General features: G+C 34.1%; 49 protein-coding genes (2 of these 49 only partly in view). 25 read left to right on the top strand and 24 right to left on the bottom strand.

Annotated elements, in window-relative coordinates; genetic code table 11:
• A protein-coding gene (locus BXU01_RS14780) for an AraC family transcriptional regulator (protein WP_083693918.1) crosses the window boundary here: on the top strand, positions 1–544 show its 3' portion. 293 nt of this gene lie to the left of the window's left edge; 544 of the gene's 837 nt are visible here — the last part of the coding sequence; its start codon lies beyond the left edge, outside the window; it ends in the stop codon at positions 542–544.
• Positions 545–715: 171 nt separating this feature from the next.
• Here the strand turns inward: BXU01_RS14780 and BXU01_RS14775 are convergent, their stop codons facing one another.
• The gene (locus BXU01_RS14775) at positions 716–1,168 is read right to left on the bottom strand and encodes a GNAT family N-acetyltransferase (RefSeq protein WP_083693917.1); all 453 of its coding nucleotides are present in this window, start codon (positions 1,166–1,168) and stop codon (positions 716–718) included.
• Positions 1,169–1,352: 184 nt separating this feature from the next.
• Here BXU01_RS14775 and BXU01_RS14770 point away from each other — a divergent pair, with 184 nt between their 5' ends.
• Positions 1,353–1,796, top strand: a complete 444-nt coding sequence (locus tag BXU01_RS14770) for a cupin domain-containing protein (RefSeq protein ID WP_083693916.1) — start codon at positions 1,353–1,355, stop codon at positions 1,794–1,796.
• A 233-nt stretch (positions 1,797–2,029) separates the two neighbouring features.
• On the opposite strand, the gene BXU01_RS14765 is transcribed toward BXU01_RS14770, so the two are convergent.
• The 8 genes from BXU01_RS14765 to BXU01_RS14730 all read right to left on the bottom strand — a co-directional run bounded on the left by BXU01_RS14765 (position 2,030) and on the right by BXU01_RS14730 (position 11,294).
• Positions 2,030–2,455, bottom strand: coding sequence for a response regulator (locus BXU01_RS14765; RefSeq protein ID WP_083693915.1), 426 nt, complete (start codon positions 2,453–2,455; stop codon positions 2,030–2,032).
• A 134-nt stretch (positions 2,456–2,589) separates the two neighbouring features.
• Positions 2,590–5,694 (bottom strand): efflux RND transporter permease subunit, encoded by a 3,105-nt coding sequence (locus tag BXU01_RS14760; RefSeq protein ID WP_083693914.1) that lies wholly within the window; start codon positions 5,692–5,694, stop codon positions 2,590–2,592.
• 34 nt (positions 5,695–5,728) lie between these two features.
• The gene (locus tag BXU01_RS14755) at positions 5,729–6,817 is read right to left on the bottom strand and encodes an efflux RND transporter periplasmic adaptor subunit (protein ID WP_083693913.1); all 1,089 of its coding nucleotides are present in this window, start codon (positions 6,815–6,817) and stop codon (positions 5,729–5,731) included.
• 50 nt (positions 6,818–6,867) lie between these two features.
• Positions 6,868–8,154, bottom strand: a complete 1,287-nt coding sequence (locus BXU01_RS14750; protein WP_083693912.1) for a TolC family protein — start codon at positions 8,152–8,154, stop codon at positions 6,868–6,870.
• 96 nt (positions 8,155–8,250) lie between these two features.
• Positions 8,251–9,609, bottom strand: a complete 1,359-nt coding sequence (locus BXU01_RS14745; RefSeq protein WP_083693911.1) for a HAMP domain-containing sensor histidine kinase — start codon at positions 9,607–9,609, stop codon at positions 8,251–8,253.
• Positions 9,610–9,611: 2 nt separating this feature from the next.
• A complete protein-coding gene (locus BXU01_RS14740) occupies positions 9,612–10,283 on the bottom strand; it encodes a response regulator transcription factor (RefSeq protein ID WP_056254100.1) in 672 nt (223 codons plus the stop codon).
• 193 nt (positions 10,284–10,476) lie between these two features.
• Positions 10,477–10,977 (bottom strand): SRPBCC domain-containing protein, encoded by a 501-nt coding sequence (locus BXU01_RS14735; protein WP_083693910.1) that lies wholly within the window; start codon positions 10,975–10,977, stop codon positions 10,477–10,479.
• Entirely contained in the window at positions 10,974–11,294 is a 321-nt protein-coding gene (locus BXU01_RS14730) for a helix-turn-helix transcriptional regulator (RefSeq protein ID WP_083693909.1), read from the bottom strand. The genes BXU01_RS14735 and BXU01_RS14730 overlap by 4 nt, the downstream gene beginning before the upstream one ends.
• A 638-nt stretch (positions 11,295–11,932) precedes the next feature.
• On the opposite strand from BXU01_RS14730, the gene BXU01_RS14725 reads away from it, so the two are divergent.
• The 6 genes from BXU01_RS14725 to BXU01_RS14700 all read left to right on the top strand — a co-directional run bounded on the left by BXU01_RS14725 (position 11,933) and on the right by BXU01_RS14700 (position 16,417).
• Positions 11,933–12,166, top strand: coding sequence for a hypothetical protein (locus BXU01_RS14725; protein WP_083693908.1), 234 nt, complete (start codon positions 11,933–11,935; stop codon positions 12,164–12,166).
• Between the two features lie 278 nt (positions 12,167–12,444).
• The gene (locus BXU01_RS14720; protein ID WP_056254111.1) at positions 12,445–12,993 is read left to right on the top strand and encodes a type 1 glutamine amidotransferase domain-containing protein; all 549 of its coding nucleotides are present in this window, start codon (positions 12,445–12,447) and stop codon (positions 12,991–12,993) included.
• A 358-nt stretch (positions 12,994–13,351) separates the two neighbouring features.
• On the top strand, positions 13,352–14,005 hold the full coding sequence (locus BXU01_RS14715; RefSeq protein WP_083693907.1) for a hypothetical protein: 654 nt from the start codon (positions 13,352–13,354) through the stop codon (positions 14,003–14,005).
• 1 nt (position 14,006) lies between these two features.
• Positions 14,007–15,734 (top strand): PAAR-like protein, encoded by a 1,728-nt coding sequence (locus BXU01_RS14710; protein WP_083693906.1) that lies wholly within the window; start codon positions 14,007–14,009, stop codon positions 15,732–15,734.
• Positions 15,731–16,105, top strand: a complete 375-nt coding sequence (locus tag BXU01_RS14705) for a hypothetical protein (protein WP_083693905.1) — start codon at positions 15,731–15,733, stop codon at positions 16,103–16,105. The genes BXU01_RS14710 and BXU01_RS14705 overlap by 4 nt, the downstream gene beginning before the upstream one ends.
• Positions 16,106–16,225: 120 nt before the next feature.
• Positions 16,226–16,417 carry a hypothetical protein gene (locus BXU01_RS14700; protein WP_083693904.1) on the top strand — a complete coding sequence of 64 codons (192 nt, stop codon included), beginning with the start codon at positions 16,226–16,228 and terminating at the stop codon, positions 16,415–16,417.
• Positions 16,418–16,958: 541 nt separating this feature from the next.
• Here BXU01_RS14700 and BXU01_RS14695 read toward each other — a convergent pair.
• From BXU01_RS14695 to BXU01_RS14685, 3 genes are read right to left on the bottom strand one after another with little or no spacing between them, the layout of a single operon-like run.
• Complete coding sequence (locus tag BXU01_RS14695) at positions 16,959–18,047, bottom strand: efflux RND transporter periplasmic adaptor subunit (RefSeq protein ID WP_056254124.1); 1,089 nt, start codon at positions 18,045–18,047, stop codon at positions 16,959–16,961.
• Positions 18,037–21,321, bottom strand: a complete 3,285-nt coding sequence (locus tag BXU01_RS14690; RefSeq protein WP_083693903.1) for an efflux RND transporter permease subunit — start codon at positions 21,319–21,321, stop codon at positions 18,037–18,039. The genes BXU01_RS14695 and BXU01_RS14690 overlap by 11 nt, the downstream gene beginning before the upstream one ends.
• Positions 21,322–21,333: 12 nt before the next feature.
• Positions 21,334–22,719, bottom strand: a complete 1,386-nt coding sequence (locus tag BXU01_RS14685) for a TolC family protein (protein ID WP_083693902.1) — start codon at positions 22,717–22,719, stop codon at positions 21,334–21,336.
• A gap of 164 nt (positions 22,720–22,883) precedes the next feature.
• Here BXU01_RS14685 and BXU01_RS14680 point away from each other — a divergent pair, with 164 nt between their 5' ends.
• A complete protein-coding gene (locus BXU01_RS14680) occupies positions 22,884–23,924 on the top strand; it encodes a sensor histidine kinase (RefSeq protein ID WP_083693901.1) in 1,041 nt (346 codons plus the stop codon).
• Positions 23,921–24,619, top strand: coding sequence for a LytTR family DNA-binding domain-containing protein (locus BXU01_RS14675; protein WP_083693900.1), 699 nt, complete (start codon positions 23,921–23,923; stop codon positions 24,617–24,619). Before BXU01_RS14680 ends, BXU01_RS14675 begins: the two co-directional genes overlap by 4 nt.
• 187 nt (positions 24,620–24,806) lie before the next feature.
• Here the strand turns inward: BXU01_RS14675 and BXU01_RS14670 are convergent, their stop codons facing one another.
• The gene (locus BXU01_RS14670; RefSeq protein ID WP_083693899.1) at positions 24,807–25,529 is read right to left on the bottom strand and encodes a DUF4386 domain-containing protein; all 723 of its coding nucleotides are present in this window, start codon (positions 25,527–25,529) and stop codon (positions 24,807–24,809) included.
• Positions 25,530–25,680: 151 nt separating this feature from the next.
• Between BXU01_RS14670 and BXU01_RS14665 the strand changes: the two genes are divergently transcribed.
• Positions 25,681–26,154 carry a hypothetical protein gene (locus BXU01_RS14665; RefSeq protein WP_083693898.1) on the top strand — a complete coding sequence of 158 codons (474 nt, stop codon included), beginning with the start codon at positions 25,681–25,683 and terminating at the stop codon, positions 26,152–26,154.
• Between the two features lie 154 nt (positions 26,155–26,308).
• On the opposite strand, the gene BXU01_RS14660 is transcribed toward BXU01_RS14665, so the two are convergent.
• The 9 genes from BXU01_RS14660 to BXU01_RS14620 all read right to left on the bottom strand — a co-directional run bounded on the left by BXU01_RS14660 (position 26,309) and on the right by BXU01_RS14620 (position 36,424).
• Positions 26,309–27,073: an SDR family NAD(P)-dependent oxidoreductase gene (locus BXU01_RS14660; protein ID WP_083693897.1), complete on the bottom strand. Its 765-nt coding sequence runs from the start codon at positions 27,071–27,073 to the stop codon at positions 26,309–26,311.
• 107 nt (positions 27,074–27,180) lie between these two features.
• The gene (locus BXU01_RS14655; protein WP_083693896.1) at positions 27,181–27,909 is read right to left on the bottom strand and encodes an SDR family oxidoreductase; all 729 of its coding nucleotides are present in this window, start codon (positions 27,907–27,909) and stop codon (positions 27,181–27,183) included.
• Positions 27,910–28,045: 136 nt separating this feature from the next.
• Complete coding sequence (locus BXU01_RS14650; protein ID WP_083693895.1) at positions 28,046–28,969, bottom strand: AraC family transcriptional regulator; 924 nt, start codon at positions 28,967–28,969, stop codon at positions 28,046–28,048.
• Positions 28,970–29,237: 268 nt separating this feature from the next.
• Entirely contained in the window at positions 29,238–29,801 is a 564-nt protein-coding gene (locus BXU01_RS14645; RefSeq protein ID WP_083693894.1) for a 2'-5' RNA ligase family protein, read from the bottom strand.
• Positions 29,802–29,945: 144 nt separating this feature from the next.
• A complete protein-coding gene (locus tag BXU01_RS14640; protein ID WP_083693893.1) occupies positions 29,946–31,316 on the bottom strand; it encodes an alginate export family protein in 1,371 nt (456 codons plus the stop codon).
• A gap of 3 nt (positions 31,317–31,319) precedes the next feature.
• Positions 31,320–33,104, bottom strand: a complete 1,785-nt coding sequence (locus BXU01_RS14635) for an amidohydrolase (protein WP_083693892.1) — start codon at positions 33,102–33,104, stop codon at positions 31,320–31,322.
• 158 nt (positions 33,105–33,262) lie between these two features.
• Positions 33,263–33,952, bottom strand: a complete 690-nt coding sequence (locus BXU01_RS14630; protein WP_083693891.1) for a hydrolase — start codon at positions 33,950–33,952, stop codon at positions 33,263–33,265.
• A gap of 228 nt (positions 33,953–34,180) precedes the next feature.
• On the bottom strand, positions 34,181–34,495 hold the full coding sequence (locus tag BXU01_RS14625; RefSeq protein WP_083693890.1) for a hypothetical protein: 315 nt from the start codon (positions 34,493–34,495) through the stop codon (positions 34,181–34,183).
• Positions 34,496–35,392: 897 nt separating this feature from the next.
• Positions 35,393–36,424: an AraC family transcriptional regulator gene (locus BXU01_RS14620; RefSeq protein WP_083693889.1), complete on the bottom strand. Its 1,032-nt coding sequence runs from the start codon at positions 36,422–36,424 to the stop codon at positions 35,393–35,395.
• A gap of 107 nt (positions 36,425–36,531) precedes the next feature.
• On the opposite strand from BXU01_RS14620, the gene BXU01_RS14615 reads away from it, so the two are divergent.
• From BXU01_RS14615 to BXU01_RS14605, 3 genes are all read left to right on the top strand, one after another.
• Positions 36,532–38,925, top strand: coding sequence for a TonB-dependent receptor (locus BXU01_RS14615; RefSeq protein ID WP_083693888.1), 2,394 nt, complete (start codon positions 36,532–36,534; stop codon positions 38,923–38,925).
• A gap of 18 nt (positions 38,926–38,943) precedes the next feature.
• A complete protein-coding gene (locus BXU01_RS14610; protein WP_083693887.1) occupies positions 38,944–40,176 on the top strand; it encodes a DUF4374 domain-containing protein in 1,233 nt (410 codons plus the stop codon).
• A 74-nt stretch (positions 40,177–40,250) separates the two neighbouring features.
• Positions 40,251–41,672, top strand: coding sequence for a PepSY domain-containing protein (locus tag BXU01_RS14605; protein ID WP_083693886.1), 1,422 nt, complete (start codon positions 40,251–40,253; stop codon positions 41,670–41,672).
• An 89-nt stretch (positions 41,673–41,761) separates the two neighbouring features.
• On the opposite strand, the gene BXU01_RS14600 is transcribed toward BXU01_RS14605, so the two are convergent.
• On the bottom strand, positions 41,762–42,700 hold the full coding sequence (locus BXU01_RS14600; RefSeq protein ID WP_083693885.1) for an alpha/beta hydrolase: 939 nt from the start codon (positions 42,698–42,700) through the stop codon (positions 41,762–41,764).
• Positions 42,701–43,144: 444 nt separating this feature from the next.
• Between BXU01_RS14600 and BXU01_RS14595 the strand changes: the two genes are divergently transcribed.
• The 9 genes from BXU01_RS14595 (at position 43,145) to BXU01_RS14555 (ending at position 54,427) form a co-directional block, all read left to right on the top strand.
• Positions 43,145–44,614, top strand: a complete 1,470-nt coding sequence (locus BXU01_RS14595) for an MFS transporter (RefSeq protein ID WP_083693982.1) — start codon at positions 43,145–43,147, stop codon at positions 44,612–44,614.
• A 57-nt stretch (positions 44,615–44,671) separates the two neighbouring features.
• A complete protein-coding gene (locus tag BXU01_RS14590; protein WP_083693884.1) occupies positions 44,672–45,988 on the top strand; it encodes an MFS transporter in 1,317 nt (438 codons plus the stop codon).
• 98 nt (positions 45,989–46,086) lie between these two features.
• The gene (gene kduI, locus BXU01_RS14585; protein WP_083693883.1) at positions 46,087–46,926 is read left to right on the top strand and encodes a 5-dehydro-4-deoxy-D-glucuronate isomerase; all 840 of its coding nucleotides are present in this window, start codon (positions 46,087–46,089) and stop codon (positions 46,924–46,926) included.
• A 5-nt stretch (positions 46,927–46,931) separates the two neighbouring features.
• On the top strand, positions 46,932–47,723 hold the full coding sequence (locus BXU01_RS14580) for a gluconate 5-dehydrogenase (RefSeq protein WP_083693882.1): 792 nt from the start codon (positions 46,932–46,934) through the stop codon (positions 47,721–47,723).
• A 21-nt stretch (positions 47,724–47,744) separates the two neighbouring features.
• A complete protein-coding gene (gene uxaC / locus BXU01_RS14575; RefSeq protein ID WP_083693881.1) occupies positions 47,745–49,151 on the top strand; it encodes a glucuronate isomerase in 1,407 nt (468 codons plus the stop codon).
• Positions 49,152–49,409: 258 nt separating this feature from the next.
• Positions 49,410–50,432: a sugar kinase gene (locus tag BXU01_RS14570; protein ID WP_083693880.1), complete on the top strand. Its 1,023-nt coding sequence runs from the start codon at positions 49,410–49,412 to the stop codon at positions 50,430–50,432.
• Between the two features lie 11 nt (positions 50,433–50,443).
• On the top strand, positions 50,444–51,112 hold the full coding sequence (locus BXU01_RS14565; protein WP_083693879.1) for a bifunctional 4-hydroxy-2-oxoglutarate aldolase/2-dehydro-3-deoxy-phosphogluconate aldolase: 669 nt from the start codon (positions 50,444–50,446) through the stop codon (positions 51,110–51,112).
• 226 nt (positions 51,113–51,338) lie between these two features.
• Positions 51,339–52,802, top strand: a complete 1,464-nt coding sequence (locus tag BXU01_RS14560; RefSeq protein ID WP_083693878.1) for a tagaturonate reductase — start codon at positions 51,339–51,341, stop codon at positions 52,800–52,802.
• Between the two features lie 2 nt (positions 52,803–52,804).
• Positions 52,805–54,427, top strand: a complete 1,623-nt coding sequence (locus BXU01_RS14555) for a UxaA family hydrolase (protein WP_056254199.1) — start codon at positions 52,805–52,807, stop codon at positions 54,425–54,427.
• A 153-nt stretch (positions 54,428–54,580) separates the two neighbouring features.
• Here BXU01_RS14555 and BXU01_RS14550 read toward each other — a convergent pair whose 3' ends face one another.
• The gene (locus BXU01_RS14550) at positions 54,581–55,609 is read right to left on the bottom strand and encodes a LacI family DNA-binding transcriptional regulator (protein ID WP_083693877.1); all 1,029 of its coding nucleotides are present in this window, start codon (positions 55,607–55,609) and stop codon (positions 54,581–54,583) included.
• A 285-nt stretch (positions 55,610–55,894) separates the two neighbouring features.
• On the opposite strand from BXU01_RS14550, the gene BXU01_RS14545 reads away from it, so the two are divergent.
• The gene (locus BXU01_RS14545; RefSeq protein WP_083693876.1) at positions 55,895–57,334 is read left to right on the top strand and encodes a glycoside hydrolase family 28 protein; all 1,440 of its coding nucleotides are present in this window, start codon (positions 55,895–55,897) and stop codon (positions 57,332–57,334) included.
• A gap of 32 nt (positions 57,335–57,366) precedes the next feature.
• Positions 57,367–57,671 carry the start of a TonB-dependent receptor gene (locus BXU01_RS14540; protein WP_083693875.1) on the top strand. The gene runs 2,800 nt beyond the window's last position, so the window shows 305 of its 3,105 coding nt (coding positions 1–305); it begins with the start codon at positions 57,367–57,369; its stop codon lies off the right edge, out of view.

Below are 57,671 nucleotides of genomic sequence, written 5' to 3'. Positions count from 1 at the left end.
GTTTTATTACCACAATCAGACCAATGGAAATTTGATTTTTCTTGAAGACGATAAGGCTTTCTGCGAAGTACTTATTTTAAAAATATTGGAAGAAGTCGATAAGCAAAAAGGACAAAACGAAATTATAATCAAAAGTTTAATGATGTCGCTTATTAAGATTATTCGAAGAAATGCCAGTATAGAGGATAGTAATTTAAATATTCAGACAACTGAGGTTTTGAAGATTGATACTATTTTAAGTTACATAAGGTCAAATATTGCTAACCCGCATTTGTTAAAGAAAAAAGAAATGGCGAATCATTTTAATGTTTCTATCCATTATATAGGAGAGTATTTTAAAAACAATTTAAATATTACGCTGAGAGATTATATCGAGCAGACGAAACTGAAAGTGATTACCGAAAAACTGACCAAAAGCAATTTGACTTTTTCAGAGATTAGTAATGATTTGGGGTTTATTGATAGTAGTCATTTTAATAAATTCATGATGCGAAGTACCGGAAATTCTCCATCCCAATTTAAAAAAGCATTGCGTATTTCATAATAAAACTATGCGCCTATTAAACTGGACTGAAGTCCAGCTCTACAATATAGGACGAGCCTTTGGCTCTTATTTACAAGCATAAACACATAAATCGTAAAATTCCGAAGGAATGATAAATATTGTAGGGCTGGACTTTAGTCCAGATTTATGATCAAATGATGTTTTTAATGTTTATTTTATAAAATCCATTTCGACATGTTCAATTCCGGCATCCAGAAAATAATTATCAGTTTGTCTGAATCCGTTTTTGATATAAAACTGACTGGCATTTACCTGAGCGTAGAGATAGACTTTTTCTTCGTTTTTTAGATCGTCTAATATTTTCAATAAAATTGCTTCGCCAATTCGTTTTCCTCTAAAGGAATTTAAAACAGCAATTCTTTCAATTTTTGCACCTTTTTCCATTTTACGGTATCGCGCCGCTCCGGCTGGTTCACCGTTTACTATTGCAACATAATGTATTGCATCTTCATCATCCATCGATTCGCGTTCCGGCGATACATTCTGCTCTTCTACAAACACTTGTTTTCTAATTGCAAATGCGATTTCAATTTGGCTATGATCTATTACTTTTTCTACTTTAATAATATTCTTTATATCGTTTAGACTGCTATTATTGTTCATTTTCGGCGTTTGATTTATTTGGTTTTAGGCAAAAATAATTTGCACGCAAATATATGTAGTTAACTACGTATATTCAAAACAAAATTCAAAATTTAAGTTTTATTTATAGAGGACACGTCATCTTTTACGATTATTATAATTTTAAACAGCAATTGTATTTTTTTTGTATTATTACAAAAAAAAGATGAAAACAACAGCAGCTATCAAGGTTACAATTGTTATGTTGATGATTCAACAATCTGTACAATCTCAGCAGCAAAAAAAAGAGGTAAATACACCCGAAGTAAAATACACTATTGAAAATTGTGTCAATCATTTTGATTTGGACAACGCCACAAAAACAAAAGTGGGTTACCAATATTGGTTCGCAGATAAAAACTTTACTCAGGAAAACACACTCAAAATGAGTATTGTTGAACCTGGAAAATCTACTCATGCGCCACATCATCATATTGAAGAAGAACTTTTTTACATTCTCGAAGGTAAAGCACAATTTTACCTTGACGGAAAAACAGTTACAGCCGGTCCTAATACCAGTTTTTATTGTCCGCCAAATGTAGAACACGGAATTAGTAATGTTGGCGATACAGATTTGAAATATTTGGTTATCAAAAAAGATTTGAGATAATATTTTCTATACAAAAAGTGGTTTTATAATAGTATATTTCTGGAATAGCCCCGATGGAAACGGCATCCTTTTACTGGCTTTTTAGACAGGAAAAGATATAGTGTACAGCGGGACTGCATTTGTGATGAATACAATTTATTTGCTCCTGAAAAATTAAAATATAAAAAAACACCTCTAAACTTTGTGTTTAAAGGTGTTTCTAAAATTATTCGTTATTTATTCAATAAGCTTTATTACTTTACATAGTTTGGTGAAACGCAGGTTTCCCAATAGCTTACAATTGTTTTAATGGTTTTTTTTATTTCTTTATAATCCGTAGGTTTAACAAAAAATCCCTGAATTGATTTTGAATAGGCGTCTACAACGTGTTTTTGTTCTGCGCTTGTAGAAAAGAACAAATAGGGGATTGACTTAAGTCTTAAATCTTCGTTTTCATGAATTTTATCCCGCAATTCCATACCACTTAGTTTTGGCATATTGATGTCAGAAAAAATGATAAAAGGTTCTACTTGTGTAGAGGTTAAGTATTCTAATGCTTTTTCACCTTCGGTAAAAAAGATAATTTCATTTTTATAATCAAGCTCATTAAAAACATCAGTTAAAATTTCCTGATCGTCCAGATCGTCTTCGATTATAATAATTGGTCCGCCTTTGTTCATTTATATTTTTTATAAAGGTAACTGATTAATATTAGCTATTTATTATTTTCGTAATTAACTGATAATCATAAAAGCAAAACACCTTTAAACGGTATGTCTAAAGGTGCTTTTAAATATAAAAAACAGAAGGATAATTATGAATCTGTTCTGCTCGTATCTTTTTTACGATAGACCAGATAAAATACCTGAGGCAAAACGGTTAACGATAAAAACATACAGGTGATTAAACCTCCTACGATCATGATGGCAAGAGGTTTTTGAACCTCAGAACCCATTCCGGTAGACAATGCTGCGGGTAATAATCCTAAAGATCCCATAAGGGCAATCATAACAATAGGACGAATCCTGCTGTAAATACCGTCTGAAATAGCTTCTTTTAATGGCATACCGGATCTCATATTTTCTCGAATCATTCCAATGAGGACAATACTGTCGATTGCGCTGACTCCAAACAGGATGATAAAACCAATTCCTGCCGAGATCCCAAATACAGTTCCGGTTACCCAAAGCGATAAGAATCCTCCAATAAAGGCATAAGGCATTGCACTTATAGCAACAAGTGTATCTTTGAAATTACCAAAATTGAAATATAAAAGGCATAAAATCAAGATCAATACCACAGGAACAATCATTGCTAATTGTTTTGAAGCTCTTTCTTTACTTTCAAATTCTCCAGCCCATTTCATCACATTTTCTTTAGGAAGTTTTACTTCAGCAGCTACTTTTTTCTGTGCTTCGTCAATTGTACTTCCCAAATCTCGTCCTTCGATACTAAAACCTACGGCAATATATCTACTGTTTCCTTCGCGATAGATAAATGTTGGTCCTGTTTTATATTCTACGGTAGCAATTTCTTTTAAAGGAACTTTTTTGCCATTCATAGTCGGAATCAGGATATCTTCGATCTTTTCTTTTGAGTCACGATATTCTTTTTCGAAACGTAACGTGATATCAAATATTTTTTCGTCGTCGTAGAACTTCGTTGCTGCTTGTCCTCCAATTGTCATTCTGATTACGGCTTGCGCATCTGCAGTTGTAATCGCATAACGTGCCATTTTTTCGTCGTCAAGCTGAATACGTAATTCCGGTAAACCAATGTTTTTATAAACGTTGATATCTTCAATTCCTTTTACATCTTTGATTGATTTTGCGACTTTTGCTGCCATTGCTTCCAGTTGAAAAAGATCATTCCCGAATATCTTAATAACTAACGGACTTTTAACTCCGGCAACATATTCCTCGACATTATCCTGAATAGGCTGACTAAACCCAAAACCAATTCCGGGATAAACGTCGAGTTCTTTTTTGATCTCGGCAATTAATTCTTCTTTACTAATGTCACGTTTCCATTCGTCCTGATGTTTTAATTCGATATGTAATTCGATATTAAAAAATCCGGTTGGATCTGTTCCGTCATTTGGTCGTCCGGTTTGTGTCAGCACAAATTTTACTTCTTCAAACTTCCTTATTTTGGCTTTCATTTCTTTTGTAAGTCTTACCGCTTCATCAAGATTGATGCTGTTGGGTAAAGTGGCTCTTACGTAAATCGCGCCTTCATTCAGTTTCGGAATAAATTCTGAACCATAAAAAGCAAACTTAGCACAACATACTGCCAGTAAAACCAGGAAACCATATAAGGTTGCTTTTCTATGTCTGGTACTCCATTTAAAAAGCTTAAAAAGGTTTACTCTAAAGAAACGCGAAATCATATTTTCTTTTTCGACAATATTTTTTGTCAACATTACTTTACACATTGCCGGAACATAAGTAAGCGATAGAATTAGTGATCCTAATAGCGCATAACTTAGGGTAAAGGCGAGGGGAGAGAACATTTTTCCTTCTACTTTCGTGAAAGAGAAAATAGGCATCAATGCCACAATCAAAATAATCAGGGCAAAGAAAATATAAGTAGCTACACTACCCACACTTTTCTTGATAAGTCCCATTTTGCTCATGTTGTTAAAGCGTTCCATTCCTACTTTATGCGCTTTTTTCTCGAGCGACACAAAGACTTGTTCCACAATAACCAGCGTTCCTTCGAGCAGAAGCCCAAAATCCAGCGCTCCCATAGAAATTAAGTTCGCAGGTAATCCCTGAATTCTCAACATTATAATAGCAAACAAAAACGAAAGCGGAATCACAGATGCCACAATCAATGAGGTTCTCCAGTTATAAAGAAAAATAAATACAATTAAGGAAACCAGTAATATCCCTTCGACAAGGTTTTTAGTAACGGTTTTTACAGTTGTATCTACCAATTTTGTACGGTCGATAAACGGAATTATTTTTACATTATCCGGTAATACTCTTTCGTTAAGTTCTGTCAAACGATCTTTAAGTCTCTTGATTACTTCACCCGGATTTTCCCCGCGCAGCATCACTACGATACCTTCTACAACATCATCATCACCATCTAAACCTACCTGACCTAATCTTGGTTTGGCTGAAATCGAAACTTCGGCTACGTGTTTGACCAATATTGGCGATGAACCTTTGGTTTCGATCAAAATATTACCAATATCTTCTACTTTATTAATAAGTCCAACACCTCTTACAACATAAGCCTGATCACCACGCTGTATTACGTCTCCGCCAACATTTACGTTACTTTTAGAAACTGCTTCGTAAACATCTAATGCAGAAAGGTTATAATTTTCAAGTTGTGTAGGATTGATTTTTATTTCGAATATTTTTTCTTCACCACCAAAACTTACTACGTCAGCAACACCAGGAACTGAGATTAGTTCTCTTTCGATTACCCAATCCTGAATGGCTTTGATTTCGCGTATTGGCAAATCACTTTTGATCACATATCTGAATATTTCCCCCGTAGCTCCGGATGGCGGTTCAATATCTACATCTGCACCTTCCGGAAGATCTAATCCGTTAAGGCGATTTGAGGCATATTGTTGTGCGTAAAAATCATCAACATCGTCATCAAACAATACCGTTACAACAGATAATCCAAAAAGCGAAATAGAACGTACTTCTGCTTTTTTCGGAATCGTATTCATCTGTTTTGAAATAGGAAGTGTGATGAATTTTTCTACTTCTTCGGCACTTCTTCCCGGCCATTGCGTGATGATTCTTGCTCTTGTATTGGTTACATCCGGGAAAGCTTCGATAGGCGTGTGGATATAGCTAACTATTCCGGCGACTAGTAGTATGGCTGTCAGGAAAAAAACTATAAGCGAGTTTTTTAACGAGAAAGCAACCAGACCTTGTACAAATTTTTTCATGTCTTGTCTTGTATTTATCCGTTTTTAGGGATAATTAGTTTTTTAATCTTTCGTGAATCAGCAAGTGATTTTTGGTAATAACCATTTCACCATCTTTAACTCCTTTATCAAAATAAATCCAGTTGTTGTTTTTTATTACCGGATTAATTTCTCTGGTTTCGATCGTACAATCGTCTTTGTAAATCAGGATATAATCACGATTATTATCAAAAATGGCTGCTTTTGCAGGAAGCGAAGCCAGCATTTCGCCGCCAAGGCTTTTATCGATAATAATATCTGCCGTCATTCCTGGTTTTAGCTTTAAGTTTTTGTTTTCCATTACAATTCTTGCTTTTAGAACATGTTCATCAGCATCAAAAACTTTGGCAAGCATGGCTATTTTTCCTTTAAAAATTTCGCCCGGATAAGCTGGAGTAGTAACATCTACAAGCATATCCTGAGTTACATTTTTCAGGTTACTGGTATATACATTTACCAAAACCCAGATTTCTTTAAGATCAGAAATAGTAAAAAGAGGTTCGCTTCCTTCTGTAATCTGCATTCCCGGGCTAATATTTTTTGCAACTATATATCCTTCAGTTGGAGCTTTTATCTGAAAAACCGCTCTTTCGCTGCTGGCACTAAACATGGCAAGATTTGCTTTTACATTTTCAAGAGAAGATTTTAAAACGTCTAATTCGCTTTGTGCCTGCAAAAGGTCTTTTTGAGAAGCGATTCCGTCCTCAAACATCGATTTGCTGGATTGTAATTGACGTTGCGCAACAGATATCTGCGATTGCAATGATTTACTTTCTGATTGCATGCTGTTTAATTCTGTACTTTTTATCTCTGCCAGAACTTGTCCTTTTTTTACATAATCACCAAGTGAGAATGTAGTTTTTGTAATAATTCCTTCTACAAGACTATTAAACTGAACAACGTGATCTGCGTTATAAGTAATGTTTCCTGTAAGGTTTATAGATTCGCTTACGGCACGTTTTTGCACCGCTTCGATTGTAATTTTTTCTTTTAGTTCTTTATCAATACAAAATTTTTCGTCTTTTGTATCTTTGATTTCTTCTTTTTTGCCACATCCGTAAACGAGCATTAACCCAAGTATTGGGAGTAAAATAAATTTCTTCATTGTATTTGTTATTATTTTCAGATAATGTGAGCAGTATTCCGGGTTAGGATTTAATTGATTTCCTCACCGGCGATATAGCGCAATTCTTCCAGGTTTTTATTAAGGTCTTTTTTAGAATTTATCAGTATTGATTTGTTTTCAAGATAAGCTTCAACAAAATCAAGATATTCTAACATGCTTGTGTTTCGCTGCATAAAGTTTTTACGATAGCTTTCCAGAAGTTTATCCAGATCAGTTTCGTAATTTGCATCGACACTTTCGTATAATTTTTTGGTAACAATTAAGTCTTCATAAGCTTGTAATACCTCTGCCTGTACACTTATTGTTTTCTCTTCGGTCAATAATTTACCCTGATCGATGGCGATTTTTGCAGCTTTTATATTTCCTTGATTTCTACTAAAAAACGGTAGATCTAAAGCAAAACCAAGACCCACAAAATCGTTCATCGTACTTGCACCACGGTCATAGCTAATACCAAGAGTAACATCTGGTGTTCGCATGGCTTTTTCGTATTTGTATTTGTTGTCGTTATAGTCATTTCCCAGTTTGATAACCTTCATATCAGGTCGGTTTTCTACTGCAGAAGCCATAAGATTCCCTAAGTTGATATTGTCGATATTCTTTTGATCGGGAACAAAACCTTCATCCGTAAGTTTGATGAAACTTGTTGCAGGCAGATTCATTAAGACTTTAAGCTCTTTTTGCAGCGCGTTATTTTCTTTTTGTAAATCGCTTATTTCTTTCAGGAAATTTAGCTCAGATGCTTTTAGTCTTATATATTCGCCTCTGCCAATGTTACCTTGCGAAACCTGATTGCTATATCCTTTTAGCATAGTTTGCATCGACGAAACTTGTTTTTTATAGATAGCTCCCTGAGCCTGATTGTATTGCAGTTCAGTAAGATTGCCTCTAAACTCAATTTTTAGATTACGCAAAAAGGTTTTAAAGTATTCTTTGGCGATATCTACGCCAACTTTTTCCATGGCAATCATCTTTTTTCGTTTTCCGGCCGTCTGAACAAGTTGTTCAAGTTCTGCAGTAACCTGAGTTGTTTTACCAAAATTTCCCCACAAAGCAGGAACTTCTCCGGCTGTAGCATTATGCCAAAGATTGATTTCGCCAATAGTAAGTGTAGGATTTGGCCATAATTTTGCCTGAATAACCTGCGCATCGGCAATGTCGATATTTAGTTTTTCGGAAATTATAGAAAGGTTCTTGTCCAGAAATAAAGCCTCGGCCTGAGTTCGGGAAAGAACAATAGTATCGTTTATTGTTGCATTTTGTGCCACACTTTTGTGTGATACAATAACGAGAAGGGTTAGAAGTATACGTTTCAAATTAAGGTGTTTTAATATGATGCAAAGCTACCTGCGGCATATTAAGTGGTAATTTGATGTATGTTATAAAGCGGTTAGAGCAACATTAGAAAACGATTAGAGTTTAGGAAATAACAACGTTACTGTAGTTCCTTCATCTTTTCTGGAAGCAATCGCAAAATCAATATTATTTTGTTTAAAGATAATGTTCGCCAGAGAAAGCCCAACACCGCTGCCTTTTATATGGTTTACATTTTTGCCCCTGTAAAAAGTTTGTTTGATAAACTTTAGGTCTTCTTTTGTAATGCCTGTTCCATGATCTTCGATTACAATTTTAAGCTGATTGTCTTGTTGCAGCAAACTTATCTTTATAGGATTTCCGTTAGAGTATTTTACGGCATTTTCTATAATATTGTATAAGGCAATTTTAATTTCGTTGCTGTTTCCTTTTATCGAAAGCAGTTTATCATTCTCGATTTCGATCGCAATTTGTATCTGAGAATTCTTTAGCCTGTAAACATCCGGTAATTGATCGTTGATATCCCAAACCAATTCATCGACCCTGAAAATTTCAGTAAGTTCGGTATTGTCCCTTAATCCGGAAAGCATCATAAGCGTGTTCATAGTATCTTCGATCTGATATACATTCTCTAATACTTTTTCGGACATTTCTTTATATTCAGCACTGGTTCTGTCTTTTTGGGCAAATACCTCCAGGTTTCCGGAGATTGCAGTCAAAGGCGTTTTAAATTCATGCGACACATAGTTAATAAAATTCTTCTGAATTATAAATGTATCCGAAAGTCGTTTGAACAAATTATTATACGTTTCGATCAATTCCTGAATATCATCTTTTGTATTTGGCGAAACAATATGACGATCCAGCGACGAAGCTTCGATCTCATTTACCTGATTAATAATGTTTTTTATAGGACTGTAAGCAAGGTTCGAAAGCAAACGGCTCACAATATATATAATGATTAATCCGCTTAATAAAACCAGAATCATAATAATCATTAATCGATTGGTAATGGTTTTAAATTCCTGATCATTTTTTTTAACAAAAACCACAAAATCTCCCTGATTGTCATGGTAATAACTCCCGAAATAAAAATGATGATTCGATTTAAAATTCAGCTTACGGTTCTTTCTTATGTAATCCAGTTTTTCTGCATTTATATTTGCATCTATCTGTTTTTCGCCATATACAATCTGATTTTCCTTGTTGTAAACACGCGTTATAATTTCAAGTGAATTTTCTTTGAATTGCTGACCAATTATCAAATGTTGATTTTGAGGTAATTCATCTTTTTCAAGGTAGAAAATCCCCGTCAGCAAACACGTTTTTTGAAGTTCGTTGTAAATAATTTTTTCAGAATAACTGTAGAAAGAAAAATAAGTAATCACCGAAGCAATAACAAATACAATGCTAAAAGTCAAAGAAGATATTAAGGTAAACCTGTTGCGTATTTTCATAACTATTCTTTAAGCATATATCCTGTTCCTTTTATGGTGTGGATAAATTTATGGTTTTGCTCGATTTTGTTTCTCAGATAAGAAATATATACATCGACCACATTTGTATTATTGTCATAATTAATGCCCCAAACAGCGTTTAAAATCTGCGTTCTTGACATTACCTTATTTCGGTTTTCTAATAAAAACAGCAGCAGTTTATATTCTCTGGGAGACAAATCTATCAGCGTATCATTTTCTGTAACCTTGTGTTCTTCAGGATTTATAGTCAGACTTCCTAAAGTATATAAGGTTTCTTCATTATCATAATTAAATTTTGTTCTTCGGGTTAATGCGTTTACTCTCGAAATCAATTCTTTAAAATGAAAAGGTTTAACCAAATAATCATCGGCACCGGAATCCAGCGCATTTACCTTATCATCAGTATCGCTCAGCGCGCTAAGCATTAATATAGGAGTATGAATTTTCTTGAAACGCATTAATTTCGTTAGCTGAATACCATCAATTCCCGGAAGCATGATATCCATCAGGATAATATCCCAGGTATTATCCTGAACTAATTCTCTTGCAATCTCACCAGTTTCAGCCAGATGTACCGTAAAATTGTTTTCTTCCAGACCTTTTATAATAAATTCGCTAATGCGTTTATCATCCTCAATGAGTAGAACATTCATACTTAAAAATCTAAGATTATAATAGTGGTTTTTGTATCGATCAGGAAGTGCTAATAAACTAAAGTTGAAATTGCCTGATAAATCTTTTTAAAGAGAAACTCAAAAATAGCAATTAATTATTGCAATTGCTGTTAAAATTAAATCTTGTAAGAAAAGAACATATTTATCAAACTTATTATAATCTAGTATTCAATCATTTTTGGGACAACGTTTCTAATACCTTTTCCAAGTTATCAATACTCATCTTAAAGCCTTCAGAAAAGCCCATTTCGATCATTTTCTCTAAACGTTCCAGAGATTCATTAAAAATAGCAATATTCACTTTTGTAATGCCGTTTTCTTCGCTAAAAGTATGATCCCAGTCAGAACCCGGCAATTCGCGATTCTCATCTTTATCAGCAAAAGTATTGTACATTTTAAAGTTTGTTTTTGGCGTAATCGAAGTATATTCCTGAACCGCCCAGCGCTCAAGACCTTCCGGACTTACCATGGCGTAGAATCTTTTTCCGCCAACTTCAAAATTCATATATTTTGTTCTGGATGACCACGGTTTTGGCGCAACCCATTGATCCAGAATTTCCGGTTTTGTAAAAGCGTCCCAAACCAAAGCAAGTTCTGCATCAAACTCTCTCGTTATATATACCGTTTTTATGGCTTTGTCAACGGTAAAATCAAATTTCAAATCTTTTTTCATTTTTTCTGATTTTTAAGTGTTAATAGTATTTCGTCAAGCTGATTAAATTTGGTTTCCCAGATTTCTCTGAATTGGTTAATCCATTTATCAATCTCTTTCATTTTTTCGATTTCAAGCGAATAATAAATTTCCCTGCCTTGTTGTTCCTGTTTTATCAGGTCACATTCTAAAAGTACCTTAAGATGTTTAGAAACGGATTGTCTGGTCGTGCTAAAATTCTCTGCAATGGCATTTGGAGTCATTGCCTGCATTGCAATCAAGGTAATAATAGATCGCCTTGTTGGGTCGGCTATTGCCTGAAAAATGTCTCGTCTCATAATATTTCGTTTTAATTACGAAGCCAATTGGTTGCGAATATACGTGCAACTATTTGGTTTCGCAAATTTTTATGCAATTATTTTTAAAAATAATTTATATAAGAACTTTAATTATAGTGTTTTAGAGGTTTGTTTCGGATTCGATTTCTGGTGAATTATAATATTTAAATTCTATCGAAATGTCTTCAAACTCAGGAAAATTCACCTTCTAAGTATATTTTACTTTCTGAAAGACTTTCTGACAAAGGATTTTTAAAGTTGAAGTTTTTTTAGGAGCTATTTCCCGCTGTACGTTCCAATCTTTTGTGCCGAACACCGGCACAAAAGGATTTTCTCCCGAGTCTTCGGGACCATCGGGGCTAGGGCAGTAGGTTTCATGAGAGAGATTTCTATTTCATCAAAGAGTATTTTTCATGTTAATCATTTTAATTTTTTATATTTGAGAATAACACTGTATTAATTGTAAGAAAAAGAAGATTTTTTAGCTATATTTGTTTTTCCTATTATTACGACGTTACGGCTAAATGAAATTTGCCCTTGTATTATGTGTACAGTATCGGAAACGACTGTAAATGCTGTCGTAAGCATTTAGGACACTAATATACAAGGGTTTTATTATTCCTAATTTTTACGACATTATGAGTGCAAACACAATTTCCAAAGAAGCCCAAATCAGGCTTATGAATTTTTTCAACAACACAATCGATCCACAAGAAATGGCTAAATCGATAAGGCAAGTAAATTATGTTCTTGCTTTAGGAGCTTTAAGACAACATGCAACCCTGCAAAATGAAATTGACAATTTACAAAACAGCTTTTATTGGCTAAATGAATTAGCTGAGGTTTTAAATCCTTATCTGGATGTAGAATAGAATCTCTTTAGGATTATTAAATAATGTAAAAACCTCGATTTTAAAAGTCGAGTTTTTTTTTTGTTAAGTACATTATTTTCTTAGTTTTCATTCTATAAAATAATTAAGCAATTTGACATCAATCTTATATAATTTCAGTTTATTTTTTCATATGAATTTGAAATTCAATTAATTAACTTTTATTAAAGAAAGGTTTAACATGTTCTGTTTTCGCTGGCTGTATGAAATTATTAATTTTAACTAAATCAAAATTAATAACATTTTAAATACTTAAAATTATGAAAAAGAATATAGCCATATTAGCCACAGACGGTTTCGAAGAATCAGAATTATCATCGCCAAAAGCTTATCTTGAAGAGCAAGGTTGGAATGCAGATATCATCAGTTTGAAATCAGGAACAATCAAATCCTGGAAAGACGGTAATTGGAGCAACGAATACAATGTTGATGTAGTATTAGACCAGGCAAACGAAGCCGATTATGATGCTTTGGTTCTTCCTGGAGGAGTTATAAACCCTGATTTATTGAGAAGAGAAGAGGCAGCAGTAAATTTTGTACGTTCCTTTTTTGAAAGTAAAAAACCCGTAGCGGCTATTTGTCATGGACCTCAAATTTTGGTAGATGCTGATGTTTTACAAGGTCGAAAAGTGACTTCGTTTTTCTCTGTCAAAAACGATTTAAAAAATGCCGGAGCACAATGGGAAGACTCAGAAGTAGTCGTAGACAATGGATTAGTGACCAGCCGAAACCCGAATGATTTACCCGCTTTTAATAAAAAAATGGTCGAAGAAATTAAAGAAGGAAAACACGAGCGTCAGACCGTGTAAAAAATATATTTATTTATCAAGTTGCAAAAAATGCAAGATCAGTTTTGGTCTTGCATTTTTTTTGTTTTTGCCAGTTATATTAAAAAAAATTACCATAATAATTCACCCTTATTTTTCATTGTAAAAATGTCGTATTCTATTAGTTATATAACTTATTAGGGATAATTAACGCATTGTAATTTTTGAGCTTTACTAAATTCTTATTTATAAAAATGATTCTCACAAAATAATCATGATAGATATAGAAAAAGTATAAAGGCAAAAAAAATAGAGAATGAATTATTTAGACTACAATATTGTACTTCCTGAGCTGGATAAAAGGAATGATTTTATATTTTAAACTATAACCTCAAATTCGTTGAATCCTAAAAAGATAAGACAAACAAGAGAAATATCAATTACAAGATATCAACTTGAAGGAAACGATATGTTATTTCATGTATTTCTTTCTCAGATAGAAATCAAAAGTAACTTATCTGTAGAAAATATTTTTTTTCTAGAAGAAATAGGCGCTGCTTTTGACGAAATTGAATTAGAAATAAATGATTATGGCAAAATTATCAAAGTATTAAATTTTGAAGAACTAAAACAGCGATGGAAAGCTATACGTGCAAAACTTGCAATAGATAATGAAGGTCTTAACGCAGAAGCATATATGCAGAATATTACGGATATATTAAAAGACGAACAAAGACTAATATCCTTTTTTTCGGATTATAAAATGTTTGGTATATACTTTTCAAATCTCTATAGGAACTCTTACGCGATTGAAAGAAAAAGGAAATTACTCGATTGTCAAAACATTTTGATGGCGGAACGCTTTTATCCTAAAGATGAAAAATTCGAAACTTATCTCATAGAAGGAATGCCTGTTGAGAATAATGAAAATCATGATTTTATAAAATATGATGGTATTATCGAATACAGACAAGATCAAATAGATTTAGCTACAATAGAAGTAAAAAAACAAAAAACAACTATTATGTATAACATTTATAAAAAAACATTATAAAATGGCAAAACCGGATATTACTTTAAGGCGAAAATTGCGTGAGGAAAAACAAGAAGGTAAGAATGGTTTGAAGTTTGTTATTGACGGTGCGAAAGTCAAATGTGATTTATGTACTGTTCCCTATGGAGACCTAAAAGCAAATTATAATACACCAAGTATACAAGACAAACGTGTAGTTACAATAGTTGAAAAGGACATAATGAGTTTGATATTTAAAGGCAATTGCAAAAAAAGCTTTATGAATTCAAGCCCTTGCGCATCAGTAATGAAACTTGGAGAATGGAAAAACCCGGGAACAGTATATTTTCAGGATGAATTGGCAGTGCTTTTAAGAAGCACCATAAAATGTGAATATGGAGGTGTAGATATTAAAATTTGGGACTGCGGACAACGCAACGAAATTAACAATCTGGATACGACAGGATTATCTGTACCTGATTTTACCCCTAATTTTGATATTAAATTTGAACTTGATACAACAGAGGATACCGTAGTGCCGTTTGGGATATTGGATTTTGAAAGTAAACAAGAGAATCAGTTCTTTAAATTTAAATACACACTTGAAAAAAATAACCTCGATGCCTTTTATTTTGATATCATTAGCGAAGATGGCGAGTTGTTATACAGTTTCAATTGCCTGAAACCTGCAATTATAGACAACGAAAGTAAAGATCCGCTCTTCAAGATTGAAAAAACTTCGCATATCCCAATGGTTTCTGCACTACAATCTATAGGGAACCCTGATCTTGAGCCTGTAGATTATACCGCATTAGGAACTTATATCATAAGTTGGGATGGTTTTGATAATGACGCAATTTATGACAGCACGCGATTTAATAATAAAGAATTAAAAGCCAGGATTACAGGTATAAAAGATGGTATCCCAAAAAAGATTGTTGTAGATTTCTCTACAAAATACAATCAGGTAAAATGGACAGACGTAAAAATTGATAAAAATACAAAACGAATTGATGTAACTTTGAGAGTAAATCTTACTGATGGTGGAACTGAGGGATTAAATTGTTGGAAAAATACCAGAGATTTTAATCCGCCGCATACAAAAAGTGAAATTTGTGATTGGGATAAAATTTCAGAAGAAGCATTGGAATATTATAAACAATCTCCTGTAAAATATAGAACTAAAAGCTTTGAAGAATTACGAGATTTGGCTACTGAAGGCGTTAATAAACATTGGAGCAGAAATTCTAGCAATATCGGAAAAGGAGTAAATATTTCAAATGAGCTATTTGAGGTTTTTATAGTTTCTAAAGCAGATAGAAGTGGCTTGTCTGCACCAAAAATAATTTATCAAACTAATGTAGAAGAAGGTAGATCTAGAAATTGGGAAGGATCTAGAATTTTATTTTATTATGAAGGTTATTTGTATTATAATTATTGGAAAAAATATCCAGATTCTATGTTATATATTAATAAAGGATGGGAATATAAAAGTGATGATATAGAAGATTATAAAATGGTTTCTGCTCATGAAATTGGACACGAAATATTACTAGCTTATGGAGGACATATTTATTCTAAAACTCATGAAGGAACATCGCACTGGAGTATAATTTTACAAGACCCATCATCTTCTGCAACAGATATTCCAAACACAGGAGAAATAGATCTTATGAAATATTATAAAAACAGATATGATATAACAAGAACTATTATACCCGAATTTGATTTATTAAAACTGATATGGCTCACTAAACTTAAAATTAAATGAAAAAATTAATAACTATTAAACTTTTAGTTGTAATTATTTTACTTTCTTCTTGCAAAGAAAATTATACTTTACGTAAAGTTGTGATTGGTAGAATTGTTAATAATGACTTGCCTTTAAAGGACGTATCTTTAAAATATGATAGTACGGATGTTTTAAGTCCTCAGAATATCAAAACTGATAACAAGGGCTTTTTTATTATGCCAAAAATAGAATTGAGTGATTATAAGGAATTTATATCAAGACAAAAAGAAATTAATAATGATATAATTATCAAAAAAGAAAATTTTAAAAACACTACAATAAAAATTGACAAATATGATAAAAGCATTGATACAATAGATTTAGGAATTATTCAATTGGATAAAATATAATCAACTATTGCCCAACGCCAGCATAAAAGGGACTTAGATGGAAATATTTTTCAAGAGTTGTTGTTTCAGAATTTGATTTATTAGGTTTATTATGGCTTTCAAAAATAAAAATTCAATAATATGAAAATATTACTTAGTTTATTAATAGCGTTTTTATTTATTAGCTGTTCTACCAAAAATGATAGACCTGAGATTAATGGATATGTTTACGATTTTGAAACAAAATTGCCGATACAAAATGTATCAATTAGTTCTGAAAAAGGTATAGAAGCATTTACGAATAAGAAAGGATGTTTTAGTTTAAAAAAATAACAAAAACTAAGATATTTGATTTTGAAAGTGGACATGATCCTAAGAGTTTTTACTTCATATTGAGTCATCTAAAATTTCAGTCTGATACAATTATAGAAGAAACCAGAGGAAGTTTTTCAAACTCTAAAAGTTATGATTCTATTTTTTTAAAAGAAAATTATAAAGAGTAATACAAATAAGGGAGAAATCTTCGCAAGTAGCTCCGTAACGAGAATTCAATCTTTGAACACTTCTCACGAGGATTTCTCTCTCGAAGTTTCAGGATCGAAATGACAAAAAATGCTTAATAGTTACTAAAAAAACTTTGTGTCTTAGCGCCTTCGTGGCAAAAACAAAAAACAAAAAAAAGGACGATACTATATCAAGTATCGTCCTTTAAGGTGAATTTAATTCACATTCTAAAATTAGATTTCAGAATGCCGCATTAAGCGTACAGTTTTTGGTAATCACTAAAAATGAAGACTAAACGCAGGTTATTAATGCCGATATAGTATGAAAACAGTCTAATTTTTATTAGACTGTATTGAATACATAATCGGTATTATTCGTTTATGATATCGCCTTCTTTAGTTTCTTCGCTGGCAATTTTTACCAGTTTATCTTTCAGGTTCAAATCTCCGAAGATTTCAATTTTATCGTCGATTTCTCTTCCTCTTTTTACATTTACTCTTGTTGCTTTGTGGTCGATAACTTTAATTACATACATACCTTCAGCAGAACTCACCAATGCCGATTTTGGAATTACAAATGTACTGTCTTTTGCGTTAAGCGGTAAAAGCACTTCGGCAACCATTCCTGGTAAAAGATCTTTTTTGGTATTAATAACGTCCATTTCTACACGCTCAGAACGTAACTTTAAATCTAATGCTCCAGACATTCTGGTAATTTTAGCTTTAAAATTTTCAGGCAATGATTTTACATTAAAATTCATTTCGTCGCCCTCATGTAAATATCCTGTGTAAAGCTCAGGAACAGAAACCGCCAAACGCAATTTATCCTGCTGCTGAATCGTCAATAAAGGCAAATCAGATCCCTTTCCTGCCGGACCAACAAATGTTCCTAAGTTGACGTTTCTCGCTGCCACAACTCCGTCAAAAGGAGCGCGAATTTCAAGATAACCTCTCATAATCGACACTTCTTTGTGGGCTGCAACTGCGGCTTGATATTGTGCGTAATCTGAGTTTTTCTTTCCGTTTGCCATTTCCAGATCATTTTTAGAAATAGTTCCTTCGACTTTGCTCGTTTCGTACAAACGGTTGTACGTACTTTTGCTTGTGGCATAAATAGCTTCCATAGATTTTAATCTTGATTCGGCAGCGGCTAGTTGAGAACTGATTTCCGGTGCTTCAAGAACGATCAAAAGTTGTCCTCTTTTTACTTTTGTACCAATATCTACTTTTAGCAATTTTACAAAACTGCTTACTTTAGCATATAAATCTACTTGTTGAAAACCAGTTAATTCGGCTGGTAAACGCAACTCTGTAGTTAGTTTTTCTTTCTCTAAAGAAATGGTTTCTGTTTTAGGTTCAATTTCTGCAACAGGAGCTTCTTCTTTCTTAGAGTTACAACTAGTTAGAAAAAATACGGCTACAAAAAATAATGCGGTCGATTGTATAATGTTATTTTTCATTTTTTGGATTTAATGATGAGATATAATGGATGCTTTCTTCGTCTTCAGGATCTAAAGAAACAGATTGTGTTGTTGTTTTTTCTTGTGCCCATGCAAAGATAAGCGGCAGGATTAGCAATACGGCAAAAGTCGAAAATAATAATCCGCCAATTACGGCTCTACCTAACGGAGAAACCTGATCGCCACCTTCGCCATGACCAATTGCCATTGGCAACATTCCCGCAATCATCGCAACAGATGTCATGATAATTGGACGAAGACGCAACGCCGCAGCTTCACGTGCTGATTCTAAAGCATTTCCGTTTCGTTTTCGAAGTTGTTCTGCATTTGTAACCAATAAAACGGCATTCGCGATCGAAACCCCAACAGACATAATAATACCCATATACGATTGTAAGTTTAGCGTAGAACCAGTAATGGTAAGCATTAATAAAGCACCTAAAACTACTGCCGGAACCGTGGTTAAAATTACCAGCGAGACCTTGAACGACTGGAAATTAGCGGCTAACATTAAGAAGATTACAAAGATGGCAACCAATAATCCGACTTGTAAACTGCTTAATGTTTCTACCAATACTTTACTCATACCAATTGGGGTAATAAACAAACCACGTGGTAATTCTCCCAATGAGTTTATTGTTGCATTCACATCTTTTACTGCCGTTCCTAAATCGGTCTGGCTAATGTTTGCTGTAACGGTAATGTATGGCATAGCCCCTAAATTGTCATTTTCACCACTTACAAATCCGGGTGTAATTTTTGCAACGTCGCTTAAAACCGGACGAAGCGAATTTCTTAATACCGGAATTTCTCCAATATCGGTTTTGCTTTTCATCTGGTTTAGCGGTACCTGAACCTGAACGTTGTATGATAATCCGGCTCTTTCGTCAACCCAGGTATTTTTCTCTGTATATCGTGATGATGAAGTCGACGCAACTAATGATCGTGATATATCGTTCATGTCAACGCCCAGTTCAGCTGCACGGGTTCTGTCGATATCAATATTCATCGCAGGATAATGAATTGGCTGACCAATTTGTACGTCTCTGAAATAAGAGATTTTCTTTAATTTCTCTACAATTTGAGTCGCATATAATTCATTTCGTTTTTTGTCTTTTCCTGCAATACGAACTTCGATTGGAGTAGGAGAACCCTGGCTCAAAACTTTATCGGTTAATTCAATTGGCTCAAAAGAAAGTTTTACATCCGGAAGCACTTTTTTGATTCGGGCTCTAAAGTCGTCTTTAAAGTCGTCCATATCTGTATGATATTCTTTTAAACTCACCTGAAATACTGCTTCATGAGAACCTGCCATGAACAAATAAATTGGGTTAATCGAGAATAACGAAGGGTGTTGTCCAACATAAACAGAAGAGATTCCGATATGTTCTTTACCCACCATTTTTTGCAATTCTTTCAAAACAATAATTGCTTTTTCTTCGGTACGTTCTAAACGAGTTCCGTCGGGAGCACGCATTCTCAGCTGAAACTGACTTGAATTTACTTTTGGAAATACATCTTTACCAATAAAATTAATAAAGAGAATTGCCAGAAGCGTAATAACAACTAAATATACTAAAGCAGCCGCTTTTTTATAAGGGAATAATCGATCCAGCGTTCTCATAAAACGGATTCTGAAACGCTCAAAAGCACCAATTTTTCCGTTATTGTCAAGATCTTCTTTTTCGACCATTGCTTTTTTCTGCGTAATCAGGTCTTTTTCAGATTCCGGAGTTAGTCCGCAATCGTTAAATTCTGCTTCATCATCTGTAATTTCAGGACCATGTGCGTGTTTTTCATGACCTTTCATTAACCAGTTTGCCATTACAGGCACAAAAGTCTGAGATAATAAAAACGAAATAACCATCGAGAATCCAATTGCTAAAGCCAAAGGCAGGAACAACGCTCCCGGAATACCAACCATTGTAAAGGCTGGTGCAAAAACCGCCAAAATACAAAGTAAGATCAATAATTTTGGCAAGGCGATTTCCTGACAGGCATCCCAAATGGCGAGCGCCTTGGGTTTGCCCATATCGAGATGCTGGTGAATATTTTCGATCGTAACCGTACTTTCATCCACTAGAATACCAATTGCAAGAGCCAATCCGCTTAAAGACATTAAGTTGATTGTTTGTCCGAATAATTTAAGGAATAAAACTCCTGAGATAATCGAAATTGGAATCGTTAAAATTACAATTAAAGCCGCACGTTTGTCGCCAAGGAAAAGCAATACCATTAATCCAGTTAAAACTGCTCCGATAATACCTTCTGTAATCAAACTTTTTACGGAGTTAATTACATAAACTGACTGGTCAAATTCATAAGATAATTTTACATCTTCCGGTAATGTACTTTGAATTTTAGGCAATTCTGCTTTTAATTTCTGAACTACATCCCAGGTCGAAGCATCTCCGGCTTTTGCAATACTAATATAAACCGAACGTTTTCCGTTTACCAAAGCGTAACCTTGTGTAATATCGGCACCATCTTTTACGGTGGCAACATCGCCTAGTTTTAAGTTTTGAACGCTTCCTTTAAACAACGGAATATTCTCAAAATCCTTAACTTCTTTAATCGTATTATTTGTTGGCGTAATGTAGTTTACATCGCCCATTCTCACGTTTCCTGACGGCGCCGTTTGGTTGTTGATACGAATTGCTTCAACCACCTGATCCGGCGTCATATTATGCGAACGCAATAAATCAGGATCTACGTTAACCTCAATAGTTCTGGGGCTTCCGCCAAAAGGTGCCGGCGATAATAAACCCGGAATCGAAGTAAACGAAGCACGAACATAAACGTTGGCTAAATCCTGCAATTCGTTGTTTGAACGTATTTTACTGCTCAAAACCAATTGACCAATTGGAAGAGAAGAAGCATCAAAACGAATGATAAACGGAGGTTGAGTTCCGGGAGGAAATGCCGCCTGAATCCTGTTCGAAAGCGAACTTAATTCGGCTGCAGCCTGAGCCATATTTGTGTTTTCATAATAGGTTAATTTCATGATCATTAACCCTTGAATATTTTTGGTTTCTACCGATTTTACACCATTGGCAAACGGTAAAATATTGACATAAGTCTTAGCAAAATAAGCTTCCATCTGGTCTGGCGTATAACCTCCAAAAGGATGCGCAATGTAGATAACCGGCAAGTTCATTTTTGGCAGAATATCTACCTTAATGTCTTGGATGGCACCAATTCCGAAGAAAAATAGACCCGCAACCAATACTAATATGGAGATGGGTTTGCGGAGTGCAAAACGTATTAAATTCATTAGGATCTATAATTAAAATTCATTTATAAATAAGTCAAAATTGCCTGTCGCAGCTACTTTAAGCAAAAACGATTGCCATACATTATTGTTCACGATATCGCGGTCAATTTCGGCACGGTTTAACGTATATAAAGTTTGGGTAATATCTGTTAAATCAGTCAATCCGTTTTTGTATAAAGTCGATTTTTGCAAATACGCTCTTTTTGCTGCATCGACCTGAATTGGCGCTTCGGCAAAGTTTTCAAGCGTGATTTGTATTTTATCGTCGGCAAGTTTTAATTGCGATTTCAATTCTCTATCCGCCTGATTGTATTCTTCCTGCAAACCTTGCGAAACAAATTTTTGAGCACTTACTTGTTTACTTGCTCTAAACGGAGTCGTCAAATTCCAGCTAATCCCAATTCCGACTAAATAATTGGTACGATCCGGATTTACGCCATCCCAATAATTTCTACTGAAAGAATTTTGATTCGTTACATAATCGCTATTAAATCCAGAAGCACGCGTTTGCAAAACTCCAAAAGCGCTCATCGTAGGATAATAAAAACGTTTGTACAATTTTGCCTGTTGATTGCTGTAATCAATCTTCGTTTTATAGAATTGAAGCAAAGGATGGAGGCTGTCAGAAGTTGCTGTTCCTCTAAGAACTTCTTTTGGAATCTCGTTTACAAACAAAGTATCTGTAACAAAATCCTGAGGCGCAACGCCCATCAAATCAACTAATTTATTGTTTTGTTCCTTGACGAAGTTTTTAGCAAGGTTCAAAGCAATCTTAGCTTTCGAAACTTCGGCTGTAGCCAATGTAGAATCGACTCCGGCCAACAATCCGTTTTTAACTCGTGCAACGGCAGTTTTCTTAAAAACTTCGGCACGGCTTAAATTCTTTTGTTGCGAAATCAATAATCTTTGGCTTGCAAGCAAATTCAAATATGCAGCAGAAATTTTGATTTCCTGTTGAAATTGCTCTTGTTTCAAGTCATTTTCTTTTGCCTGAACATCAACTTTAGCTAAGTTGATCCTTTCTTTGGTTTTTCCAAAAGTGAAAAAATCCCAGTTCATGTTGACCAGATACAGTGCTCCAAAAGCAGAGTTCCAGTTTTGATCCGGCAATGCAGGTCCGGACGAAGCGGTTCCTAAACCATTAAAACCATACAAAGCACCATTTTGCCCGTTGATAGTTCCGTAATCTTGTTGTGCCGATAAGTTAAGGTTTGGCAAATAATCACGCTTGGATTGCTTGAGGCTCTCGCGTGACGCATTCGTGTAATTGCTTTTTGCTTTAATGGAACCGTAGTTTTCTAAACCTGTTTTTATGGCTTCTTTTAAAGTCAGGTTTTGAGCATAACTACCACAAGCAAAAATCAAGAAAACTAACAAAGTAATTTTTCTGAAGTACATAAAATTAGTGGTATCAAATTATCTAACAAAATTATTTGTCTTGCTTCAATTTGGGCGCCAATAAATGATGTACTGCGATTATAAATGACCAATTGAATTTGTCATTTATTGGGAATTTAAATTAAAAATTAGTGGTTAATTTGTAGACTATTTAAATTTTAAAAATGAATAAAAAATTCGATAACATATTGGATAACAAATGGTGGCAGGAAATTGCTGTCGTTGCTTTTTCCTTTACCATCTATACGTTAAAAAATGACTGGATGTTATTTAGTTCTTTAGCCTCCATATTAATGGGTGTGTTTTTCTATTTTATTTTATACATGCACGCTCAATTCAACCGTTTTTTTCTTTTGCCAATTCTATTTAAAACACAACGACCTTTAACTTATATTTTTTTAACGCTTTTTGGGGTATTTGTCTTCTCTGTAGTTCTATACGAGATTATGATGCTCGATATGTTTAGTAATTGCCGTTTGTATCAAAACTCGCATCAACGCAGTTATATGTATCAATTGGCAAGTGTTTTAGGAACTTTGGTTTGTATTTTGAGTCCCATAATTGTATTTAAATTCTACAGGATTCATAGAAAACAAACAGATGAAGCATTATTATTTAATGAAATGCAGCTCAATTCACTGAAAGGACAATTAAATCCTCATTTTTTATTTAATACCTTTAATACGCTTTACGGTATTAGTCTGGAATTTCCGGAAAGAACACCGGATCTAATTATGAAAGTATCACAGTTAATGCGTTATCAATTAGAGAGTAACAGCAAAAAATGTGTTTCTCTTGAGGATGAACTGGAGTTTATTAACAGTTATGTTCAGCTTGAAAAAGAAAGGGTAGGATACCGCTGCGATATTACTTATGATTGTAAAATCGATAATGAAAACGCGTATAAAGTATCGCCAATGCTGTTGATTGCTTTTATAGAAAATGCTTTTAAACACGGAACTTGTGCGATCGAAAAGTGTTTTGTGAGAATTATAATTACTGTCGAAAACGGTTTACTGCATTTGCATGCCGTAAACTCTATACCAACGAAAAAAACAGATGTAGTTTCGACTAAAATTGGCTTGAAAAACACAATCGAACGTTTGAATTTGATTTACGGAAAAGACTATAAATTAGATATTCAGGACGATAAGAACACTTATATCGTAGATTTGAAACTGCAATTGAAAAAGTTTGTAGAATGAGAGAACCCAAAAAATGTATAATTGTAGATGATGAACCGGCAGCACATTATGTGTTGGCGAATTATATAAAGCAAAATCCACAATTAGAGCTTGTTTTTCAGGGATATAATGGTATTGAAGCAATGGATTATCTTCGGGAGAATCCGGTTGATTTGATGTTTTTGGATATTAATATGCCGGAGATTTCAGGAATGGAATTGCTAAAGATTATCCCAACGCATCCTAAAACGATCCTGACAACAGCTTATTCTGAATATGCTCTTGAAAGTTATGATTATGGTGTAATAGATTATCTCTTAAAACCTATCTATTTCCCCAGATTCTTAAAAGCAATTGATCGTTTTTTTGCAACAGAATCCTTAAAAACAAAGACAGAAGAAACAATTGTAAATTCTGTTAGTGTAAAAGTCGACGGTTATTTTATGGATATCGAATTAGATCAGCTTTTGTTTGCACAGAGTTTTGGTAATTATGTAAAGTTGCGCACGATAAAAAGAACGTATCTCGCCTCGATTACAACCAGCGAATTAGAGAAATGTTTGCCGGAGAAAAACTTCATGCGCATTCATAAATCATACATTGTAGCACTGGATAAAATAGAAACTACAGACAAAGATTTTGTTGTGATCAAAAATGAAAAACTTCCGGTTGGGATTACGTATAAAAGAGAATTATCTGACCGATTAAAGAAATAAACTTTAGAAATAAATTTGCTTACTAATTCAATTATTTCAAAAAAAGAGCCTGCAAGATTAATTTCCGGCAGGCTTTTTTGATTTTAATATATTGGAAAACAAGTGAATTTTCGCCACGAATTCACGAATTTAAAAAGCAATAATTCGTGAATTCGTGGCGATTTTTTTATCTCTTATCTTTAGTTTTTTATTTTAGCTGAAAGTGTTGTTTCCAGACCGGCAGATTTACTCCTTTAAAAACAAGCCATAAACTCAATGATAATTCAGCAAGCAAACACGGCATTAATATAGCAATACTCGAAAGTTGCGGAATTAGGATCAACGCAAAACTGTTGAACAAATAACAGATTCCTGCAATTGCCATTAAAACGCCAATTGTTTTAGGGAAATAACCTGATTTAAAAATTAAATAACCTTCAAACAGACATACAAACCCAAAGAAAATCAGACCAACACCAAAGCCGAAATCATGCAGTTTAATCGATAAATAAGATAAAGTATGCAATTGATCCGGTGTAAAAGATTTTAGATATGCAGCATCTCCAAGAAAAAATAATGCGGCTAAAAGATTTAATTTATTAGCAACCAATACAGCTGTTTGTATTAAATTGAAAGATAGATTAAGCAGCGCCAGTTTTTTGCTGATAGGTTTTAAAAGATAATAAAGAATAATCATTACAGGCAGATCGCAAATTTGCATGATCAGATCCGCTGTGATTCCTATTTTCCATAAAAACTCGGCATGAATAATATTGTTTGCTGTGGCAGTTGCATCTCCGGAAACAAAAAGTTTATTTCTGACAAATGTTTCGGCACAAAATCCCATAACTATTATAACCAGATATAATATTCCGGCGATGCGGGCATAAAGCTGCGGTGAATTTTCAAAATCTTTTAGGTTGAATTTCATTTTTTTTTAGGTTTGGTTTAACATAAGACGTGCTAAAGTAAAAATTGTTACCGTCTATTTTAACATTTTTTTATAATTTGATATTTACTTCAAAATAAAGTAGTAATTTTAATACGTTATTTTTAAGATTATTAATTTAAAATCAGGAACTATGAAAAATATTTTCTTTGCTATTGCAGTTTTATACAGTAGTTTTTTGATTGGACAAAATGGAGTTTCTCCTAATAAAGCAGTTACTCCGCCAGAAATAGTGGTGCTTGCTTTTCAAAAAGAATATCCTGGCAAAGTACCGGTTTGGACTATGGAATATGTGGGTGATGACGATGACGAAATTCGCTATGAAGCCAAATATATTACTGATAAAAAAACAAAAGCACTAGCTGTTTATGATAATTTAGGTGTTCTTAAAGCTTACGAATTACAGATTCCGTTAAGCCAGCTTCCGCAGAAAGCGCAGGCCTATCTCAAGAAAAATTATCCGGTCAATGCGATTACAGAAATAGCAGTTGTAATAGATGATAAAAGCAAAACAACCTATGAAGTAGGAATACAAAAAAACTCCAAATTTTATGATGTTGTGTTTGATAAAAATGGTGGTTTTGATGTGATCGTCGAAAAAGATTAATACAGAATACTTACTAAATTCATTATATTTAAATGACAAACCCGACAGATCTAAATCTGTCGGGTTTTGTTTTGTTGGAGCATAACAAACCCGACAGGTTTTTAAAACCTGTTGGGTTTAAAGAAGTGAATTATAGTTCAGAATTAATAACTATTTAAAGCATCATTCCGCCGGAAACCTCGATGCGCTGCGCATTTACCCATTTTGCATCTTCGGTACATAAAAAGGCAACAACGCCGCCAATATCGTCTGGTAAACCAACTCTTCCTAAAGCGGTAACTGATGCTATTTGTTGATTCATTTGCTCATTATCACGAACAACTCCGCCACCAAAATCAGTTTCGATAGCTCCGGGAGCAACAACATTTACCCTGATTTTTCTTTGTCCTAATTCCTTTGCCTGATATTTTGTCAAGGTTTCAATGGCGCCTTTCATTGCGGCATAAGCTGCGTAACCAGGAAATGAAAAACGTGCTAAACCAGTGGAAATATTCACAATTCCGCCGCCATCATTTATAATATTCAATGCTTTTTGAGTCAGGAAAAAAGGACCTTTGAACTGAATATTAGTCAATTGATCAAATTCTGCTTCAGTTGTTCCAATGAATGAATTGTGAATACCAATTCCGGCATTGTTTACTAAGAAGTCAAATTTATCTGTTTTAAAAGTATTTTTTAAAACCTCTGAAACATTTGTAAAAAAAGCATCAAAAGTACTTGATTCAGCTACATTTAATTGTAATGAAGATGCTTTTTGTCCTAAATTTTCAATTTCTTTTACAACAGCATCCGCTTCGTCTTTTTTACTGTTATACGTGATGATTACGTCAATTCCTTTTTTTGCAATTGCAATTGCCATATTTTTTCCTAAACCTCTGCTACCGCCTGTAACAAGAGCTATTTTTGTATTTACTGCCATATTTATTTAATTGTTAATTGTGAAATGTTAGATGTGATTGGTAAAAATGTGATTTGTGAGATGCTATATAATAAAGTATCACAAATCACATTTTACATTTCACAGTATTATAAATTAGAATGTAATGCGTTAAATGATGCTTTTAATTCCGGAACACTTGCATTGATTCTTGTCTCACTGGTTCCAAAGGTCAATTCTGATTTTCCTTCTTTCAATTGTTCAAAAATAGATACGATAAAATCATTTACACTTGGATGTGCATCATGTAAACCAACACCTCCCAAATCTGTATTTAATGCAGGCGGAATAATTTCGACTACTTCAATATTTTTTGATTTCAGGATATGACGAAGTGAGATTGTAAACGAACGGAAAAAAGCTTTGGTTGCAGAATATACTGGAACTTTTGCAAAAGGAGAAAAGGCAAGTCCGGATGTTACATTCATTACGGTATTCAGCGATTCCAGTTGAATAAAAAGTGATGTTAAATGCAGCGGAGCTTCAATGTTTGTAGCGATTTCAGCTTTCATGCTTTCGTAAAAGTCAGCATCAGCAACCGAAACCCATTTTTGAATTCCGGCATTGTTTACCAAGACATTCAAATCACTATGGTTTGTAGAAATCCATTCGTAAAGTGCGATGCGTTCAGCTTCTATTGCTAGGTCGCATACTTTTGTAATTACAGTTGGAAATTTTGCTTTAACTTCATTTAAAACAGATTCACGTCTGCCACAAATAATTACAGTGTTATTTTCCTCAATAAATCTTTCGGTTAATCCAAGTCCAATACCGGTTGCACCGCCAGTAATTAGAATTTTGTTGTTTGATAAGTTCATCTTTTTCGATCTTTTAAATTGATAAGACAAAGGTAGGGGCGAAGTAGGTTTGGGAATTTGTAAATATCAAATCGATGTTTGCAAAATTCAAATCAGATGGTGTAAATTTAAAAAATCTAAAATCTACACTCAAAAATCAGCTCCTGAAAGCTAAAGGAGTAAAGGATGTTTGTTTTTTAAAGAAATTAGAAAAATGGGCGAGTTCTTCAAAACCTAAGGAAAACGCAATTTCAGAGATGTTCCAATCGGTTTGTTTTAAGAGAATCTTGGCTTCATTTGTTAATCTCGTGGTGATTAATTCGGTGGTTGTTTTTCCGGTGTTTTCTTTTAAAACCTTATTTAAATGATTGACATGAACAGATAATCGTTCAGCAAAATCTTTGGCTGTTCTTAATTCTAATCGCTGATTGGGAGATTCTATAGGGAATTGCCTTTCTAATAATTCAGCAAATAAAGAAGAAACTCTTGCTGCTGAATTATGCTTAGAATATAAAGCGGTTATAGGCTGTAATTTTTGTCCAAAGTGAATTAACTCTGCTACATAATTTCGAATCAAATCGTATTTGTAAATATAATCAGAGTTGATTTCTTTCTGTATTTTATTGAAAATCAATTCAACTTCAATAACTTCTTTATCTGTAAGCTGAAAAACAGGATAACCGTCTGAAGCAAAAATTGGCAATTCGTCTAAGTCAATTCCGCTTTTGTTTTTCGATAAAAACTCACTCGTAAAAACACAAAACTGGCCGGATTGATTGGTGTCTTGCGGCAGATAATTGTATGGAATTTTGGGTGTAGCAAATAAAAGTCCCTGCTTTTCGATATTAATTATTTTATCAGCATATTCAGCACGATTGTTCCCTTTTATCAAGCTGATTTTATAATACGCACGTCGGTCATAAGGCATTACCGATTTTCCCTGCATGCGTTCTAGAAGTTCCCTAATGTCGAATACATTAAAATGACCAATCTCTTTTTTGATGTCATTGGGTAATAATGAACTCGGATCAATTGAAGAACCTTTTGTAATATCCTGATAAAACGAATCGAGTGATTTCATAAGAGTGAATTGTAAAATTCAAATATACGAAAATATATAAAAGTTTTTTTTAGTTTATAGTTTCAGGTTTCAGGTTTCAGGCTGCTTTGCTTTGTGCTTATTTAACCGCAAGGAGCGCTAGGTTTTTTCGCAAAGTTCGCCAGAAAATAATATCATGATTTTTTCGCTCGCAAAGACGCAAAGACACAAAGTTTATCTTCTTTGCGACTTTGCGAGAAATAAGTTAGCATGCTTAGCGTAAATCGTTGCGTTCTTCGAGGTTAAAATTTTAAAACAAACTTCCCTGTATTAATTCCGGTTGAGGATTACTGCCAAATGGGAAAGTATCTATTACAAAAAACTGTTTTTTTATTGGATCCAATTCACGTAAAACAATATTATTACATAAAAAATCAAGATTAATAGTAGTGAATAACTGAGATGCTATTTTAAGATTTTCAGGAGTTAATTTTCTACCAATTGACATATGCGGATCGTCACTTTTTTTCAATTTTAAAGCTTTTAAGGTTTCCTGCGTTTTTTTCAGAATCTGTTTTAAATTGATTTTAGATCCTTCATTTGGAGCAATAAAGAAAGCGCCACTATTTTCATAATAATCAAAATGATCTAAATAAGACTGAAAAGGAGTAAAGGTGTCAGAAATTTTTACAAGCTTAAGTTTGATTTTTTCTATCTCAGATTCTTCAATTGTAAACTCACAAATAGTAATATGAGCCACAGAATTACAGCTGTTATACCATTCTATTTTAGATTTTAAATAATCCTTCATCGTTTTGACGGAATCAATAACATCTTGTGAAGGATAAATGGCAACTGAATATTTTTTCTCCATTGTGCACTTTTGATTTACACAAATTTAAAATTTAAATTGAGCAGTCAAAGCGGCATAAAAATAATCTTTGCGCAAAAGATGGATTAAAATCCATCTCTACAAAATAAACCGAACCTGCGGCTCTTTAGTTTGATTGTGTTTTATTTAAAATTTAAATTGAGCAGTCAAAGCAGCATAAAAATAATCTTTTCCGGTGCCAACTTCTTTTAGGAATGAACCGGCATTAAACCATCCTGTTTCTAAGGTAAAAGATAAAAAGTCATTCATGGCATAATCTAAATTAGAAATCAATTGAGAACCTACAAAACGTTCTGTTGTATCTTTTCCGGAATATAAAAGCTGCATGTTTGGTGCGTATAAACCATCGCTAATAGTTTGTCTCCAAAAAATATCATAGTCAATTCCGAGGCCTAATTTTTCTGTTAAATTGAAATTGATTGAAGGATGAATATCTATTAAATTTGATGGACCAATCAAAGCTACTAGTCCAAAATAAGCGCCTCGAGGATATAACGGATTAAAAGTTTCAAAATGATTGTCACCGGAATTTTTATCACCGGAGATTATTTCTGTTTTTAGTCCTATTTCCGGATTGAATTTTACGTTTTCAAAAGTATAACACGCAAAAGATGAAAGTGTCCAGGCAGAAATGGTTTTTTGATTGATTTCCCCAAATTGATAAAGACCTTCAAAATCATATTTCCAGTTTCCTTTGTTTTTCCAAATTCTTGTTCCAATAGAATGTCTGCTTTCTTCTCCAATAGCATCATCAAAAACGGCGCGGCTTTTCCAAAGACCTAAATAGTACAAATCGATATTTTGTATAAATGGCACTTTATGAATTACGGTATAACTTCCCCAGAATTTCGCGTTTTCATTGAATTTGTCATTAAAACTCCCGGTTTTATTCGCAATTGGATGAGTGAAAAAAGCATCAGTCTGCCAATTATTTTTTTTATAGAATAATTTCATTCCGTCAAAAGCAAGTCGGCTATTTGGACCTTCACGAACAGCGACCAAACGTTGAGAACCGTACATCATTTCCTGTCTTCCGGAACGCAATGTGAGTTGTTCGTTTTTATCGCGAATAAAATCAATGTCCAAAAATGCCTGATGAATATCGAGTTGGTTTTCATCTACCGGACTTGGATCAATTTTACTGTTTGCCAGACTGCTTTGCAATTCCAAAAAAGTTCTGAAAACGCCTAAATGTATATCGGCGTGAAGCAAATAACGAGAAAGTAAATAGCCATCGCCTTCATCAGAATCATCGCCCCATTTATCATTTACAGTATAAGTGTATTGCCATCTGGCTTCGCCACCAATAGTGGCGAAGTAATGGCTGTTTTTGCTTAACGGAACATATTTTATTTTCTCGTAGAGGTTTTTAGTCGAATCTGTTTTTAAATAAGTCACATCATCGTCATACCGCAACTTTTGAAATACAGGTTTTTGTTGTGCATTTGCTATTGAAATAAATCCAAAAAGCAACAATAATCGGAATAAGGTATTCATGATTTAATTTTTTTGATAACCTCCAAAATAGTTTACAGGGCTCCAATCCGGAATTGCTTTTGGAGTTGGTTGAGCAAAGCTTCTAAAATCAGTATCAGCATAAACTACTTTACCGTTTACAACTGTAAGTTTCGATTCTATGTTTAAGATTTTCTCTTCGGGAGTATTAAAATAATCATCAGAAAGAATGGCAAAATCAGCCAGGTTATTTGCAGTAAGCATTCCGCGATCTTTCTCTAAATTGATTAATTGGGCACTTCCGTAGGTAAATAATTTTAAAGCCGTTGTTCTGTCCTGAATATTTTCATCGGCCATATATTTTAGTCCGCCTAAAGTTTTTCCGGTTGTTAGCCAATACAAACCAACCCATGGATTGTAGCTGGCTACACGTGTTCCATCAGTCCCCATTCCGACTTTGATTCCCATTTCGAGTATCTTTTTAAGCGGAACTGTGTTTGCAGCAGCTGTTTTTCCGTATCTTTTTATGAAGCTTTCTCCCTGATACGCCATTCTATGCTGGATCGCTAATCCGCCGTTTAGCGCTTTAATACGTTTTAAGTTTTCTACAGAAACAGTTTCTCCGTGATCAAAGAACCACAAAAGTCCGTTTAGTGGTGTTTCTTTGTTAATGTCTTCAATAACATTCAGGAATCTTGTGATGCTTTCGTTGTAAGTAGCGTGAATTCTAAACGGCCATCTTTTTTTAATCAGTAATGACAAAACTTCTTTTAATTGTCCTTCCATTGCCGGGCTTAATTCCGGTCTTGGTTTATCGAAATTTTCAAAATCCCCGGCGCTCATTACCAAGTTTTCTCCGGCGCCTTGTGCATGATATTCTACTTTACTGTCATCGTGATCGTCACAGCCTTCTCCAATTTCTACCGTACTAACCCATTTGCTGTAGTCATTTAGTTCGCTTCCTGCTTTTTGGGCAAATAAATAATAAGGCATTCTTATGGTAAGATCGCTGTCTTTGCATAAACCATTTGTTACGCCATAATCGTCAGGAAAGTTCTGGAATCCGCCGCCGGCATCAATAATGGCAGTTACGCCAAGACGATTCATCTCTGTCATAAATTGTTTGGTCGAATTTATTTTTTCATCAGGACTTAATTCCGGAAGTTTAGAAAGTGTCGAGTATAAAATAAAAGCATTTGGCTCAGCAACTAGTAATCCGGTTGGATTTCCGTTGGGATCTTTTTCTACCAATCCGCCATTTGGATTTGGAGTATTGGCATCAATTTTTAAAGCTGCAATTCCTGCTTTGTTCAAATAGGCATGACCGTATAAATGCAATACAAAAGCAGGAACATCACCTGTTGCTTCGTTGATTTCGTCCAGAGTAGGCAGTCTTTTTTCTTCAAACTGATAGGCATTCCATCCTCCAACAACGCGAACCCATTGTCCTTTTGGTGTTCTTTGCGCTTGTTCTTTTAGCATTGCCAAAGCTTTTTTAAGAGAGCGAACGCCATCCCAGCGTAATTCAGTATTAAAGAATCTTCCGCCTCGGATAATGTGCATATGCGAATCGAATATTCCGGGAATGATTACTTTTCCTTTGGCATCGATTACAGTTGTTTTTTTGTTTTTTAATTTTAAAATATCACTGTTTTTTCCGGTTTTCAGGATTTTTCCATCGGCAACAGCCATTGCTTCTACAATCGTATTTTTATCATCGAGCGTATGAATAACGGCGTGATGAACGATAAGTGTAGCACTTTTGCTTTGAGCGAAAACAGGCAGGGAAATGATTAAAAGAAAAGCTAGTATTTTGAAAGAAAGTTTCATGGTTGTGGTATTTTTAGTTGGTTTTGGGAGAAAAAAAAGACTGTGCGGTTACACAGCCTTCTTCGTTTTGGGAATTATTTTAAGGGGAAATAGCCCGATGATTTACGCTGATTTTTTTTATGATTAGTTAAATCCGTTTTATCCGCGTTCAATTTGATTTAGTGTTTTAGCATTTCGTGTGCATATTGAACACCAACACCGTAAGCGCCACCGTATTTTTTAACTAAATCTGTTACAGGTACATAAGTTTCCTGACGAGCCCAGTCGCGTTGTAATTCTAATAAATATTGTAATGAAGTTACGGGATGTGCACCTGCCTGAACCATACGTGTTACGGCCATTTCGTGTGCTTCTTTAGAAACATCGCCGCTTGCATCTGTAATTACATAAACGTCATAACCTTCGTTGATTGCTGATAATGCTGGTCCTACTATACAAACGCTTGTCCATAAACCTGCAAAAACTAATTTCTTTTTACCTTTTGCAACTATCGCTTTATGAGCAGGAAGATCTTCCCAGGTATTCATTGAAGTACGATCTATGTAGTTTGAAGTTGCTTTTGGGTAAAATTCTTCGATTTCACGGAAAACGGGTCCGCTAAATGATTTTTCGGCAACGGTTGTTACAATAGTAGGAACTTTGAATATTTTTGAAGCGCCGGCAACTAAAGCTGTGTTGTTGCGAAGCTGATCGATTGGAATGTTATTTACTGCAAATGCCATTTGGCTTTCGTAATCAATAAGTACTAATGTATGGTTGAAAGGATCTAATTGCGCCGGACTTGGTTTTTGAGCGAATCCTATAAAAGTTACAAATAATAATGCTGCTGTTAAAAGTATTTTTTTCATGATAATTTATTTTTGTTGTGAATAAAAGGTTTTTTAAAAATTATTTTATGTTTGATTTTCAATGTTTTGCATTCAAATAAAATGCCTTGTTTGTAATGTATTGGTTTTAAGAGGTTTTTCAAAAAAGGCAATAAAAGTCCTAACGATATATCGTCAATTTGTTATTGGATATTCGTGAATGATTTATTTTAAGGCTTTTGATGAATTTTAAAAGGAAAACTTTGGTACCTAAATTTTTCCTTTTAGATGTAATCGGTGCAGGATTTCTGATTTTAATAAACCGCTTCCTCCTCCAAAATGTTCAATTACTTCGACTTCGGGTTGTTGTTCTAAACAAAAAGAAGTGAACTTTTTTTCGACATGATCTTCAATTCCGGAACTTAAGAGAACAAAGTCTATTTTGTGATTTAGAAAGTATTCCTGAGCTTCATCCTCGTGATCAAAAGCAACTGCATTCCAGTCTTCATTTGCATTTACAAGTCGAAGTAATATGGCCAGGATCGCTTCGTTTTTTCCGAGTAATAAGAATTCAAGAGTTTTCATAATCGTTTTTTTTAAGGTTCTATCTCAATATTTTAAGAGGTAAAACTTGTAATTTATTTTACAAATGTATTGGTTAATTAAAAGGTCTTTGCTTAATCTAGGACAAGAAATTATTTTCTTATTTTAAATGTCTTTTCCAGATGCTTCGGTTTTTTAAAGAACTGTAATTTGTTTTACAAATGTATTGGTTCGTTAAAAGATCTTCACTTAATCCAGGACAAGAAATTTTTCTTTTTAGAAATCTCTCTTTTATCTTTTCCAGATGCTCCGGTTTTTTAAAGAACTGTAATTTGTTTTACAAATGTATTGGTTCGCTAAAAGATCTTCACTTAATCCAGGACAAGAAATTTTTTCTTTATTAGAAAATCTCTTTTTTGTCTTTCGGGAATATGTTTCGGTTTTTTAAAGAACTATAAATTTGTTTGACAAATGTATGCAGTAACTAAAAGTTTTTGACTTAATCTAGAATAAGAAAGAATGCATGTGGCAATTTTTGTACATAATATACCATGAAATTTAAGTAAATAAAAAACTTAACATTAAAGTTACTTTTTCTGTAAAACGTAACTTAATATAACACAGTAAATTAAGATTGAATGATTATAAATAAGAAAAAAAAGATGCCGGGAATGAGGAAAGCCGTAATGTTTTTTCTAAAGTAGAAAGTAGTTTTGTGGTATAGAAATCGATGTAGATGATGTTTTTACCTTTTTGAATATCATTTTTAGATTCTCTATGTGCAACTGTTTTTGGAGAACAATTTTTTTTTTACAATGAAAGTTTGACATATTCATTTTAGGGTGAATAGTTTGTATAAGTTTGCAAGCATACAATAGTCTAATTTTTATCGGGTTTTTAGGTTTGGTTGTTAAAACTGGATCTAAAAACCCTTTTTTATTAGCTTAATAATAAAAGTCCTGTGATCCAGAAATTGATAAAATCCCAATTGATCTTGAATTTTTGAGGAGAAAAACCATAGAAGTTTTTAAAAGCTGCTGAAAAATGGGACACATCTTTATAACCGCATTTATAAGCAACTTCACTCACAGTGGAGGCTTTGTTCTGGAATAACTCTTTTGCATGTTCCATTCTGAGTTTTATAATATAGCTTTTTACTGTAGTGCCAAAACAGGCTTTAAATCCTTTTTTAAGTTTGAATTCATTTAGCGAAATCAATCTTGAAAGTTCTGCCAGTGTAGGCGCATGAACATAATCTTCGTCTAATATAAGTTTTGCCTGCTGCAATTTATTATAATCATCTTCATCAATTTGGTCTTTTTGTACCGGCAAATTGATTATTGCTTCAAGCTGATGTACTAAAAGTTCCTTGACTTTTGTCTCGATGTACATTTTTTTTAAAGCACCATTTCGGTTACAGTTTTTAATTTCATGAATTACCCATTGTATTGCAGGGGTAAAAGGAAGGTATTTTGAAGTAAGATAACTGGATTTTTTAAGCAGGATATTTTTTGAGAACTTTTCATGAAGTTCCCAATCTTTGTTGATTATCTGATAATAAAAATCTTTTGATAAAATAATCGACAAATAATTAATCTGCTCAAAAGCCGGAATTTTAAAAGTGGCTTTATAGTTTGTGGTATAAAATATATTATGTGTATTTTCTTTAGAATATTTTTCAGATTCTAACTGATCGATCTGCGTTTCGACATTATTGCAGCAAATAAAATTCATTACAACAGTTTCTTCATCAATTTCGAATACAATGGTTTGCGGGGTCGAAAAATACATCTGAGTATCTAGTATAACCATTCCTTGGGTAATAAGATGACTGCTTTTTATGTTTTTAGAATCACTGTTTTTTATATTGATATTTTCCTGTGTCAATTGATTTTTAGGATAATAATTATCGCCAATTTCAATTTTGATAATTGAGTTTTCTTGTGCTAAAATTTTCGATCTGATTTTCAAAATATAATCCGTTTTTACAAAATAATAATCCGTTTTTCCCTATCTTTTTTCGAGTTGTAGATGGTACTTTTGCCGCAAAGTTATTTATAATTAGTCTAATTAAATATATGACAACTCACAAATTTTTATTTTTTAGTATATTTTTTCTCTTTTCATTCGTATCGTTTTCTCAGCAAAATCAAGGACTTTCGGTTTCCGGACAGGTTCTTGAAAATTCAGGACAAACAATTCCTTATGCTTTAGTTGCGATCGAAAAAACTGATTTAAGCATGATTGCAGATGAAAACGGAAAGTTTGTTTTTAAAAATGTAAAGCCCGGAAAGTACACTTTAAAAATTACGGCAATTGGTTTTGCAACTCAAAAAAAACATGTCGAAGTTTCTGATCGTGATTCAAATTTTTCATTTCAGTTAGAAAGCGAATTAAATGAGCTGGAAAACATAACCGTTTTAGGACGTTCGCAAACAGATAAAGTAAACAAACAATCGTATAGCGTAACGGCAATCGATGCTAAAAAACTTCACAATTCTACACTGGATTTAGCGCATGCCTTAGACAGGGTTTCCGGAGTTCGTGTTCGTGAAGCAGGAGGAGTAGGTTCAAGATCTGAGCTTTCTATTAATGGTTTTCAGGGTAATCAGGTAAAAGTATTTATCGACGGTGTGCCTATGGATAATTTTGGATCTTCTTTTCAAATGAATAATATTCCTATAAATCTTGCAGATCGTGTAGAGGTTTACAAAGGAGTTGTGCCTATTTGGCTGGGCGGAGATGCGCTTGGAGGTGCAGTAAATATTGTTACCAACAGCAAACCAAGAACTTTTTTAGATGCGTCTTATTCTTTTGGATCATTTAATACACACCGCAGCAGTATAAATGCAGGATATACGTCTAAAAGTGGTTTTACTACTGAAATCAATGCTTTTCAGAATTATTCTGATAACAATTATTGGGTAAATGTAGACGTAGCCGATTTGAATACGGGGGCTTATTTTCCTAATCAGCGTGTGAAGAGGTTTCATGATAAATACCGTAACGAAACTGTGATCCTGAATATTGGTCTTACAGGAAAAAAATATGCCGATAAATTATTGTTTGGTTTTACAGCCGGAGAAAATAAAGCGGATATCCAGACCGGAGCCAGAATGGTAAGTGTATTTGGACAAGTATATCGAAAAGGAAATATTTTGATGCCCACTTTAAAATATCAGGTAAAAGATTTGTTTACAAAAGGCCTTAATTTCAATCTTACCGGAAATTTCAACTTTGGCGAAGAACAAAATGTTGATACCGTTTACAGAAGATACAATTGGTTTGGTGATTATAGGGAATATGCCGGTTTAGGTGGCGAAAGAAGCCGTACACTTCGAAAATTTAAAAATAATAATGGCGTAACAACAGCCAATGCTACATATGCTTTGGGCGAGAGACATTCTTTTATGCTTAACAACACTTTTACAACTTTTGATCGTAAGGAGAGTGACGAATTAGTTCCGGAATCATTGGTTTATAAACAGCCTAAAAAAACGCAAAAGAACGTTTTAGGAATGGGATATAAATTTGATTATAACGAAAAATGGAGTACATCAGTATTCTTAAAAGATTACTCCTTAAAAACCACCTATTCCAGAAGTTATAATCCGTCAGGAAATGCGGGCGATATTGCCTATCAACAATATATAGACCATACTACAACTACAGGTTATGGCGCTGCAACGAGTTATTATTTAAAACATAACCTGCAGCTAAAAGCTTCGTACGAAAAAAGTTACCGATTACCAACTCCGGAAGAAATTTTTGGAAATGTAAATGATAATTTAGAAGGAAATCTTGCCTTAAAGCCAGAAACCAGTAACAACTTTAATGTAGGTGCAAGTTACCAGACGAGCTTTAATAAAGTAAATGCTTTATCGTTTGATGTGAATCTTTTGCATAGAAATGCCACTGATTTTATTCGACCAACGCTTAATAACAATCAAACCATGACTACGAATGTTAATCAGGGCAAGGTTACTAATTATGGTATAGATGGAGAGATTCGATATTCGTACAAAACGAGATTTACGGCAGGATTGAATGCAACGTATCAAAATATTCGAAATATGACCGAATATGAACCGAATCAAAATTATGTATCTCCTTTTTATAAAGACAGGGTTCCTAATATGCCTTACCTTTTTGGTAATGCTGATGCAACGGTGTTTTTTAATAATCTTATAAAAAAAGGAAATAATTTATCAGTAGGCTACAATTTATTATACGTGCATACTTATTATTTATCATGGCCAAGTATGGGAAGTAAGGATAGTAAATTAGAAATTCCGCAGCAATTCAGTCATGATCTAAACGCTGTTTACACACTGGCAAACGGAAAATATAATATCGCCCTGGAATGTAAAAACCTTTTGGATAATAAGCTTTATGATAATTTTTCGCTGCAAAAACCAAGCAGGGCTTTCTATATAAAATTTAGATATTTTTTTACCAAATCACATAATTAATTTAAATACCATAATAACATGAAAAAAAATAGCAAATTAGCTTTATTAGCTTTAGTAGCATTTACAACATTCTCTTGTAGCAGTGATTCTGAAAAATCAGGAAATGAAACAGGCGGAGTTGATACGGGAAAAACAAAATATATCATTACCGCTACTACGGGAGCAGCAGGAATTGCAGATTATTTATTAACGACTGATGATATTTCTAAAGGATCAATTACAACTACAGGAAACGGAATTGAGCAAGATGGTTCGTATCGTTATTATATTACGGCTCAAAATAACTTTTTTAGTTTATTATACGGACAAGGAAATCCGGGAGCTGTAACGACTTATAACTTAACTACTGAAGGAAAACTGGTTAAAAAATCTGATTTTCAGGCAGAAACAGTACACGTTTTTGCGGCTGTAAACAAAGATATTTTAACGATAAAAGTACCAAGAAGTGGTGCAGCTTCTATTGCTTCTATGTATAAAATTGATGCCGAAAAATCATTAATTACCGGTGAAGCACAACAAGACACTAAAAAATTGGCAGGAAACGGTGAAAGAGCCTTTTTTACCTGGGCAACTCAGGTTGGCGATAAAGTATTTATGCCGTACATGAGTATAAAAGGGGACGGAGTTGATAATTTTGGTACAGTAAATCCAGACAGTACGTGGGTTGCGGTATACAATTATCCGGAACTTAAATTAGAAAAAGTAATCAAAGATAACCGTACAAGTTATTTAGGTGCTTATTTTACAAATGGTCTGTATCAGGATGAAAACGGAGATGCTTACGGTTTCTCCAGTGCGGCGGCAACCAGTAATGCTGTTTTAACATCGACTAAACCATCTGCAGTGGTAAAGATCAAAAAAGGAACTACAGAATTTGATAAAACATATTTCTTTAATGTAGAGGAAAAATCAGGTGGATATAAAATTGCTTCGTCAAGCTATATCTCAAAAGGAAAAGTTTTATTGCAAATGTACGGTACTCCGGGAACCAATAAAGGAGCGGCAAAACTTGCAGTTGCTGATGTGTATGCACAAACATTTACATGGGTAAAAGATGCGCCTTTAGAAATTAGTTTTACAACAGTAAACAGATATAATCTTGTTTCTGAAGATGGTAGTTCTGCTGTTGTAGGGATCAATACTCCTGAAGGAAACTGGATTTATACTATTAATGGTACAACTGGTGTAGCTACAAAAGGTATGAAAGTTGAAGGCGGTCAGATTACTGCAATTGCAAAATTAAAATATTAAAAATTGGTTTCTTTTGAGCCGTAGGCCTTTCGGGGCCTGCGGTTTTTTTATTTATCTTTTATACGCTACTAAATATGTTTTCTTCATCAAAATCAAATCCTAATAAGAAAAAAAGTAAAAAATCGCTTTTTAAGCGCGTCATGGCCTGGCTGCATTTATGGCTTGGTTTGGCATCTGGAATTATTGTTGTTATTGTGAGTGTAACAGGTTGCATTTATGTTTTTGAAAATGAAATTAAAGATTTTATTGAAGACTGGCGTTTTGTAAAACCTCAGGAAAAAGCTTTTTTACTGCCGTCGCAATTAATTACGATTGCAGATAAAACCATGAAAGGCAAACATGCCACAAGCGTTACTTTTGGAGCAAAAGACGATGCTGCTATTGTGGGTTATTTTACTCAGAAAAAAGAAGAAGGTAAAGATAAAGAAGGCAAGAGCGATGGTAAAAGAGCAGAACGTAAAGGACGAAAACAAGATCTTGCTAAAAACGAGAATGGTAAAACAAAATCACCTGAAAAAGGAAAAGAAAAAGGTAAAGAGGAAAAATCGAAAAAGAGAAGGAGTGGTATTTTTACCAGCGTTTACATGAATCCTTATACAGGCGAAATATTAAATGTTAAATCAGTCTCACGAAGTGATTCTCCTGATTTTTTTAGATTTATCTTAAATGGTCACCGTGCTTTGTGGATGCCTTATGATATTGGCCGACCAATTGTGGGCGTGGCAATCTTAATTTTTGTTTTCTTGCTGATATCAGGAATAGTGTTGTGGTGGCCCGTAAAATGGATCAAATCAATTAGGGATAAAAGTTTTAAAATCAAATGGTCTGCAAGTTTTAAGCGCGTTAATTATGATATGCATAATGTACTTGGTTTTTATAGTATGATTTTTCTTTTGTTCATCTCTTTTACAGGTTTAGTCTGGAGTTTTGGCTGGTGGAGTAAATCGTTATATTGGGTAACATCAGGAGGAAAACCTTTAGTTGAAAGCAGGGAATCTCCAAAATCTGACACAACTCATGTTAAAACCTTTGAACTGTCTACCGTTGATAAAGTCTTGCTGAATATCGCAAAACAAAATCCTGAGGCTGCAGGAATTTTAGTTACTGTACCAGAAAAACCGGCAGACGTTATTGGCGCATTTGTTTACAAGCAAAAAAATACGTTCTATAATATGGACCGTTATAGTTTTGATCAGCAAACGCTTAAAGAAATTTCGATAAAAACACCTTTTTCAGGTAAATATATAGAAGCGAATATTCCGGATAAAATTCGCAGAATGAATTATGATATTCATGTAGGAAGTGTTTTGGGACTTACCGGGAAGTTTATGGCATTTTTTGCCAGTTTAATTTCTGCGAGTTTGCCTATTACCGGATTTTTAATTTGGTGGGGAAAACAGAAATTTGGAAAAAAGCCGGCTTCAAAGCCAAAGGTTGCAGTAAAAGCAGTTCCCATAAAAGCAAAGGCAGTTCCTGAAAAGGAATTATCTCTTTAAGTATCTTTTACCAGATACCATTTTTGAATTTTTTTGATACTAAAAAGGCGAAACTCATAAAGTTTCGCCTTTTTTATTTACTGTTTTTATTAAAGGTAACCGTGAGTTCTAAGCCATTCTTCGCAATCTCTGGTCCAGAATTTACTGGTGTCTTTTACGCCTAAACCAAAACCGTGTCCGCCTTTTTCATAAATATGTAACTCAGCCGGAACTGCATTCTTTTTCAGAGCTAAATAAAAATTAATGCTGTTTTCAGGTAAAACGACAGTATCATCTGTGGCATGCACTAAAAATGTTGGCGGAGTCTGAGCGTTCACTTTTTTCTCGTTAGAAAATGAATCAAGCAATTCCTGAGAAGGTTTATTGCCTAATAAACTAACCTGAGAACCTTTGTGTGTAATATCGTTTTGCATGGATATTACGGGATAAATCAAAAGCGAAAAATCCGGACGTGCACTTATTTTAGATGCTTCATACACTTTATCATCATAATGAGTGGCTAAAGTCGATGCTAAATGTCCGCCGGCAGAAAATCCCATAATTCCAATTTTAGTGGGATCAATATTAAATTTAGCAGCATTTTGTCTCACATAACGCACAGCTTCCTGAGCATCTTGCAAGGGTCCAACGTTTTTATTCTTCATGATTTTATCACTCGGCAGTCTGTATTTTACCACAAAAGCTGCGATTCCTAAACTATTAAACCATTGGGCAACTTTTGTCCCTTCCTTATCAATAGCCAAATGTTGATATCCTCCTCCCGGGAAAATAAGAACTGCTGCCTGATTGGGTTTGCTTTGTGCCGGTAAAAAGACACTTAAAGTAGGTATTGTAACTAAACTTGTGCTTTGTACTTTACCATCAGTAATGCTTTCGTTTTCCTTATAATCAGATGCTTTTATTTCGTCAGGGATTTTATCCCAAAGCGGAATGATCTGGTTTTGAGTTTGTGCCTGAATTGTAATTCCTATAAATAATGCAAGAATTAATAATGCTTTGTTCCAGTGGTAATTTTTTAAAGTTTTCAATTTTATAATGAATTAGTTGAATATTATTTTTTTAGGACAGACTTCCAAAAATAGAACTTTTTTATTGATTGAAGTAGTTAAATAAGGTTAAAACGCCATTTTTATTTTCAAAAGCATGGAGCATTGATTATGCATTTGAAAGTGTTGGTTTCAGTACAATTTTACCCCTAAATAAGGACAAATTTCGCATGATGGCTTTTAACAAATATATTGTTTAATGTGTAATTTTGTATTAGTTTTTTTACTTGATGTGTTTATTTAAGAGGTTAAAATAATTTTTTTTACAATTTATTTGGAATATAAAGATTAAAAACTATATTTGTGCAATCGATTACATTAATTTGATTTGTTATATTTAATGCATTGATTCTAATGTCTTTGTATTGGGTTTTGATTAACGAGTTAAATGACCAAAAAAACATCAATTTTATAATACACTTTACTATGAACCAACCACCAGAAGCAGTTATCAGCCAAAACAAGAAATCTACCGGAAGCTATCGATGGAGTATTTGCGCATTATTATTTTTTGCAACAACTATTAATTATTTAGACAGACAGGTTCTTTCCTTGACATGGAGTGATTTTATTGCGCCTGAATTTCATTGGACAAATAACGATTACGGAAATATTACAGCATTATTCTCTATTTTTTATGCTGTTTCTTTATTGTTTGCGGGTCGATTTGTAGACTGGTTAGATACTAAAAAAGGTTTTCTTTGGGCGATTGGAATATGGTCTTTAGGAGCTTGTCTGCATGCATTTTGTGGTATTGCAACAGCCGGAATCATTACAGGAAACTGGTTTGTAGGTTTTGAAGGTGCAAAAGATGCTATTGATCTGGTTCAGGATACCGGAATGGTAATTAATGTAAGTGTTACATTGTTCATTTTTGCACGTTTTGTTCTGGCAGTAGGTGAGGCAGGAAATTTTCCGGCAGCGATTAAAACCACTGCAGAATATTTTCCTAAAAAAGACAGGGCATTTTCTACCAGTATTTTTAATGCAGGTGCAACTGTAGGAGCATTGGCAGCACCAATATCGATTCCGTTTATTGCAAAATCTTTTGGCTGGGAAATGTCTTTTATTATCATTGGGGCTTTAGGTTTTGTTTGGATGGGATTTTGGATTTTTATGTATGACAAACCGGAAAGACACCCAAGAGTTAGCCCTGAAGAATTAGAATATATTCGACAAGATGATGTTGCAGATAGTAAATTAGTTGGTTACGTACCTGAAACTACTACTAAAGTATCATTTGTAGAATGCTTTAAATACAAACAAACGTGGGCTTTTGCTTTCGGGAAATTCATGACAGATGGTGTTTGGTGGTTCTTTTTATTCTGGACTCCGGCTTACTTAAGTTCTGTTTACGGCATGGATTCTACGCAAGCAGCTTTGCCATTGTTTGTTTTATATATGATTACACTACTTTCTATTATTGGAGGCTGGCTTCCAACTTATTTTGTAGAGAAAAAAGGAATGAACCCTTACGAAGGAAGAATGAGAGCGATGCTAATTTTTGCATTCTTCCCGTTATTGGCCTTAATAGCACAGCCATTAGGTTATATTAGTTACTGGATTCCGGTAATTATTATTGGTATTGCAGGAGCAGCACACCAATCTTGGTCAGCAAATATTTTTACAACCGTTGGAGATATGTTTCCTAAAAAAGCAATTGCAACAATTACAGGAATTGGTGGTCTTGCCGGAGGTGTAGGTTCTACTATAATTAACAAAGGCTCAGGAGTTTTGTTTGATCATGCTAAAGAAACAAATATGTCTTTTATGGGCTTTCACGGAATTGAAGCCGGATATTTTATCATTTTCTCAATCTGTGCAGTTTGTTATTTAACAGGCTGGATCGTAATGAAAACATTAGTACCAAAATACAGTCCAATTACTAATCTTTAATACTATAATGCAATAATACCACCAACTGACTAACCCAACCAAAAACCAACCAACATCATGAATCAAGCTAATGCAGCAATCGGTAAATACCGCTGGACTATTTGTAGTTTAGTATTTTTTGCAACCACTGTTAATTATCTGGATCGAAATGTAATAAGTTACCTGCGTCCTTTTTTAGCAGAAGCTTTTCACTGGACGCCGGAACAGGAAGTGATTGATTATTCGAATATTGAGTTGGCTTTTAAAATTGCGTATGCTATGGGAATGCTTGTTGCAGGTGGCATTATAGATAAATTAGGAACAAAATTAGGGTATGCAATTGCAACCGGATTGTGGAGTTTAGCTGCTATAGGTCATGCATTTGCAACCGGAACGGGAGGTTTTTTAATAGCCCGTGTATTTTTAGGAATAACGGAAGCCGGAAATTTTCCTGCAGCGATAAAAGCAACAGCCGAATGGTTTCCGCAAAAAGAAAGAGCATTAGCAACAGGAATTTTCAATTCAGGAAGTAATATCGGAGCTATTATTGTGCCGTTATCAGTTCCTTTTATTGCAGAAAATTACGGCTGGCAATGGGCTTTTATCCTAACTGGAATCGTTGGTTTTGTATGGCTGGCTTTATGGTTTCTTTTTTATGAAGTGCCTCAAAAACAAAAACGTTTGTCTCAGGCAGAACTTAAATATATTACAGCTGATCAGGTTGTAACAGAAGAAGTAGAAGATACTGAAAAAGTCTCGTGGTTAAAATTGCTTTCGTTTCGTCAGACCTGGGCTTTTGCCATTGGTAAATTATTGACAGATCCGGTTTGGTGGTTTTATTTGTTCTGGTTACCGGACTTCCTGATGAAACAATATAAACTGACGGCTACAGAAATTATCTGGCCTTGTGCGTTGGTTTATGTAATAGGAAGTGTGGGAAGTATTGGTGGAGGCTGGTTGCCATTAAAACTAATTAATAATAATTGGCCGGCTTATAAAGCTCGTAAAACCAGTATGTTGCTTTATGCATTTGCGGTTTTACCGGTTTTATTTTCTCAGTATTTAGGAACAATAAATATGTGGTGGGCAATTTTAGTTATTGGTTTTGCAGTTTCTGCACATCAGGCGTGGAGCGCTAATATTTTTACTACAGTGTCTGATATGTTTCCTAAAAAAGCCACAGCATCCGTAACGGGAATAGGCGGAATGTTTGGCGCACTTGGAGGAATCTTATTGACCTTGGTAGTTCAAAAAAATATGTTTGTTTATTATACCAGAATTGGTAAAATAGAAACAGGATATTTTATCATGTTTTGTATTTGCGGAGCAGCTTATTTACTGGCATGGCTCATCATGCATATTCTAGTTCCAAGAATGAAAAAGGTAGAATTGTAAACTTTATATCTTAAAAATAAAATAAATTTTGGTTTCAATTATGGTTTTTAAAGATAAAAATCTAATTTTGTGCAATCGATTACATTAAATTAAAAATTATGACAAAATATAGTTCAAGATACGCGTCAAGCCCCGAAGCAGTAAAAAAATATGATACTCAGGAATTACGAAACGAATTCTTAATTGATGATTTAATGCAAGAGGATGAGATTGTATTAACGTACTCTCATTATGACAGATACATTGCAGGATCTGCAGTTCCGGTAAAAGGAGATTTAACATTAGAAAGCATTGATCCGCTTAAAGCGCCTTATTTTTTAGAAAGAAGAGAAATAGGAATTATCAATGTTGGAGGAAGCGGTTCTGTAGTTGTTGAAGGAACTGTTTATCAACTTGGATTTAAAGATGCTTTGTATATCGGAAGCGGTAATAAAGAAGTAATTTTTAAAAGCGATGACAGCAGTAATCCGGCTAAATATTACATTAACTCTGCACCGGCACACACTACTTACCCAACGGTAAAAGTGAGTCTTGCAGAAGCAAATAAATTAGAATTGGGTACAGTAGAAACTGCCAATCACCGTACGGTAAACCAAATGATTATTGGAAGTGTTGTAACTACTTGCCAATTGCAAATGGGAATGACGGAATTAAGAACCGGAAGTGTCTGGAATACTATGCCGGCTCACGTACACGATCGTCGTATGGAAGTTTATTTCTATTTGGACATTCCGGAAAATCAGGCCGTTTGCCATTTTATGGGACAGCCGCAAGAAACAAGACATATCTGGATGAACAATCATCAGGCAGTTATTTCGCCACCATGGTCGATTCACTCAGGTTCAGGAACGAGTAATTATACTTTTATCTGGGGAATGGCAGGAGAGAATTTAGATTACGGAGATATGGATGTTTGTAAAATTACAGATTTAAGATAAGAACCATGACAAACTTATTTGATATAAAAGGAAAAATTGCCCTGATTACAGGAAGTACGCACGGACTGGGAATGGCAATGGCAAAAGGATTGGGTCAGGCCGGAGCAACAATTGTTGTAAACGGAAATTCATCTCAGCAAAAAATTGATGATGCTGTAGCTGAACTTAAAAATGAAGGAATTAATGCTGTTGGTTATAAATTTAATGTAACGGATGAGCAGGAAGTTATTGCTGCTGTGAAGAAAATTGAAAATGAAGTTGGACCAATTGCTATCTTGATTAACAACGCGGGAATCATTAAAAGAATTCCGTTAATCGAAATGGAAGTTGCTGATTTTAAAGAAGTTATTGATATCGATCTTGTTTCTCCTTTTATTGTTTCTAAGCATGTTGCAAAGGGAATGATCGAGAGAAGACAAGGAAAAATAATCAACATTTGCTCGATGATGAGCGAATTAGGCCGTAATACTGTTGGTGCTTATGCTGCTGCAAAAGGCGGATTGAAAATGCTGACCAAAAATATGGCGACAGAATGGGCAAAATACAATGTTCAAATCAACGGAATTGGACCTGGATATTTTGCTACAGAACAAACAAAACCGATCAGAGTAGACGGACATCCGTTTAATGATTTTATCATAAGCCGTACTCCGGCTGCAAAATGGGGAGATCCGGGTGATTTAGCCGGAGCAGCAATATTTTTATCTTCAAAAGCAAGTGACTTTGTTAATGGTCATATTTTATATGTAGATGGAGGAATCCTGGCTACAATTGGTAAACCATCAAACGAAGAATAATTCTCAATTATATAAAAAGACATGAGCGCAAATCAAACATTCATAAACGATAACTTTTTACTTGAAAATAAATTCGCCGAAGAGTTATACCACAATTACTCAAAGAATCAACCTATAATAGATTACCACAATCACCTGAATCCTCAGTTTATTGCCGAAGATAAAATTTTTGACAACATTACTCAGGTTTGGATCAACGGAGATCACTATAAATGGCGTGCAATGCGTACATTGGGAATCAACGAGCAATTTGTAACAGGAAACGGTTCAGATAAAGATAAGTTCATTAACTGGGCAAAAACGGTTCCGTATACGATGCGTAATCCTTTATATCATTGGACACACTTAGAATTAGCACGTTATTTTGATATCTATGATTTACTGAATGAAAAATCAGCAGAGAAAATTTATATCGAAACTACAGAGAAAATTAATTCTCAGGCGTACAGCACACAAAACCTGCTTAAAAAAGTAAATGCTGAATTAGTTTGTACTACTGAAGATCCTGTTGATAGTTTGGAGTTTCACCAGAAACTAACGAAAAATCCAATCGGGACTAAAATGAGTACGGCTTTCAGACCAGATAAAGCTATCCTGATTTCTAATGATGGATATAATGCATATCTGGACACATTAGGGGATGTGTCCGGAGTTGCAATTAATACGTATACAGATTTATGTGCGGCATTAAAAAACAGAATTGAATTCTTTAATCAAAATGGTTGTAAATTAAGTGATCACGGTTTAGACCAGATTTACTTTGAAGAATTTACAGAAAGTGAAGTAAATGCAATCTTTAAAAAGAAAAGAGAAAACAGAATTATTTCTCCTGAGGAAGCATTAAAATTTCAAAGTGCCATATTGTTATTCTTATCTGAGACTTACCATCAGTTTGGCTGGGTACAACAATTTCACTTAGGAGCATTGCGTAACAATAATGCGCGTATGCACAGAATTTTAGGACCTGATACTGGTTGGGATTCTATTGGAGATTATCCACAGGCACAAAAATTATCAAGCTTTTTAAATGCTTTGGATAGTAAAGATAAATTGACTAAAACGATTATTTATAACTTAAATCCTGCTGATAACGAAGTAATGGCAACCATGATTGGAAATTTCAATGACGGAAGTGTTCGCGGTAAAGTTCAGTTTGGTTCAGGTTGGTGGTTTTTAGATCAAAAAGACGGAATGACCAAACAGTTAAATGCCTTGTCAAACATGGGATTAATTAGCTGTTTCGTAGGGATGTTGACGGATTCAAGAAGTTTTCTGTCTTTCCCGAGACACGAATATTTCAGACGTATTTTATGTAATCTTTTAGGAGATGAAATCAAACGCGGTGAATTGCCAAACGATATGGAATGGATTGGTAAACTGGTTTCTGATATTTCTTATAACAACGCAAAGGAGTATTTCAAGTTTTAGTTAAGAAGAAAGAGTAAAGAAGAAAGAGTAAAGAAGAAAGAGTCAGGAAGAAAGAGTCAGGAAGAAAGAGTAAAGAACATAGAATAAAGAACATAGAACATAGAAGAAAGAAGAGGGGTTTTAGTACTAAGGCTTACAATCTTTTTAATCATTTGAATCTGTGGCAAAAAAATAACCATTAATATACTGAGCTTAATTTTTTTAATCTCTTAATGGGTAAAAAAAAATAAATCTTTTACTGGTAAACAATATAACAATATGAGTAAAGTAGTTGCATTTGGAGAAATTATGTTGCGTCTTTCGACAGAGAGGCACTTGCGTTTTTCTCAAGCTAAAGCATTTGGCGCTTCTTATGGAGGAGGCGAATTCAATGTTTGTGTGTCTTTGGCAAATTATGGTTTAAATGCAGAATTTGTAACAAGATTACCGGATAATGAAATTGGTGCTTCGGCATTAAAAGAAATGCGAAAAATGAACGTAGAGTCCAAAAACATAGTTTATGGAGGCGAACGTTTAGGGATTTATTTTCTTGAAACCGGTGCTGGAACACGTGGCAGTAATGTTGTTTATGATCGTGCACACAGTTCTATGGCAACTATTGATAAAGGTATAATCCATTGGGAAAAAGTGTTAGAAGGCGCAAGCTGGTTTCACTGGAGCGGTATTACGCCGGCAATTTCTCAAACTGCTGCCGATGCATGTTTAGAAGCTATTAAAGTGGCTCATAAACTTGGAATTACGATTTCGTGTGACTTAAACTACAGATCGAAATTGTGGCAATATGGCAAAACGCCAAGCGATGTTATGCCGGAAATGCTACAATACAGCAATGTAATTTTAGGAGATATTGATACCGCATATTTTATGTTAGGAATCCCAAAAGTGAATCCAAACTATCAGGATGAGAAATCGCTTCCGGTTTTGTATACTAAATTGTTTGATTTGATTCCGAATTTAAAAACCGTAGCCACTACATTACGTTATTCTGTAAGTGCATCGCACCAAAGAATTGGAGGTATTTTATTTGACGGAAAAGCCATTTATCAGGCAGCTGTAAAAGAAGTTACTCCCGTCGTAGATCGCGTAGGAAGTGGTGATGCTTTTATGGGAGGATTAATTTACGGTTTGCAGGAATACGAAAATAATAATCAGAGAGCGCTTGATTTTGCAGTGGCAGCTTGTTGTTTAAAACACACAATTGCAGGAGATTATAATCTGGTTACTTTAAAAGAAGTTGAAAATATGATAGATGGTGATGGTTCTGCATTAGTATCTAGATAATTAATATAAATATGGCGAAATATTCAAGAATTGAAGTGGCATTGCAAATGAAAGAAAACGGAATGGTTCCGTTGTTTTTTCATTCAGATATCGAAATAAGCAAGAAAGTATTAAAGGCTTGTTATGATGGTGGTTCACGATTAATGGAATTTACAAGCAGAGGCGATTTTGCTCACGAAGTTTTTGGTGCATTAAACAAATATGCTCTGGCAGAATTGCCGGGAATGATGTTGGGAGTAGGTTCTGTTACAGATGCTGCCGCGGCGTCATTATACATGAGTTTAGGGGCTAATTTTATTGTAACTCCTGTTTTTAGAGAAGATATTGCAATAGCTTGTAATCGTCGTAAAGTGCTGTGGTCGCCAGGCTGCGGAACTTTGACTGAAATTGCAAGAGCGGAAGAATTAGGTTGCGAAATCGTAAAATTATTTCCTGCAGATATTTATGGACCGGAATTTATAAAAGCGATAAAAGGTCCGTGCCCGTGGACGAATATCATGCCAACAGGAGGTGTTTATCCAACGGTAGAAAGCCTGACTTCATGGATCAACGCAGGTGCAACTTGTGTAGGTATTGGTTCGCAGTTAATTTCTAAGGATATACTGGACAATCAGGATTTTGATGGTTTAAAAACTAAAGTAAGTCACGTTCTTGACATTATAAAAAATATTAGAAAATAAATAAGGAGTAATCATGCCAATTCCTTATTTAAGATTGCGTTTTTTTTAGATTTTAGAAATTGTAATTGAGCATTACGCTTGCAAAATTAAACTTGTCATTCCTCACAGCAAGATTTATTTTCCTCACACAAGTGTAATGTTTCTTTTACAAGTTTAAAAAAAGACTTCAAAGGAAAGAATAAGGTATTTAATGTGGTTATTTATAACGCTTTAAAGAAATTTTAAAATGAAAAAATTAAATAGAATAAATACAGGATTAGAAAAGTTACAGCCAATTAAGGTAGTTCAGTTTGGAGAAGGTAACTTTTTAAGAGCTTTTGTTGATTATGCTTTTCACAAACTAAATAAAGAAGTTGATTTTAATGCCGGTATTGCAGTAGTTCAACCTTTGAAAGATGGTATGGTAAACCTGATTAATGAGCAGGACGGTCTTTATACTTTGTTTATGAACGGAATTAAAAAAGGCGAAAAAATACAAGATATTGAGTTAATTACTAATATTGTAAAGACTATAAACCCATATACTGAATTTGCAAATTATTTGGCTTTAGCCAAAGAAGAAGAACTTCAGTTTATTGTTTCTAATACTACTGAAGCTGGAATTGAATTCATTGAAAGTGATACTCCGGATATGCAGCCGCCAGTGTCATTTCCTGCAAAGCTGACGGTTTTATTATATGAAAGATTTAAACATTTTAATGGAGATGCTTCTAAAGCAGTAACAATCATTCCTTGTGAATTAATTGATTATAACTCAGAGACGCTGAAAAAATATATTTTGCAATATTGCGATACATGGAAGTTAGAAGATGCATTTAAAACTTGGGTATCAGATGCGTGTACATATCACAGTACTTTGGTTGACAGAATTGTTCCTGGATATCCAAGAGCTGAAATTGAAGAATACAATAATAAATTAGATTATCAGGACAATTTAATTGTTGCTGCTGAACCTTTTTTCCTTTGGGCTATTGAAGGTGGAGACGCTTTAAAAGCAAAATTACCTTTTCATAAAACGGATTTGAATGTAAAAATCGTTGATGATATACGTCCTTTCAAAATGATTAAAGTTCGTATTTTAAACGGTGCGCACACGGCAATGGTTCCTTTTTCGCTTTTGTATGGTAACAAATTAGTAATGGAAACTGTTGACGGAGATTTTACCGGAAAATTTGTAAATAGCGTTATTAGTGAAATTAGTGAAACGCTGGATATGGACAAAAATGAAATTACAGCCTATTCTGAGGAGGTAATGGACCGATTTAAAAATCCATTTATCAAGCATGCACTTGCTGATATTGCATTAAATTCTGTCTCAAAATTCAAAGTAAGAGTTTTACCTAGTTTACTGGGATATTATAATGCTAACAAAAAATTGCCTGTTAATTTGACTTTTTCATTAGCGAGTTTAATTCGTTTCTACAAAGGAACATGGAATGGGCAAAGTTTACCGGTTAAAGATGGTGAAGATATCGTTTCTTTCTTTAACGGACTTTGGAAATCTGATGATTATGAAAAAATAGCGAGACTTACTTTGCAAAATAAAAGTTTCTGGGATGAAGATTTAACTGAAATTCCGGGATTAACAAAAGCAATTACTGTTGCATTAGAAGAAATTGATGCAAATGGTATAGAAAATGGTTTTGCCAATTTTCAAAAACAAATAAATACAACAACACAGAAAGCTTAGTTATGGCAACGCAAAAAAAATTAATAAAAGTTCATCCTACTGATAATGTAGCAGTAGCTCTGGTAAATCTTTCGGCTGGTGAGGTGATTAACTTTGAAGGTGAAGATGTTACTGTTGAGACTGATGTAAAAATGAAGCATAAAATCGCAATGGTTCCTTTTAATGTAGGAGACAGGATTATTATGTATGGTGTTTTGGTAGGTAAAGCCAGTGCAAGAATCGAAAGAGGAGGATTGCTTTCTACATCAAACGTAAAACACGAAAGTGATAAAGTAACCGGTAAAACGGAAACTATTGGCTGGAATGCGCCAAATATTGACAAATGGAAAGACAGAACCTGGCAAGGCTATCACAGAGAAGACGGACAAGTTGGAACTGAAAATGTTTGGTTGTTTTTTCCGTTGGTATTTTGTGAAAACAGAAATATCGAAATCTTAAAAGATATCTTCGAAAAAGAATTAATGAAGCCTAAAGAGAACGATTATCAGTTATTGCTTCGCTCTTTGGTAAAAACAGAAACTGGCGGTGCAGGAAATGAAGCAGCTTCTAATGATGCTAATTTATTCAATAATATCGAAGTGAAATTCATCACGCATCAAGGTGGTTGCGGTGGTATTCGTCAGGATTCTCACAGTCTGGCTAAATTATTGGCGGGTTATGTAAACAATCCTAACGTGGCTGGAGCAACTGTATTGAGTTTAGGGTGTCAGAACTTACAGATCCAGATCTTTAAAGATGCATTAGATGCGATAAATCCAAACAGTAAAAAACCAGTATTGATTTACGATCAGCAACAAATCGGAACTATTGAAACCATGCTTAGCAGTGTGGTAAAAGATACTTTTGAGGCGATTAAAAAAGCAAACGAAATAAAAAGAGAACCGGCTCCATTATCTAAATTAAGAATTGGTTTGGAATGCGGTGGATCTGATGGATTCTCAGGGATTTCTGCTAATCCAACATTGGGAGTGTTATCGGATCATTTAGTTGCTTTAGGAGGAACTACAATTCTTTCTGAATTTCCTGAATTATGTGGAGTAGAACAGGAATTAGTAAATCGTTGTGTAGATGATAAGGATGGAAAACGTTTCTTAGACTTAATGCAATGGTACGAAAAAACAGTTGTAGATGCAGGTTCAGGATTTGATATGAATCCTTCTCCGGGTAACATTAAAGACGGTTTGATTACAGATGCAATGAAATCTGCCGGAGCTGCTAAAAAAGGAGGGACTTCGCCAATTACAGGTGTTTTTGATTATGGAGAATATATTAATGAACCAGGCTTTACATTGTTATGTACGCCAGGAAACGACGTTGAGTGTACCACTGCAATGGTAGGTTCCGGAGCAAATATGGTATTGTTTACAACAGGTTTAGGAACTCCAACAGGAAACCCTATTGCGCCTGTAGTAAAAATTTCATCAAATACACAGTTAGCGACTAAAATGTCTGATATTATTGATATTGACACCGGTGGAATTATCACCGGAGAAAAATCAATCGATGAAATGGCTGATGAAATGTTAGAATTTATTATAGAAGTTGCAAGTGGTACTATTAAGACCAAAGCAGCAATTTTAAACCAAAACGATTTTATTCCCTGGAAAAGAGGAGTTTCGCTTTAAGATTTTTAACATGATATAAATGTAGAGACGCACAGCAGTGCGTCTTTTTTTATGTTTGTTTTTAAACCATATAAGTGATNNTATCACTTATATGGTTTAAAATAAAAAAGACGCACTACTGTGCGTCTCTATGGTGAAAATATATTGTAAAAATTAAGTTGTACTTCTTGTTGACGACTTACGGATGTGTAATTCCGGTGCAAGGACTACCTTTTTTTCGATTTTGATAGTGTCGGTTTTGTCTACTTGTTCCAGGAAAACACGAGCAGACATTTTTCCCATTTCAAGCGGTGACTGATCTACAGAAGTAATTGATAATTCCATGAATTTGGTAAAAGGTTCATTACTAAAACCTGCTACACAAAAATCCTTTGGAATACTGATGTTTCTTTCTTTTAATTCCTGAATGGCACCTAAAGCAGCAAAATCACTCGAAGAAAATATAGCGTCAGGAGGGGTTTCGAGTTGCAATAAAATATCAACCGCTTCCTTACCGGCTTCTACCATACTTTTAACCGGAATCACGTACTCTTCCTTAAAAATCATTCCGTTGTCCAGTAAAGCTTGTTTGTAGCCTAAAAACCTGTTTTTGAAAATCTCAAGCGATTGATCTCCTGATAAATGCGCAATACATCTACAGCCTTCGTTAATTAGGTGTTTTGTAGTAAGATATCCGCCTTTAAAGTCATTAATGGTTACAGAACTTACGCCATCAATATGTTTGCTACGATCAAAAAATATTAGAGGAACATTTTTTTCCAAAACATTTCTAAAAGCACCGTCATTTTCGGTAGTAACATCTGTAACCGACATTAATATTCCATCAACTTGCGCATCTATTAAAGTATATAAATTCTCGTTTTCTCTTTTTGGGCTTTCATGAGTCTGGCAAATAATTACCTGATAACCATGAGGATGCAGTTCCTCTTCAATACCTCTAATAACAGATGCAAAGAAATTGCTGTCGATACGAGGAACAATAACACCTATATTATTACTTCGACCGCTTTTTAATGCTAAAGCAAGTTTATTTTGCTTATAATTCATTGCAGCCGCAGTTTTAATAACCAACTCACGCGTGCTCTCTTTTATCTTAGGATTGTTATTTAACGCCCTGGAAACCGTAGCAGCAGTGATATTTAATTTCTCAGCAATATCGTAAATGGTTATTTTTTCGCTCATTAATATAGGTTTTTCAGTTAAATTCTAGACAAAAATACATTTTTTTTTATAACGTTCTACAAATTGTTATCGATTACCATAATTTATAATTAAAACGTTTTCGGTTGTACAATGATAATAAATTATATGTTTTTTTACATTAAGTGTAATTATATTTCCTAATAAAAATTAAATATATAATTTTTTTCTAAATAAATTTGGTGTGTAAGAACTTATTTTATACTTTCGTGTAATCGATTACATATATGTATTGATTTGAATGCTAAACAATAAAATACTACACAAATGATTGTAAATAAAATTATAGCACTTAAAACTCTTTTCATTTCCGGCGCAGTTGCTATAATAGTTTCTTCATGTAGTACGCAAGTTTCAAAAGTTTCTGATTCTGATCCCTGGAGAAAAATGGAATCTATCATAAAAAGTATTCCTATTACTAAATTTCCGGATAAGACATTCAATATTAATGATTTTGGTGCTGTTGCAGATGGAAAAACATCAAACACACAAGCTTTTGAAAAAGCGATTAAGGCATGTGTTCAAAATGGAGGAGGGAAAGTTTTAGTTCCCAACGGGAAATACCTTACAGGTCCGATACATTTAGAAAGCAATGTTAATTTACACTTAGAAGATAACGCAGAAATACTTTTTAGCATTAATCCAAAAGAGTATCCAATAGTTCATACCTCTTGGGAAGGAACGGAATTAATGAATTATTCTTCTCTTATATATGCTAAAAATAAAACCAATGTTGCTATAACCGGAAAAGGCACTTTAAATGGTCAGGCTGATAACACAAATTGGTGGATTTGGTCAGGAGGAAAAGATTACGGTTGGAAAAAAGGAATTCCGTCGCAAAATGACCCGAAAAATCGTGAAGTATTGGTTGATATGGCAGAGAAAAATGTTCCGGTTGCTGAAAGGGTTTTTGGCGAAGGACGTTATTTACGCCCAAATTTTATAGAGTTTTTTGAATGTAATACCGTATTGGTAAAAGATATAACTATAATAAATGCTCCATTTTGGATTTTACATCCCATAAAAACAAACAACATTATTATTGATGGTGTTACGGTAAACAGTCACGGACCAAATAATGATGGCTGTGATCCGGAATATTCGCAAAATGTACTCATTAAAAATTGCATTTTCAATACCGGAGATGATTGCATCGCTATAAAATCTGGACGCGATGCTGATGGAAGAAGAGTCGCTATACCTAGTAAAAATATCATTGTTCAGAACTGTAAAATGATCGACGGTCATGGCGGAGTGGTGATGGGAAGTGAAATATCTGCCGGTGTAAATAATGTTTTTGTAGACAATTGTGTAATGGACAGCCCAAATCTGGATCGCGCTATTCGTATTAAAACAAATTCAAGAAGAGGCGGAGTTATAGAAGATGTATTTGTTCGAAATCTAAAAGTAGGAACAGTAAAAGAATGTGTTTTGCTGGTAACTATGTTTTATAATGTGTACGGTTCACAAACCGGAAATTTTATACCAACTGTAAGAAATATAAATCTGGAGAATGTTACCGTAAAAAACGGAGGGAAATATGGCGTTTGGGCAGAAGGATACGAAGAATCTCCGGTAGAAAATATTACACTTAAAAATGTAGTAATAGAAAAAGTAGGCAAACCTTATTTATTAAAAAATGCTAAGAATGTCAATTTTATAAATACAACTGTGAATGAAAAAAAAGTAGAAACGATTAAAAATTAAAACTATCAATTAACCAAACTATTAAAACCATTATGAACTTTAAACAATTACCAAAGAAAAAAATAAAATACAATTTTGTATTTTTATTTTTCCTGAATTTCGTGTTGAGCTCCACAATTTATGCTCAGTCGACAACGATAGAAGGAAAAATTACTGATGCGGCAGGATTATCACTACCAGGTGTAAATGTCCAGGAAAAAGGAACTAAAAATGGTACCTCTACAGACTTTGAGGGAAGTTTTAAAATGAATGTAACTAACAATAAAGCTATTTTAATTATTAGTTATTTGGGTTTTCAAACGCAGGAAGTTAGTATTGCAGGAAAATCTAAAGTAAA

The organism is [Flexibacter] sp. ATCC 35103 (assembly GCF_001975985.1).
In the GTDB taxonomy this organism is placed as follows: domain Bacteria; phylum Bacteroidota; class Bacteroidia; order Flavobacteriales; family Flavobacteriaceae; genus Flavobacterium.
This window is presented reverse-complemented; position numbering and strand designations above follow the sequence as displayed.

Excerpts from the sequence above, each read along its gene's own strand:
- BXU01_RS14655 (WP_083693896.1), bottom strand. The coding sequence starts at position 27,909 with ATGAACTTATCAAACAACAAAATTCTAATTACTGGCGGTGCAACCGGT.
- BXU01_RS14660 (WP_083693897.1), bottom strand. The coding sequence starts at position 27,073 with ATGGCAGTAAATACAAAAATAGCTCTTGTTACAGGCGGTAGCAGAGGT.
- BXU01_RS14775 (WP_083693917.1), bottom strand. The coding sequence starts at position 1,168 with ATGAACAATAATAGCAGTCTAAACGATATAAAGAATATTATTAAAGTA.
- BXU01_RS14695 (WP_056254124.1), bottom strand. The coding sequence starts at position 18,047 with ATGAAAAATAACATTATACAATCGACCGCATTATTTTTTGTAGCCGTA.
- BXU01_RS14720 (WP_056254111.1), top strand. The coding sequence starts at position 12,445 with ATGAAAAAGAATATAGCCATATTAGCCACAGACGGTTTCGAAGAATCA.
- BXU01_RS14610 (WP_083693887.1), top strand. The coding sequence starts at position 38,944 with ATGAAAAAAAATAGCAAATTAGCTTTATTAGCTTTAGTAGCATTTACA.
- BXU01_RS14690 (WP_083693903.1), bottom strand. The coding sequence starts at position 21,321 with ATGAATTTAATACGTTTTGCACTCCGCAAACCCATCTCCATATTAGTA.
- BXU01_RS14725 (WP_083693908.1), top strand. The coding sequence starts at position 11,933 with ATGAGTGCAAACACAATTTCCAAAGAAGCCCAAATCAGGCTTATGAAT.
- BXU01_RS14685 (WP_083693902.1), bottom strand. The coding sequence starts at position 22,719 with ATGTACTTCAGAAAAATTACTTTGTTAGTTTTCTTGATTTTTGCTTGT.
- BXU01_RS14630 (WP_083693891.1), bottom strand. The coding sequence starts at position 33,952 with ATGAAAAAAATACTTTTAACAGCAGCATTATTATTTGTAACTTTTATA.
- BXU01_RS14605 (WP_083693886.1), top strand. The coding sequence starts at position 40,251 with ATGTTTTCTTCATCAAAATCAAATCCTAATAAGAAAAAAAGTAAAAAA.
- BXU01_RS14735 (WP_083693910.1), bottom strand. The coding sequence starts at position 10,977 with ATGAAAAAAGATTTGAAATTTGATTTTACCGTTGACAAAGCCATAAAA.
- BXU01_RS14560 (WP_083693878.1), top strand. The coding sequence starts at position 51,339 with ATGAAAAAATTAAATAGAATAAATACAGGATTAGAAAAGTTACAGCCA.
- BXU01_RS14550 (WP_083693877.1), bottom strand. The coding sequence starts at position 55,609 with ATGAGCGAAAAAATAACCATTTACGATATTGCTGAGAAATTAAATATC.
- BXU01_RS14730 (WP_083693909.1), bottom strand. The coding sequence starts at position 11,294 with ATGAGACGAGACATTTTTCAGGCAATAGCCGACCCAACAAGGCGATCT.
- BXU01_RS14555 (WP_056254199.1), top strand. The coding sequence starts at position 52,805 with ATGGCAACGCAAAAAAAATTAATAAAAGTTCATCCTACTGATAATGTA.
- BXU01_RS14640 (WP_083693893.1), bottom strand. The coding sequence starts at position 31,316 with ATGAATACCTTATTCCGATTATTGTTGCTTTTTGGATTTATTTCAATA.
- BXU01_RS14745 (WP_083693911.1), bottom strand. The coding sequence starts at position 9,609 with ATGAAAATACGCAACAGGTTTACCTTAATATCTTCTTTGACTTTTAGC.
- BXU01_RS14595 (WP_083693982.1), top strand. The coding sequence starts at position 43,145 with ATGAACCAACCACCAGAAGCAGTTATCAGCCAAAACAAGAAATCTACC.
- uxaC (WP_083693881.1), top strand. The coding sequence starts at position 47,745 with ATGAGCGCAAATCAAACATTCATAAACGATAACTTTTTACTTGAAAAT.
- BXU01_RS14665 (WP_083693898.1), top strand. The coding sequence starts at position 25,681 with ATGAAAAATATTTTCTTTGCTATTGCAGTTTTATACAGTAGTTTTTTG.
- BXU01_RS14755 (WP_083693913.1), bottom strand. The coding sequence starts at position 6,817 with ATGAAGAAATTTATTTTACTCCCAATACTTGGGTTAATGCTCGTTTAC.
- BXU01_RS14645 (WP_083693894.1), bottom strand. The coding sequence starts at position 29,801 with ATGGAGAAAAAATATTCAGTTGCCATTTATCCTTCACAAGATGTTATT.
- BXU01_RS14705 (WP_083693905.1), top strand. The coding sequence starts at position 15,731 with ATGAAAAAATTAATAACTATTAAACTTTTAGTTGTAATTATTTTACTT.
- kduI (WP_083693883.1), top strand. The coding sequence starts at position 46,087 with ATGACAAAATATAGTTCAAGATACGCGTCAAGCCCCGAAGCAGTAAAA.
- BXU01_RS14680 (WP_083693901.1), top strand. The coding sequence starts at position 22,884 with ATGAATAAAAAATTCGATAACATATTGGATAACAAATGGTGGCAGGAA.
- BXU01_RS14615 (WP_083693888.1), top strand. The coding sequence starts at position 36,532 with ATGACAACTCACAAATTTTTATTTTTTAGTATATTTTTTCTCTTTTCA.
- BXU01_RS14590 (WP_083693884.1), top strand. The coding sequence starts at position 44,672 with ATGAATCAAGCTAATGCAGCAATCGGTAAATACCGCTGGACTATTTGT.
- BXU01_RS14650 (WP_083693895.1), bottom strand. The coding sequence starts at position 28,969 with ATGAAATCACTCGATTCGTTTTATCAGGATATTACAAAAGGTTCTTCA.
- BXU01_RS14765 (WP_083693915.1), bottom strand. The coding sequence starts at position 2,455 with ATGAACAAAGGCGGACCAATTATTATAATCGAAGACGATCTGGACGAT.
- BXU01_RS14675 (WP_083693900.1), top strand. The coding sequence starts at position 23,921 with ATGAGAGAACCCAAAAAATGTATAATTGTAGATGATGAACCGGCAGCA.
- BXU01_RS14770 (WP_083693916.1), top strand. The coding sequence starts at position 1,353 with ATGAAAACAACAGCAGCTATCAAGGTTACAATTGTTATGTTGATGATT.
- BXU01_RS14710 (WP_083693906.1), top strand. The coding sequence starts at position 14,007 with ATGGCAAAACCGGATATTACTTTAAGGCGAAAATTGCGTGAGGAAAAA.
- BXU01_RS14635 (WP_083693892.1), bottom strand. The coding sequence starts at position 33,104 with ATGAAACTTTCTTTCAAAATACTAGCTTTTCTTTTAATCATTTCCCTG.
- BXU01_RS14570 (WP_083693880.1), top strand. The coding sequence starts at position 49,410 with ATGAGTAAAGTAGTTGCATTTGGAGAAATTATGTTGCGTCTTTCGACA.
- BXU01_RS14565 (WP_083693879.1), top strand. The coding sequence starts at position 50,444 with ATGGCGAAATATTCAAGAATTGAAGTGGCATTGCAAATGAAAGAAAAC.
- BXU01_RS14670 (WP_083693899.1), bottom strand. The coding sequence starts at position 25,529 with ATGAAATTCAACCTAAAAGATTTTGAAAATTCACCGCAGCTTTATGCC.
- BXU01_RS14545 (WP_083693876.1), top strand. The coding sequence starts at position 55,895 with ATGATTGTAAATAAAATTATAGCACTTAAAACTCTTTTCATTTCCGGC.
- BXU01_RS14580 (WP_083693882.1), top strand. The coding sequence starts at position 46,932 with ATGACAAACTTATTTGATATAAAAGGAAAAATTGCCCTGATTACAGGA.
- BXU01_RS14700 (WP_083693904.1), top strand. The coding sequence starts at position 16,226 with ATGAAAATATTACTTAGTTTATTAATAGCGTTTTTATTTATTAGCTGT.
- BXU01_RS14760 (WP_083693914.1), bottom strand. The coding sequence starts at position 5,694 with ATGAAAAAATTTGTACAAGGTCTGGTTGCTTTCTCGTTAAAAAACTCG.
- BXU01_RS14625 (WP_083693890.1), bottom strand. The coding sequence starts at position 34,495 with ATGAAAACTCTTGAATTCTTATTACTCGGAAAAAACGAAGCGATCCTG.
- BXU01_RS14740 (WP_056254100.1), bottom strand. The coding sequence starts at position 10,283 with ATGAATGTTCTACTCATTGAGGATGATAAACGCATTAGCGAATTTATT.